Consider the following 57,439-nt stretch of genomic DNA (forward strand, 5'->3'; position numbering starts at 1 on the left):
GGGCTTCAGCCCACCATCCCGGCACGACGATGGTGGGCTGAAGCCCACCCTACACAAGAGCAGCTCAGCGCCGCGAGCGGAAGAACTCCCGCAGCATCTCGCCCGATTCGGCCGCCAGCAGTCCGCCCTGCACCAGCACGCGGTGGTTGTGACGCTCGGAGATCAGCGTGTCGAACACGCTGCCGGCGGCGCCGGTCTTGGGGTCGGTCGCCGCATACACCACCCGCCCGATGCGGGCATGCACCAGCGCCATCGCGCACATCGCGCAGGGTTCCAGCGTCACGTACAGCGTGGCACCGACGATGCGGTGGTTGGCGAGCTTCTCGCCCGCCGCGCGCAAGGCCATGACCTCGGCGTGCGCGGTCGGGTCATGCAGGGTGATGTTGCGGTTCCAGCCCAGGCCGACGATCTGCCCTTCGTGCACCAGGACGGCGCCGACCGGCACCTCGTTCTCCGCGTCGCGCGCGTGCGTCGCCAGTTGCAGGGCGCGGCGCATGCAGGCCGTGTCCTGCGGCGAGAACACCGGCTCGTGCGGCGTAGCGGGATCGATCATGGACAAGCCTGTCAAACCGTGACTGGGAGTGGCCATTCTACCCGCGGGTCGCATGGCCCAGCCCATGCTCGAGGCCGGCTTGACGGCCGGTTCAACGCTGGCGACCGAGCATGGAACCTTCCCCTCACAGGCAGGAGTCGCCATGAATCCCGACATCGCCGTGGGACGCACCTTCCCGGACTTCGTCCTGCCCGACCACACCCGGACGCCGCGCCGCCTGTCCGACCTGCAGGGCACGGCCGACCTCATGCTGCTGGTGCTCATCCGCGGCTTCTTCTGCCCCAAGGACCGCGAACAGCTCAAGGCGCTGACCGCCTTCCACCCGCAACTGGTCGTCGGCAGTTGCCATCCAGTGGTGATCACCATCGACGACTGGCACACCACCAACAACCTGCGCCAGCAACTGGGCGCGCACTACCCGTTCCTGTACGACGAGAAGCGCCAGGTACGCGACGCGCTGGACATCCTCGAATACACCGATCCGACCCACGAACCGATGATCCCGCACACCTTCCTGCTCGCACCCGGGATGGACATCCGCAACATCTGGAATGGCTACTACTACTGGGGGCGGCCATCCACGGCGGAGCTACACCAGGCGTTGCGCGAAGCGACGAAGGCGATCCGTCGGGACTGGGATCTTTCCGACCCGCAACTCAAACGCCAGTGGGATGCGGGCGACAAGAAGGACTTCTACCCTTACGGCGTGAAGTCGATGGAACAGACGCTCCTCGAGATGGCCGAAGCGACCGACCAGTACGCCTGTGCGGCCAGGTCGGCATGAAGCGGCGATAGGTCGGGAGCATGCGCATCTTCGTCACCGGAAGCACCGATGGCCTCGGCCGCGCGGCCGCCCGGACGCTCCTCGGGCAAGGCCACGAGGTCGTGCTTCACGCCCGGTCACCCGGGCGTGCGTCGGCCCTCGCGGACCTCGCACCCTCGGCGGCCGGTGTCGCGATCGGCGACCTGCGCAGCCGCGTGGAAACCGTCCAGGTGGCGGAGCAGGTCAACGCGATCGGGCGCATGGACGCCGTCATCCACAACGCCGGCGTCTATGCCCGGCCGGATCGCGAAACCACGCCGGAGGGCCATGCCGGCACCCTGGCGGTGAACACGCTCGCGCCGTTCGTGCTCACGGCGTTGATGATGCGTCCCAGGCGGCTGATCTACCTCAGCAGCGGCCTTCATCGCCAGGGCGAAGGGCCCCTGGACGACATCGACTGGAAAGCGCGCCGCTGGAATCCGTCCCGGGCCTATGCCGAAAGCAAGCTGTACGTCGTGGCACTGGCCTTCTTCCTGGCGCGCCAGTGGCCCGAGGTGGTCAGCAGCGCTGTGGATCCCGGCTGGGTGCGCACACGGATGGGTGGTGCGGGCGCCCCGGTCGACATCGATACGGGGCAGCGCACGCAGAGCTGGCTCGCCGTCAGCGCGGACCCCGAGGCGCGCGCCAGCGGCCGTTACTGGCATCACATGAAGCCCGAGCAGCCTGCCGCCCAGGCGCTGGACCCTGCTTTCCAGGACGCGCTCGTCGCGCGGCTTCAGGACCTCACCGGCGTGGCGCTGCCGTGAGTACGCGGGCCCGGCGGGAGCCGGCGCCTGCCGGGGGGCGGCTCAGGCGTCCGGATCGTCGAGCGTTTCGATGCTGATGGTGCCGGTCAGCGTCTTGTGCACCGGGCATTTGGCGGCGACCTCGAACAGCTTCTGCTTCTGCTCGCCGGTCAGGTCGGGACCGGTGATGACGACGCGCTTGCGGAAGGCGTCGATCAGGTCCGGATGCCCGGCCTGCATCCGCTTCTCGTGCTCGACGTCCACGCTGACGTGTTCGAGCGGCCAGCCCTGTTTAAGCGCGTACCAGCGCACGGTCATGGCGGTGCATGCGCCGAGCGAGGCCGTCAGCAAATCGTAGGGCGATGGCCCGAGGTCCGCGCCGCCCTGCGAGGCCGGCTCGTCACCGATCAGGCGATGGCCCGAGACTTCGATGGCCACGGCGAGCGGGCTGGCCTGGGTGTCGGCCACCTTGGCCTGTGTCTTGCGAACCATCGGATGGCATCTCCTCATCGTGCAAACGGAAGCGGCCTCGCGCGCGAGGCGAAGCCCGCCGCGGCCGCAGGAAAAACATCGCCGCCGTCAGCCGGCGTGCGGCTCCTCGCCGGGCGCCAGGGTCATCACGTCCTGCCATTCGGGATGCTTCTGGTAGCGGGCGCGGACGTACGGGCACAGCGGCAGGATCCTGAAGCCGCTGCTTCGCGCATCGGCGACCAGGTAATCGACCAGCGCCGCGGCGGCGCCCGTGCCCCTCAGGTTCTCCGGGGCGCCGGTGTGGTCGGCGCTGACGAGCCCGGGGCCGCGATGCGTGTAGGTCAGCTCGGCCTCGGCCTCGATGCCTTCGACCCGCGCGACGTAGCGGCCATGCCGCGGGCCGTCCTGCTTGGTGATGGTGATGTCGCTCATCCGGGTGTTCCTCGTGTCGATGGACGTGGAGTGGCGCGGGCCTAGGCCGGCATGGGAATGAATTCGGCATCGTCGCCGGCGGGCAGCTTCATGCGCTGCTGCCGCCAGTCCTCGGCCGCCTGCGCCAGCCGCTCCTTCGAGGACGACACGAAGTTCCACAGCAGGAAGCGCTCGCCGATCGGCTCGCCGCCCAGCGCCATCACGGTCGACGGCCGGCGGGCGAGCACGTCGACGGCATCGCGCCCGGCCAGCACGGCCATCTGCCCGGCCTGCAGCGTGGTGCCATCGACGTCGACCTCGCCGCTCGCGCAATAGACCGCGCGCTCCGCATAGGCGCCGGCGACGCTGCGGCGTGCGCCCGCGTCCATTTCCCAGTGCTGGTAGAACAGCGGGGAGTGGGTGCGCACGCCGGCCTTCATGCCGTCGGCCTCGCCTGCGATCAGCCGGCCGTGCACGCCGTCCTCGCGCCACTCTGGCAGGTCCGCGCCTTCGTGATGGTAGAAGGCCGGCGTGCTCTCCTCGTCCGCCTCGGGCAAGGCAACCCAGGCCTGGATGCCGTGCATCAGCGCGCCGTGGCTGCGGGCGTACTCGAGCCGCTCGCTGTGCGTGATGCCGCTGCCGGCGACCATCCAGTTGACCTCGCCGGGGCGGATCTCCTGGTGCGAACCGAGGCTGTCGCGGTGGGTGATCTGCCCGGCATAGAGGTAGGTCACGGTCGAGAGCCCGATGTGCGGATGCGGCCGCACGTCCAGCTCGCGCGGGATGCCGGGCGCCAGCGAGAGCGGCCCCATGTGGTCGAAGAAGATGAACGGGCCGACCATGCGGCGCGCGCGGAAGGGCAGCACCCGCCCGACCACGAAGCCGCCGCCGAGGTCGTGCGTGCGCTTGTCGATGATGCGTTCGATGGCCATGTGCAGCCTCTCCTGTTCCGTGACGGCCGGATGTCGGCCTGCCCTTGTCGCGTGTCGTGGATCAGCCCGGCAGCTTGGCAGCGACCCGGACCGTCGCGCAAGGCGCGCCGCCGGGCCGCTGCCCTCTTCCGATGCTGTGGGGTTGCGGATCCGGAGCGTGATCCGAGTCTGCCGCTCAGCCCTTGAAGTCCTTCTCGGGATTGGAGCCATCCCAGTTCTGGAACACGTGCATGAAGCCCGGCACGGTGGCCTCGCGCGCCCAGTCGCGCTGCAGTTCGCAGTAGAACTGGGTCTTGCTGATGGACTTGCCGCCGGCCTGCTCGATCCGCCGCAGCGCGGCCTCGTGCGCCGCCACCGAGGTGCCGCCGACCGCGTCGGCCACGACGTACACGTCGAAGCCTTCCCTGAGCGCGTCGAGCGCGGGAAAGGCGAGGCAGGCCTCGGTCCACAGCGCGGTCATGACCAGCTTGCGGCGCCCCGTCGCGTAGACCGCGTTGCGAAACTCGACGTCTTCCCAACTGTTGATCGAGGTGCGGTCGTAGGTCGGCAGGTGGCCGAGCACGGCCTGGATCTCCGGGATCGGCGGCTTGTTGCGGCCGCTCGCCACGTTCACTGTGGAGTGCACGATCGGCAGGCCGTAGTTCAACGCCGCCTTGGCCGTGCTGACGATGTTGAAGACTAGTTCCTTCGGGTCGATCGAGCGGATCGAGGACACCTGGATCGGCTGGTAGTCGATGATGATGAAGGCCGCGTTCTCCGGCGTCAGCAGATGGTCGGAATGCGGGTCGCGTCGTACTTCGCTGCTCATGGCAATGCTCCTCCGATGGTGGGTTCGTGGATCGGCACCGGTGGCGGCACGCCACCGCCGGCTGGCAAGCTCAGGCCTGCGCCATCCGGCCGAAGCGCCCGCTGTTGAAGTCGTGGATGGCCTGGTTGATCTGCGCCTCGCTGTTCATCACGAACGGTCCGTAGCCGACCACCGGCTCGTCGATCGGCTCGCCGGTCAGCACCAGCACGGTGGCGTGGCCGTCGGCCTCGATCGTGGTGCCCGCGCCTTCGCGCGAGAGCAGCACCATCTCCGCTTCGCCGGCAGCCTGGCGGCCGCCGACCGTGACGTGGCCGGACAACACCACCAGCGCGCTGGTGTGGCCTTCGGGCAGGTCCAGGGCAAGCGACGCGCCGGCGGCCAGCCGCAGGTCCCACACGTTGATCGGCGTGAAGGTGCGCGCCGGCCCCTTCGTCCCGCCGAACTCGCCGGCGATGACGCGCGCGGTACCGGCCTCCTGCGGCAGGCGGACCACCGGGATGTCGGACGCGGTGATCGCCTGGTAACCGGGCGCGGCCATCTTGTCCTTCGCCGGCAGGTTGACCCACAGCTGCACCATGCGGAACGGTCCGCCCGTCCGGGTGAAGCCCTGCGAATGGAACTCCTCGTGCAGGATACCGCTGGCGGCGGTCATCCACTGCACGTCGCCCGGGCCGATCGTGCCGCCCTTGCCGGTCGAATCCCGGTGCGACACCTCGCCTTCGTAGACGATCGTCACCGTCTCGAAGCCGCGGTGCGGGTGCGAGCCCACGCCACGCGGCCGCGTGCCAGGTTCGAAGTGGTGCGGGCCAGCGAAGTCGAGCAGCAGGAACGGGCTGATGGCCTGGTCCAGCGTGTTGTACGAGAACAGCGAACGCACCGGGAAACCATCGCCCACCCAGTGGCGATTCGGATTGCCGTAGCGGCCCAGGATCGTCTTCATGCTTGCCTCCTCCGCCCGCAGCCGTCGCGGGAACGACATTCACCATAGTGGCGGGGGCATGGCGCCTAAAGACCGCGGTTTTGAAACAATGCGTGCGGAGTGTGGAACAGTGCGGACCCCCAAGGGTCCGCCGAGCCCGGCCGCTGGCGAGCGCTGCGCTCACGACGGTCGGCCGCACCTTCCCGCAAGCCCTTGTCCCCTCACCGAGCTTCCCCCCGGCAGGGAGAGGGAGCAAGGCGCGGGTGTCGGGACTTGTTGAACCGTGCCAGGAATCAGCTTCCTCTCCCCTACGGGGAGAGAGTTGGGGTGAGAGGCCGGGGCTCGCGTGACGTTTCTGCCCGGGCCTGCCTGGCAAAAGCAGACGACGACGAGCCATCCGGCACGCCCAGCCTCACTCCCACTCGATCGTCGCGGGCGGCTTGCCGCTGATGTCGTAGACCACGCGGGAGACGCCGCGCAGCTCGTTGATGATGCGGTTGGAGACTTTGCCGAGGAATTCGTACGGCAAGTGCGCCCAGTGCGCGGTCATGAAATCGATGGTCTCGACCGCGCGCAGCGCGATCACCCATTCGTAGGCGCGCGCATCGCCCACCACGCCCACCGACTTCACCGGCAGGAACACGGCGAAGGCCTGGCTGGTCTTGTCGTAGAGGTCGGCCTTGCGCAGCTCGTCGATGAAGATGGCGTCGGCGCGGGCCAGCAGTTCGGCGTACTCGCGCTTGACCTCGCCCAGGATGCGCACGCCCAGGCCCGGACCGGGGAACGGATGGCGGTAGACCATCTCGCGCGGCAGGCCCAACGCCACGCCGATGCGCCGCACCTCGTCCTTGAACAGCTCGCGCAGCGGCTCGACCAGGCCGAGCTTCATGTCCTCGGGCAGGCCGCCGACGTTGTGGTGGCTCTTGATGACGTGCGCCTTGCCGGTCTTGCTGCCGGCGGACTCGATGACGTCGGGATAGATGGTGCCCTGCGCCAGCCACTTGACCTGGCCATGGCCGGCTTCGGTGACCTTGGCCGATTCCTCGTCGAAGATTTCCACGAACAGTCGGCCGATGATCTTGCGCTTGGCTTCCGGATCGGCCACGCCTTCGAGCGCCTTGAAGTAGCGGTCGGCCGCGTCGACGCGGATGACTTTCACGCCCATGTGCTCGGCCATGGTGGCCATCACCTGGTCGCCTTCCTTGAAGCGCAGCAGGCCGGTGTCGACGAACACGCAGGTGAGCTGGTCGCCGATCGCCTTGTGCAGCAGCGCGGCGACCACCGAGGAGTCGACGCCGCCGGAGAGGCCCAGCAGCACGTGGTCGTTGCCGACCTTCTCGCGCACGCGCTCGATCTGGTCCTCGATGATGTTGTCGGCGGTCCACAGCGTGGCGCAGCCGCAGATGTCGACCACGAAGCGCTTGAGCAGCGCCGTGCCCTGTTTGGTGTGGGTGACTTCCGGATGGAACTGCACGCCGTACCAGCGCTTGTCCTGGTTCTCCATCACGGCGACCGGAATGCGGTCGGTGGTGCCGGTGATGGCGAAGCCCGGCGGCGCCTGGCTGACGTGGTCACCGTGGCTCATCCAGACGTCGAGCCGGTGTGCGTCGGCGTGATCGCTCAGGCCATCGAACAGGCGGCTGTTGTCGGCGATGTCGACCTGCGCATGGCCGAACTCCCGCTGGTCGGCCGCCTCGGTGGCGCCGCCCAGTTGCGCGGCCATCGTCTGCAGGCCGTAGCAGATGCCCAGGATCGGCAAGCCGGAGTCGAACACTTCCTGCGGCGCCTTGGGCGCGCCCGGCAGCGTGGTCGATTCGGGGCCGCCCGAGAGGATGATGCCTTTGGCGCCGAAGGCGGCGATCTGCGTCGGATCGTGGTCCCATGCCCAGATCTCGCAGTAGACGCCGAGCTCGCGCACGCGGCGGGCGATCAGTTGGGTGTATTGCGCGCCGAAGTCGAGGATGAGGATCTTGTCGGAGTGGATGCTCTGCATGGACCGGGTTCTTTGGCAGTCGTCCAGAAACGGGCCGGCGTCAATTCCGCGAAGGCGTGAATCCATCGCCTGAATTAAGCCGAGCCGCGAAGCGGCTTGAGGTTGAATGAATTGTCAGGCCTTGGCCCAGACCCGGCGAACAACTATTGCGAGGTAAAGCCCGTAAGCAATGAACAAGCCGCCGAGCCACACGCCGAAGCCTGTACCTCGATCGCCCTCGTACAAGTCGTAACCAACGAAGAACGAGCCAAAAATCAGGAAAAAAAGCGATGACAGATATTTGTTGGAGCGGCCGACCGTTTGAGCTCGCGTTGCTCGCTCAACCATGGCGTTGACGGCCGTAACCTGCTGCTCGTGCATGTCCCGGCAGGCCAAGCCGAAGCCGAGGTCGCTCGCACACCCATGACACAGCGCCTTGCTGCAATGCCTGCAGAACCCGACTGCTCGAACTTCCGAATGGTTGAAGCAGCGCATGACTGTCCTCTGAGGCCTAACGCGATGCGGATGATCGAAGCGGGTCCCGCCGGAAGTGGCGTCACGAAAATCCGGCGCCGGATGCCGAGCTCCTGCTACGTCACGAGTTCAGCCGGTAGTTCGGCGCTTCCTTGGTGATCTGGATGTCGTGCGGGTGCGCCTCGGTCACACCGGCGGAGGTCACCTTCACGAACTGCGCCTTGTGGCGCACGTCCTCGACCGTCGCGGCGCCGAGGTAGCCCATCGAGGCGCGCAGGCCGCCGATCAGCTGATGGATGATGTTGCGCAGCGGACCGCGGTACGGCACGCGACCTTCGATGCCTTCCGGCACCAGCTTGTCGGCGTCGGCCTCGTCCTGGAAGTAGCGGTCCTTGGAGCCCAGCGCCATCGCGCCCAGCGAGCCCATGCCGCGGTAGCTCTTGTAGGAGCGGCCCTGGAATAGCTCCACTTCACCCGGCGACTCTTCGGTGCCGGCGAACATCGAGCCCAGCATCACGGTGGAGGCGCCGGCGGCCAGCGCCTTGGGGATGTCGCCCGAGTAGCGGATGCCGCCGTCGGCGATCAGCGGAATCTCGTCCTTGAGCGCGGTCGCGACCAGATCGATCGCGGTGATCTGCGGCACGCCGACACCGGCGACCACGCGGGTGGTGCAGATCGAACCCGGGCCCACGCCGACCTTGACCGCATCCACGCCGGCGTCGAGCAGCGCGCGCGCCGCCTCGCCGGTGACGATGTTGCCGGCGATCACCTGCACCTGCGGGTAGCGCTTCTTGACCCAGCCGGCGCGCTCGATCACGCCCTGCGAATGGCCGTGCGCGGTGTCGACCACCAGCACGTCCACGCCGGCGTCGACCAGCGCCTCGATGCGCTGCTCGGTGTCGCCGCCGACGCCGACCGCGGCGCCGACCAGCAGGCGCTCGTGCGCGTCCTTGGCGGCGTGCGGGTTGTCGCGCGCCTTCTGGATGTCCTTGACGGTGATCAGCCCGCGCAACTGGAAGTCGTCGTTGACCACCAGCACCTTCTCGATGCGGAACTTGTGCAGCAGTTGCAGCACTTCGTCCTGGCTGGCGCCTTCGCGCACGGTGACCAGCTTGTCCTGGCGCGTCATGATGTTGCGCACCGGGTCTTCCAGCTTGCGCTCGAAGCGCAGGTCGCGGCTGGTGACAATGCCGACCAGCTTCTCGCCGTCGACCACCGGCACGCCGGAGATGTTGTGCGCGCGGGTGAGCTGCAGCACCTCGCGGATGGAGGTGTTGGGACCGACGCTGATCGGGCTGCGGATCACGCCCGCCTCGAACTTCTTCACCAGGCGCACTTCGGCGGCCTGCTGCGCGGCGGTCATGTTCTTGTGGATGATGCCGATGCCGCCCTGCTGTGCCATGGTGATGGCCAGCCGCGCCTCGGTCACGGTGTCCATGGCGGCGGACACGATGGGGATGTTCAGGCGCAGGCTGCGGGTGAGCCGCGTGGAGGTGTCGACGTCGCGTGGGAGGACGGCCGAATGGGCCGGAACGAGGTACACGTCGTCGTAGGTCAGGGCCTCGGCGAGGATGCGCATGCGAAAAGTCCCGCTGCAAAGAGGGGATTATACGCGCGTGGGTGTGGTGGTCGCCAGATGGCGGGCATGTGCGGGTTTACCGCAAGGCTTCCCATCCGCCCTTCGGGCACCTTCCCCCGTGGACGGGGGAAGGAACGAGGCCTGCACATCCGAGCCTTCCCCCGCTCACGGGGGAAGGTGCCGACAGGCGGATGGGGGCGCTCCGGCCGGATGCCTACCGCGCCTCGGCCGCCTCCAGCGTGTTCTCGATCAGCGTGGCCACGGTCATCGGGCCGACGCCGCCGGGTACCGGGGTAATCCAGCTGGCGCGCTCGGCCGCGGGAGCGAACTCGACGTCGCCCACCAGCCTCCCGTCGTCGAGGCGGTTGATGCCGACGTCGATCACCACTGCGCCTGGCTTGATCCACTCGCCCTTGACCAGTCCCGGCCGACCGACAGCGACGATCACGATGTCGGCCTGGCGCACGAACGATTCGAGGTCGCGCGTGAAGCGGTGGCAGCATGTAGTGGTGCAGCCGGCGATCAGCAGTTCCAGCGCCAGCGGCCGGCCGACGTGGTTGGACACCCCGACCACAACCGCGTGCTGGCCGCGCACCGGGCGGTCGGTGTGCCCGAGCAGGGTCATCACGCCCTTGGGCGTGCAGGGCCGCAGACCGAAGCGGCGCAGCGCCAGGCGGCCCACGTTCACCGCCTGGAAGCCATCCACGTCCTTGCCGGCGTCGATGCGGTCGACCAGCGCGTCCTCGTCGATGTGCGGCGGCAGCGGCGACTGCACCAGGATGCCGTGCACGGCCGGATCGGCGTTGAGCTGGTCGATCAGCGCGAACAGTTCGGCCTGCGTGGTGCCGGCCGGCAGGTCGTAGTCGAACGAACGGAAGCCGACCTGGTGGCAGGCCTTGCGCTTGTTGCGCACGTACACCGACGAGGCCGCGTCGTCACCCACCAGCACCACCGCCAAACCCGGCTCCGTCAGGCCCTGCGCTTTGCGCTCGGCCACGCGCCGCCCCACCCGATCCAGCACTTCCTGCGCGATGCGTTTGCCGTCGAGGATGCGTGCGCTCATGGGGCTGCCTGCTGTGCAAAGGCGCTTATTATCCCGTCGCCGGCGAGCCTGCACAAACTGGCCAGTGCCCGTAGGGTGGGCTTCAGCCCACCATCTCGTCGCCGGGAACAAAAGCCAGGTGGGCTGAGACCCACCCTACGACAGGGAACCGACATGCCCTTGCCTGCCGATACGGAACTCGCCGAAGGCCCGCTGCTGCTGCGCCCGTGGCGCGTGGAGGATGCGCCTGCACTGCACACGGCGGTGCAGGAATCGCTGGAAACGGTCGGCCGCTGGCTGCCCTGGTGCCATGCCGGCTACGACCTGGACGAGGCGCGCGCGTGGATCGCTCACTGCCGCGAGGGCTGGGCCGCGGACGAACATTTCGCCTTCGGCATCTTCGACGGGGAGAACGGCAACCTCCTCGGCAGCGTCGGGCTGAACCAACGCAACCGCATGCACCGCAGCGCTTCGCTGGGCTACTGGATACGCCAGTCGCGACAGGGCGAGGGACTGGCATGGCGGGCGGCGCGGCTGGCCGCGCGCTTCGGGTTCGAAGTGCTGGGGCTGGTGCGTGTGGAGATCGTGGCGTTGCCGGACAACCGCGCGAGCCGGCGGACCGCCGAACGGACGGGCGCGCGGTTCGAGGCCGTCGCGCGGCGCCGGTTGTGGGTGCGTGACGAGGCCAGGGACGCGGCGGTGTATGCGCTGGTGCCGGCGGATCTGGAGCAGGCCTAGGTGCGGCTGCTTTCCGGCGACGGGCATGGTGGGCTGAAGCCCATCCTACGTCCTACTTCTTGCGTCGCTTCATCTCGCGGATCATGCGCTGGCGCTTGCGCTGCTGGCCTTCGGTGAGGACGTTCTTGCGGCCGGCGAACGGATTCTCGCCGTCGCGGAAATCGATCCGGATCGGCGTGCCTTCCATCTTGTAGCGCTTGCGGAAGAAGTTCTCGAGGTAGCGGCGGTAGGCCGGCGCGATGTGCTTGGTGCGACTGCCGTGGATCACGATGGTCGGTGGATTGGAGCCGCCGGGATGCGCGAAGCGCAACTTGGGCGCATGGCCGCGCACCAGCGGCGGCTGGTAGCCCTGGTAGGCCTTCTCCAGCGTGCGGGTGAGGTCGGCCGAGCTCAGTTCCTGCGTCGCCGAGGCGTGCGCACGCACGACGGCGCGCATCAGCTCGCGCAGGCCCGAACCGTGCAGCGCCGAGATGAACACGGTCTTGGCCCAGTCGACGAACACCAGCTTGCGCTCGAGCGTGCGCTGGCACTGCTCGCGCTGGTACGCATCCATGCCGTCCCACTTGTTGACGGCGATGACCAGCGCGCGGCCTTCTTCCACCGCATGGCCGATCAGGGTCAGATCCTGGTCGGCGAGGTTCTCGCGGGCGTCGACCATCAGCACGACCACCTGGCTCGCCGCCATCGACTGCAGCGTCTTGATGACGCTGAACTTCTCCACGCCCTCTTCCACGCGCGCCCTGCGGCGCACGCCGGCGGTGTCGATCAGCGTGTAGCGCTTGCCGTCACGTTCCAGCGGCACGCGGATGGGATCGCGCGTGGTGCCGGCGACGTCCGAGACGATCAGCCGATCCTCGCCGAGCAGGCGGTTGATCAGGGTGGACTTGCCCGCATTCGGGCGGCCGACGATGGCGACGCGGATGCTGTCGTCCTCGACGTGCGCCTGCGATTCGTCCTCGTCCGGCGGCAGCAGCGGCAATGCGGCGGCGATGAGATCGTCGGTGCCGCGGTTGTGCGCGGCCGAAAGAGGCAAGGTGGTGGCGATGCCGAAGCGGGCGAACTCGGCCAGCGCGTGCTCGACGTCGAGCCCGTCGGTCTTGTTGACCGCGGTGATGATCGGCTTGCCGCTGCGGCGCAGCTCGCCAAGGATGCTCTGGTCCTGCGGCAGCAGCCCGTCGCGGGCGTCGACCACGAACACCAGCACCTGCGCCTCGTCGATGGCCAGGCGCACCTGTTGCGCGGTGAGCGCGTCGAGGCCTTCCTCGACGCCGGACAGGCCGCCGGTGTCGACCACCACGAACGGTCGCGGGCCGAGGTGGCACACGCCGTAGTGGCGGTCGCGGGTGACCCCCGGCATGTCGGCCACCAGGGCGTCGCGGCTGCGCGTCAGCGCGTTGAAGAGGGTCGATTTACCGACGTTGGGACGACCGACCAGGGCGACGACGGGCAGCATGACGGGACATCGTTCCTTGCGCGGTAAGCGATCAGCGCGCGCCGCCGAGGCGGTAGGCGCCGATGCGGCCTTCCACGTCCTCGACGTACACGGTATCGCCCACCACCAGCGGCTGCGCGCGGATGGCGTGCTTGGACAGGCGCTCGCGCGCGGCCAGTGCGCCGTCGCCGGTCTGCAGCCAGTGCACGTAGCCCTCGATGTCGCCGACCACCACGTAGTCGCCCTGCACGGCGGGGCCGGTCAGCCAGCGATACTTGAGCTTGTCGTTCTTCCAGGTCTCGGCGCCGCTGGTCTTGTCGAACGCCCACGCCTGCGAGTTCTCGTCCACGGCGTAGAGCGCGTTGTCCTTCGTCGCCAGCGAGGTGTAGGTGGAGAACGGATGCGCCCACAGCGGCCGGCCGGTGGGGCCGTCGATGCCGACCAGGTTGCCGTGGTAGGCGGCGGCGTAGAGCGTGCGGCCATCGAGCAGGACCGCACCATCGGCATCGTCCAGGCGCTCGATCTCGGTGCGGCCTTCGCCGCTGGCCAGGTTCTGCTCCCACAGCTTTTCGCCATTGTCCAGGCGCAGCGCAACCATCTTGCCGCCGTCGCTACCGAAGAACACCACGCCGTTGGCGACCAGCAGCGGGCCGTTGCCGCGCAGGCTGAGCACGGGCACCTCGGTCTGGTCGTAGACCCAGCGGCGCTCGCCGCTGGCGGCGTCCAGGCCGTACACGCGGCCGTCGCCGGTACGCACCACCACCAGGTCACCCACGATCACCGGCGAAGCGAGCACCTCGGACTTGAGCGTGGCTTCCCAGCGGGGGCTGCCGTCTTTCGCGTTGACACCGTAGACGTGCCCGTCCAGCGTGCCGACGGCGAGCAGGTCGCCGCTGACCGCCGGGCCGCCGGCATACAGGGCGTCCTTGCGCTTCTTGTCGCCCCAGCCGAACCAGCCGTGGGTGCGCGAGCTCTTGGACCAGACCGTCTTGCCGGTGGCCGCATCCAGCGCGACCAGCTTGCCGTCGTTGCTGTCGGCGTAGAGCACGCCGTCGACCACGGCCGGACGCAGGCGCACGCCGGTGTCCTTGGCACCGTCGCCGATGCTCTCACGCCACAGCCGGGTGACCTGCACGGTCGGCTTGAAGTCCTTGGCCAGCGGCGTCGGCGGCTGGACGTTTTCCTTCTTGGCGTTGTGGCAACCGGCCAATGCGACCAGGCCGACCAGCGCCACCACCACCGCCCGCTTCATGCCAATTACCTTCATGCGCCCTGCTTCCCGGCCACGGCCAGATCGTCGAGTTTGAGTTGCAAGGCGGCGCGCTGCGGCGCGTCTTCACCCATCGCGGCAAGCGCCGCCTGGTAGGCCTTGCGCGCGTCGTCCGCGCGACCAAGCTTGACCAGCGCATCGCCGCGTAGTTCCTGACGCAGCGCCTCGTAGCCCTTGGCCGTGACGCCATCGAGCGTGGTCAGCGCATCGTTGGCCTTGCCGGCGGCCATCTGTACCTTCGCCGTGCGCAGCTCGATCAGCGGCTTGAGGGCGTTGTCGCCGACGTGGTTGCGCGCCCATTGCAGCGAGGCCAACGCCTTGTCCAACTGCTTGTCCTCGACCTGACGCTGGGCGCGGTCGCTGGCGGCGAGCACGGCGTAGGTCGACTTGGCGTAGTCCTTTTCCAGGCTTGCGACCAACTGGTCGGCCTCGCTGGTCTTGCCGGCGGCCAGCGCCGTCTGCAGTTGCTGGTAGAGGTTGGACGCCTCCATTTCGCGCGTGGCCTGGTGGTTGCGCCACTGCTGCCAGCCGAAGATCGCGACCAGGCCGATGACGACGCCGATGACAATGGACAGGCCGTTCTGGCGCAGCCACTGTTGTACGCGTTCGCCCTGTTCGTAATCGTCGTATGCGTCGAATGCCATGCGGTTGTCCGTCAAAAGCGCGCGCCGCGACGGCATGGGCCGACCCGGCGCTGGGCAAAAGTTGAGTTGGGAAAGCCATGACCGCGCGTATGGCGGTCAATGGACAAGCATAACCGAAGCACCACGGCCGCGGGCAGCTCCCGGCGGGAAAGTCGCGACCGCGGAGCAGACCCGCACACGCGAGCGCGGCCTTGCGAAAGATCCGTACGGTGCGGTCGCTTGCGATCAGGCGCCGCTGGGCGCGGGCTTGCCGTCCTGCACGCGGAAGTGCGCCACGTTGGCGCGGCGATAGGCGTCCAGCACCAGCGGCTGGCCATCGATGCTGACCTGCGCGCCGCCGACATTGCCGATGCGCACGTCCAGCGGCTGCGCGCTGTTCCAGGTCTTGCTGGTGCCGGCCGGAAGCAGGCCGTACTCGAGGCGCGAGCCATCGGCCGCGACGACCTCGACCCAGCTCGCCTGCTGCAGCGTGAGGCTGACGCTGTGCTCACCGGGCGCTGCGACGACCGGTGCCGGCGTCGCAGTCGCCGCCTCAGGCTTGGCGGCGGTGAGGCTGCCGCTTTCCAGCCCAGGGAACGGTGCCATCGACGCCATCAGCGGCTGTTCTTCGGCAGGCGCCGCCGTGGCCGCCTTGCCGGAAGGCGCCTTCACGGCAGCGATCGCGGTACGGCTCGCTACATGCGCCGGTGCGTCCTGCTGGGCGACCGGGGTGGCGTCCAGCGGGGCCAGGTGGCTGAGATCGCGATCCAGCGTGCCGCGCACGCCCAGCCAGACCATCGGCACCACGATCACCGCGGTCAGCACGACATAGGTGGCTGCGGTGGCGTAACGCTCGAGCAGGTAGCGCGAATGCGACATGCCGCCGGTGGCCACGAGCGTGGGTTCCGCGCGCTTGAGGTTCGCCAGCTCGGTCTGGATCGTGTCCTCGTCGACACCCAGGTGGCGCGCGTACTTGGTGATGTAGCTGGCCAGGTAGACGGCGTAATCGATGCCCTCGCGCTGGTCGCTCTCCAACTGGCGCAGCACGCGCGCCGGGAGCTTGAGCACGTGGGCGCAGGCATCGAGGTCCAGGCCGCGTGCCTCGCGGGCGGCGCGCAGGCGGTTGCCGAAGCTGGCGGATTCGTTCGACGGGCCATCCGTGATCGCCGCGATGGCGAACAGATCAATCGCGCGATGGCCGGGATTGGGCTGCTGGAAGGTCATGGGCTAGCGGGTGCGTCGAGGGCGCGGGCCTGCTCCGAGTCCGGGAACTGGCTTTGCAGTCGCCTTAGGTAGGTTTGGGCAGCATCCGTGTTACCCAGGCGAGTTTCGATGTCGTGGCCGAGCTTGAGTGCGGCCGCGCTAGGCTGGCCGAGCGCGTCGAAGCGCTGGATGAACGCCCGCGCGCGGAAGGCGTCGTTGTTCAGGTAAAGCGTCTTGGCCAGGTGAAGCAGCGCGTCGCCGTTGTTCGGATTGGTTTCCAGCGCCTTGCGCAGGCTGGCCTCGGCGCCGGCGCGGTCGTTCATGCGCAACTGGCAGATGCCTTCGTTGGTCAGGGCGACGTCGGGCGTCGAATAGAAAGGATCCTTCAAGGCCTTCTGGAAGTAACCGATCGCTTCCGCGCCCTTGCCGACCTGGCACAGGAACGTCCCCAGGTTGTTGTTGGGCCCGCCCTTGTCCGGCTCGAGCTGGACCGCGCGGCGGTAATGCAGCTCGGCCTGCTCGGGACGGTTGATGCGCTCGTCCAGCACGGCCATTACCGTGTGGGCCGGTGCGTAGTCGTCGTCGAACTGCAGCGCCTTCTGGAGCTTCTCCATGGCGGTCTGCAGGTCGCCGTTGGCCATGTATTGCTGGCCGAGTTCGGTGTGGATGCGCGCGGCGTCCTCCGCCTCCTGGCTCTTGCTGGTATGCGGCAGTTTGCCGCCGCCCAGCCCGCTGGTGTCGGTGCTCGTGGTGACGCATCCGGCCAGCGCAAGCGCCATGGCTGCCCCCAACCAGCGTTCAAGACGCATGCACGGCTCCTTGTCCCTGATCAAGGCGTTTGCGGAACTCGGCCTGCCGGCGCGTGCGGTCGAGCACCTGGCCTTTCAGCTGGCCGCAGGCGGCATCGATGTCGTCGCCGCGCGTGCGGCGCAGCATGGTCAGGACGTTCGCGTTGAGCAGCAGGGTCTGGAACGCACGGATGGTCTCGGCGTCCGAGCGCTCGAAACGCGTGCCCGGGAAGGGATTGAACGGGATCAGATTGACCTTGGCACTGCCGGTGGGCAGCTTGCGCATCAGCTTGATCAGCTGCCTGGCGTGCTCGGGCTGGTCGTTCACGCCCTTCATCAGCGTGTATTCGAAGGTGATCGAGGTGCGCGGCCGGCGCTCGATCCAGCGATGGCAGGCGCCCATCAGCTCGGCGATCGGGTAGCGCTTGTTGAGCGGCACCAGCTCCGTGCGCAACTCGTCGTTGGCCGCATGCAGCGACACCGCCAGCGAGACGTCGATGGCCTCGGACAGCTTGTCGATCATCGGCACCAGGCCGGCGGTGGAGAGCGTCACGCGCTTGGACGCCAGGCCGAAGCCGAGGTCGTCGCGCATCAGGCTCATCGCCGTGACCACATTGTCGAAATTCAGCAGCGGCTCGCCCATGCCCATCATCACCACGTTGGTGATGCGGCGGTTCTGGTGCGTGACGTTGCCCAGGTGCTTCGCAGCGACCCACATCTGCCCGATCACCTCGGACGCAGCCAGGTTGCGGTTGAAGCCCTGCGTCGCGGTCGAACAGAACTGGCAGTTCAGGCCGCAGCCAACCTGCGAGGACACGCACAGCGTGCCGCGGGTCGGCTCGGGGATGTAGACCGCTTCGATGGCGTTGCCGCCGTCCATGCCGAGCAGCCACTTGTGCGTGCCGTCGGCGGCGGCCTTGTCGAACAGCGTTTTCGGCGGACCGACGTAGCACGTCGCCTCGAGCTTGGCGCGCAGCGCCTTGCCCACGTCGGTCATCCTGCCGAAGTCGTCTTCCAGGCGGTGGTAGATCCATTTCATCACCTGCTCGGCGCGATACGGCTTCTCGCCGAGCTGCGCGAAGAAATCACGCAGGCCCTGGCGATCGAAGTCGAGCAGGTTGACCTTGTCGCTTGCTACTGCTGTCGGGTCAGATGGAGTGGAAGCTACCTGGTTCATTTGAAGAGTGCGGCCACGGATGGCCGCTTTTTGACCTTCGCGCTCACGGATGAGCGCACAAGTTACCTGGGGGAGACCTCGGTCTCCGCAAAAAAGTAGGCGATCTCGACCTTGGCGGTTTCAGCGGCATCGGAGCCGTGCACCGCGTTGGCATCGATCGATTCGGCGAAGTCGGCGCGGATCGTGCCCGGCGCGGCTTCCTTCGGATTGGTGGCGCCCATCAGCTCGCGATGCTTCAACACGGCGTTCTCGCCCTGCAGCACCTGGATCATCACCGGGCCGGAGATCATGAACTCGACCAGCGCGTTGAAGAACGGGCGCTCCTTGTGCACCGCATAGAAGCCTTCGGCCTCCTTGCGGGACAGCTGCTTCATCTTCGCGGCGATGACCTTCAGGCCGGCCTGTTCGAAACGGGCATAGATCTGGCCGATCACGTTCTTGGCAACGGCATCGGGCTTGATGATGGAAAGGGTGCGCTCCAGCGCCATGTTCGGTCTGCTCCGGAAAACTGGTATCTGAGTGGGCTATCGGCAGCGTTGCCGATCAATGTAGGACCAAATCCGACACGAAATGCGGATTTAGCTCACGAAAGTTTGACAGATTCTAGCCTGATCGCAAGCGGGCCCGACATCCGCGCAAACGGTCGTTTGACGGCCCGGAAGGCGCGCGCGTATGCTCAAACGATCGTTTGATTCCCTGCCGACGAGCGAGACCTAAGCGTGAACAGTTCCGCCTCGACCAAGGAACGCATCCTCACCGCCGCCGAGCTGCTGTTCGCCCAGCGCGGCTTCGACGGCGCGTCGTTGCGCCAGCTGACCGCCGCCGCCGGTGTCAACCTGGCCGCCGTGAACTACCACTTCGGTTCCAAGGACAAGCTGGTCGAGGAGGTGTTCCGCCGCCGCCTGGATACGCTGAACGCGCACCGACTGGCCGCGCTGTCGAAGGTCGCCGGCCAGGGCGACACCACGCTGGAGGACGTGCTCGACGCGTTCATCCGCCCTGCCCTGGCACTGTCCAGCGACGGCAGCGGCTCGCTCTTCATGCGCGTGCTGGCGCGCGCCTTCGCCGAGCACGACGACCACCTGCGCCAGTTCCTTTCGGAGAACTACGGCCACGTCATGCGCCAGTTCACCGCCGAGTTCGCCCGGCTGCTGCCCGGCCTGAGCCGCGAAGAGCTGTACTGGCGCATCGACCTGGTCACCGGCGCGCTGACTCATGCCATGTCCGGCTTCGGCATGATCCAGCGCAAGAACGATGTCAGCGAGGCTGCCCATCGCGAGCAGACCGTCGCGCACCTGATCCGCTTCGCCGCCGCCGGCCTCAGCCACCCCTGATAACCGGCTCACCGACCGGCCACGGCCGGCTGCCTAGCCTCTTTCGTTTCGCTGTCCGCATCCCCTGGAGAAGCCAATGCCCGCAACACTCCGCATCCGCAAGGCCGCCGTGCTGGGCGCCGGCGTCATGGGCGCGCAGATCGCCGCGCACCTGACCAACGCCGGTGTCGAAACCGTGCTGTTCGACCTGCCCGCATCGGGCGGGCCCAAGAGCGGCATCGCGATGAAGGCGATCGAGAACTTGAAGAAGCTCTCGCCCGCGCCGCTGGCCGACAAGAACCTCGCCGCCGCGATCATCCCGGCCAATTACGACGAGGATCTCGATCACCTGAAGGAAGTCGACCTGGTCATCGAAGCGATCGCCGAGCGGATGGACTGGAAGCTCGACCTCTACAAGAAGATCGCCTCGCATCTTTCCAAGACCGCGGTCATCGCCTCCAACACCTCGGGCCTGTCGATCAACACGCTGGCCGAGGCGCTGCCGGAAGAAATGCGCCACCGCTTCTGCGGCGTGCACTTCTTCAATCCGCCGCGCTACATGCACCTGGTCGAGCTGATCCCGACCAGGCTCACCGACGCCTCCGTGGTCGAGGGCCTGGAAGCGTTCCTCGCCACGACGGTGGGCAAGGGCGTCGTCATCGCCAAGGACACGCCGAACTTCATCGGCAACCGCATCGGCGTGTTCTCGATGCTGGCCACCATGCACCACACCGAGCAGTTCAAGCTCGGCTTCGACACCGTCGATGCGCTGACCGGCCCGGCGATTGGCCGCCCCAAGAGCGCCACCTACCGCACCGCCGACGTGGTCGGCCTGGACACCATGGCGCACGTGATCAAGACCATGGGCGACACGCTGGCCGACGATCCCTGGCACACCTACTTCAAGACGCCCGCGGTGCTGCAGGGCCTGATCGACGCCGGCGCGCTCGGCCAGAAGACCGGCGCCGGCTTCTACAAGAAGGTCGGCAAGGACATCCTGGTTCTCGATGCGGCCAAGCGCGACTACGTGCCGTCCGAGCAGAAGGCCTCGGATGAAGTCGCCGCCATCCTCGCCATCAAGGACCCAGCCGAGAAGTTCGCCAAGCTCCGCGCCTCCAGCGATCCACAGGCACAGTTCCTGTGGGCGATCTTCCGCGACCTCTTCCACTACACCGCCTACCACCTGGCCGACATCGCTGACACCGCGCGCGACGTCGACTTCGCCATCCGCTGGGGCTACGGCTGGAAGCTAGGTCCCTTCGAGACCTGGCAGGCCGCGGGCTGGCAGCAGGTCGCGAGCTGGATCGCCGAGGACATCAAGGCAGGCAAGGCGATGAGCGACGCTCCGCTACCCGCCTGGGTCACCGACGGCCGCAGCGGCGTGCACGGCAAGGCCGGTTCGTACTCGGCCGCGTCGAACACCGACAAGCCGCGCTCGCAGCACCCGGTCTACGCGCGCCAGCTCTTCCCCGACGCGATCCTGGGCGAGAAGTTCGACCAGGGCACCACCGTGTGGGAGAACGACGGCGTACGCCTGTGGACGCTCGGCGACGACGGCGTCGGCATCCTCTCGTTCAAGACCAAGATGAACACGGTCAACGACCACGTGCTCGACGGCATCCAGCACGCGATCGGGGTGGCCGAGGAAAAGCTCAAGGCGGTGGTGATCTGGCAGACCGGCGAGCCGTTCTCCGCCGGTGCCGATCTCAAGGGCGCGCTGGGTCTGCTGAAGGACGGCAAGTTCGACGCGTTCGAATCGATGGTCGCCAACTTCCAACGCACCAGCATGCGCATCAAGCACGCGCTGGTGCCGGTCGTGGCTGCCGTGCGCGGCCTGTGCCTGGGTGGCGGCTGCGAGTTCCAGATGCATTCGGCCCGCACCGTCGCCGCGCTGGAGAGCTACATCGGCCTGGTCGAGGCAGGCGTGGGCCTGCTGCCGGCCGGCGGCGGCCTGAAGGAGCTGGCCGTTCGCGCCGCCCATGCCAACTCGGCCGATCCGTTCGAATCCCTCAAGAAGGTGTTCGAGACCGTGGCGATGGCCAAGGTTTCCGGCAGCGCGCTGGAGGCCAAGCAGTTGGGCCTTCTGCGTGACTCGGACGTGGTGGTGTTCAACGCCTACGAGTTGCTCTATGTGGCCAAGCAGGTCGCCTTGGCGCTGGCCGAAAGCGGCTGGCGCCCGCCCCTGCCCGCCCGCGCCATCCCGGTCGCCGGCGACACCGGCACGGCCACGTTCAAGGCCTCGCTGGTCAACCTGCAGGCGGGCTACTTCGCCTCCGAGCACGACGTGGCGATCGCCAGCCGCATCGCCGACACGCTGTGCGGCGGCGGCATCGAGCGCGGCTCGCTGGTCGACGAAGCCTGGCTGCTGGCGCTGGAGCGCAGGCATTTCGTGGAGCTGGCGAAGACCGAGAAGACCCAGGCTCGCATCGCCCACACCATGACCACCGGCAAGCCGCTGCGGAACTGAGAATCGGGAATCGCAAATAGGGAATAGTCAAAAGCCATTCCCGACACGCCTACACCTTTGCCACAAAAGGCCGGACTCGCAGGGCTTCGGAACCATTCCCGATTTGCCATTCCCGATTTCCGGCTTTCGGAGAAAGCCCAAATGACCAAGCAAATCCAGGACGCCTACATCGTCGCCGCCACCCGCACGCCGGTAGGCAAGGCGCCGCGCGGTGTTTTCAGGAACACCCGCCCGGACGACATGCTCGCCCACGTGATCCGCGCCGTGATGGCGCAGGCGCCGGGCATCGACCCGCATCGCATCGGCGACGCCGTGATCGGCTGCGCCATGCCCGAGGCCGAGCAAGGCATGAACGTGGCGCGCATCGGCGTGCTGCTGGCCGGCCTGCCGCACACCGTGCCGGGCGTGACCATCAACCGCTTCTGCTCCTCGGGCCTGCAGGCCGTGGCCTACGCAGCCGACGCGATCCGCCTGGGCGAGGCCGACCTGATGCTCGCCGGCGGCACCGAGAGCATGAGCATGGTGCCGATGATGGGCCACAAGGTCGCCATGAATCCGGCCATCTTCGACAACGAGCACATCGGCATCGCCTACGGCATGGGCATCACCGCCGAGAACGTCGCCAAGCAGTGGAAGGTCAGCCGCGAGGAGCAGGATGCCTTCGCCGCGCGCAGCCACGAGCGTGCGCTGGCCGCCCAGGCCGCCGGCGAATTCAAGGACGAGATCACCCCGTTCCAGCTCGACGACCACTATCCCGACCTGGCCACCGGCGGTATCACCACCGACAGCCGCGTCATCAGCCAGGACGAAGGTCCGCGCCCCGGCAGCACGCCGGAAGTACTCGGCAAGCTGAAGCCGGTCTTCCGCAACGGCCAGTTCGGCGGCACCGTCACCGCCGGCAACTCCAGCCAGATGTCCGATGGCGCCGGCGCCGTGCTGATCGCTAGCGAGAAAGCCATCAAGGAATACAACCTGCAGCCGCTGGCCCGCTTCGTCGGCTTCGCCGTCGCCGGCGTGCCGCCGGAGGTGATGGGCATCGGTCCGAAGGAAGCCATCCCGCTGGCGCTCAAGCGCACCGGCATCAGCCGCGACCAATTGGACTGGATCGAGCTCAACGAGGCCTTCGCCGCGCAGGCGCTGGCCGTGATGAAGGATCTCGAGCTCGACCCGGCCAAGGTCAACCCGCTGGGCGGTGCCATCGCGCTCGGCCACCCGCTGGGCGCCACCGGCGCGGTCCGCGTGGCTACGCTGGTGCATGGCCTGCGTCGGCACAAGCAGAAGTACGGCATGGTGACGATGTGTATCGGCACCGGCATGGGCGCAGCGGGTATCTTCGAAGCGCTCTGACCTCCGGCGTCTCCGCCCGCGAAGCGGGGCTTCGTCCAACAAAAAAGCCAGCGCCGAAGCGCTGGCTTTTCTTATTGGAACGCATCGGCGTCCGGCAGCGGCGCTCAGTGCTGGCCCGTTGCCGCAGCCTCGCCGTCGAAGTTCACCAGGATGCCGCGACCCACGACCACCGGCACGTTCAGGTGCTTGGCAACCGGCTGGCCGTTTTCCGACAGCGTGACCGTGTAGACGCCGATCGGCAGCGCGCGGATCGAGTAGCGCCCCTTGGCGTCCACCTGGACCTCGCGCTGGGTGCCGTTGGTGGTGCTCTTGGCGGTGACGGTATCGCCCGCCGGTGCCTTGCCGAACACTTCGCCCGCGGTCGCCTGCGCGTACACCGCGGAGGAACCGGCCAGACCGCAGACCGTCAGGGCGACGGCGAGCGCGAACGACCGCGCGGACAGCGCACGGCGGACCGAACCCGTATGGATCGAGTGAATGGTCTTCATGGGATTTCCTTTCTTTATTTCTTCGATGGGGGGAGAACCATGGGCAGCCAGGGGTTTGGCGTTGCGCCCAGGGGTCGAGCGGATGGCGGTACGTCAGGCGCAATCGATACGCCGGACGGAGACACCGACCGCCGCCGCGCACAGGGCATGAAGAGCCCTCCGGACGGCACGCGCAGCGTATCGGGCGTGCGAGGTTCGCCGAAGGGCCAAAAGTCATTGCCCAAGCTTCCATCCTTACCGACCACTGCACGCGCATCCGGGTCGGGGCTGACCCGTGAGCGGCGGCAGAGCGCGACGAAAGCGCCCGGCGCATACCGGCCGGGCGCGTGTCCGCGTAGCACCGGCCTTCGGCCGGCCTGCGGCTTCCCTCGCTAGTTGGCGGCCACCTCCGAGCACTGCCCGTACGTGCAGCTGAAGTCCACCCGGGAGCCGCGGTCCACGAAGAGCTGCACGCTCGGGTGCTTGACGAGCGGTTGGCCATTGTCGACCACGGTGACGGTGTAGACGCCGACGGGCAACCAGGTCACCTCGTATCGACCCTCGGCGTTCGCCGTGATCTTGCGCTGGATTCCAAACTCGGGGTTGCTGACCAGGACGGTGGCGCCTGCCGGAGCCTGGCCGAAAACCCTGCCTGTGGTCACTGCCGCCTGGACCGCGGCAGAGCCGGCCGCACTGCAGATGCCAACGATCGCCACCAGTGCCATGTTCCGTACCACCGAGCGCCTGCACGCGCCCGAACGGGTTGAAGCGGATGCGTTCATGGGGATACCTGCTTTTCATCGATGTGGGAGGCCCATGAGCGGCCAGGGGTTTGGCACGAAGCTCATGAGGGTCTGGGCGGTCCGCCCGCCAGGCGCACGGTTGATCGCCTGGAACAGGCACCGCCCACGGCCATCCGAGATGAAAAGCCATCCCTCAGATGGCGTCGCCAGCGTACTGCTGCCGCGGCCTCCCGCTAGGGTCGGAGGTCATGCGTGCGATGGAGCATCCATGGCCCCGCTGATGCATGCGCGAGGCTCCTGCCGGAGCCGGCCGCCACGGGCACGGGCCGGCCGCTGAAGTGGCTGCAGACCCGCCCCAACGAAAAGGCCCCGCAGTGCGGGGCCTCGTTCGTCGCTACACGGCTGGCGCGAATCAGCCGGCGTGCTTGTCCAGCCAAGCATCGATTTCCGACAGGCGATCCTGGCGGATCATCATGCGGTACTTGATGTTGGCGATGACCTGGTCGGCCACGCGGCGGGAGGTCGGCGCGATGTACTTCTGCGCGTAGTCCTGGATCTTCTGGATCATCTCCGGCTTGGTCGAGCTGGCGCCGATCGCCGGATAGAAGCGGCTGCTGGAGGTCGAATCCACCAGCTTGTCCACCTGGTCCTTGTGCGCCACGGCGAAGTCGAACGCCATCTCCGGATGGTGGTAGCCCACCGCGCGGATCATGCCGGCGCTGTTGGTGGCGCCCGGCTCGTCGGTAAGCGCCAGCTGCAGCGCGCGCTGGGCCAGCGCATCGTTCTCGGGGATCGAGAGCATGCCGTAGAGCTGATCCTTGATCAGCGGCGTGGTTTCAGCCTTGGCTTCCGCGTGCAGCTGGTTCCAGGTCGTCTCGTCGGCGTGCTCGGCGACGATCGCGGTGACGGTCTTGCGCAGCGCCACCGGCAACGCGCTCGGGTCGGTCTTCTGCGCGGCGAAGCGGCGCCGCGCCTCGTTGATCACCGGCTCGTCGCCCAGGTCGGCCATCACGCCGATCAACTGCAGGCGCAGGTTGGCGGTCGGCACGCTCTCGCCCGCCTTGGCCTCCCAGCCGATCTTGGCGAACACCGGCTCGAGCTGGCCCAGCGCGAACGTGCGCAGGCGCTGCTGGCGGGCCTGGTCGCCGCGATAGTAGTTGTCCAGCGCCGACAGGTAGCCCGCCACTTCGGCCCACACCTGCGGGTCGGCATCGGCCGGGGTCGCGGTGATCAGCGCCAGCACGTTGGACACCGGCTCGTTCCCGGCCATGCCCAGCGCCCAGGTGTCGCCGAGCAGGCCGAGCTGGTCGATCGGCGCGAGCTTGCCGAACTGCCCCTTCAGCGAGTCGAAGTTGTTCTGCGCGTACAGCGTGCGGTAGTAGCCGGTCTGGCCGGCATTCACCAGCACCGGACCGCAGCCCGGCACGCTCAGCGTGGCCTTGCCGTCGACCACCGTGCGCACTTCCTTGCCGCCCACCGTCTTGGCGATCACCGGCACGTGCCAGCGCAGCGGCGTCTTGTTCGGCCGGTCGCGGGTGAACTCTCCCTGGCGCAGCGCGATTTCGGTCTTGCCGTTGGAACAGGTCGCTGCACGCACCTCGATCAGCGGAATGCCCGGCTGCAGCGTGAAGTCGTGCGCGATCTGCGTGATCGGCTTGCCGGCCGCGGCCTGCACCGACTTCCACAGGTCGTCCGACACCGTGTTGCCGTGCTCGTGCGCCTTGATGTAGTTGCGCACGCCGGTACGCCAGGCCTCTTCACCGACGTAGCCCTCGAGCATGTGGATCACCGCCTCGCCCTTGGAGTAGGTGATCGCATCGAACGCCTGGCTGGCCTGCTCCACCGTTTCCACGTGCTGCACCACCGGGTGCGTGGTGGCGACCGAGTCCTGACCCATCGCGCCTTCGCGCACGCCGACCGCGTCGAGGTCGGTGTGCCATTCCGGATGCAGCTTGTGGGTCGTGCGCGAGGCCATCCACGAGGCGAAGCCTTCGTTGAGCCACAGGTCGTCCCACCAGCTCATGGTCACCAGGTCGCCGAACCACTGGTGCGCCATCTCGTGCGCGGCGACGTTGAACGCGCGCTGCTTGTCCAGCTGCGTGGAGATCTCCGGGTTCAGCAGCAGCGAATACTCGAAGGTGAAGATCGCGCCCCAGTTTTCCATCGCCGAGAAGAACTGGCTGCGGCCCGGCGCGGCGATGTTGTCCAGCTTGGGCAGCGGGTACGGCACGCCGAAGTACTCGTTGTATTCCTTCAGCACCTGCTTGGAGGAATCCAGCGCGAACTTGGCCTGGTCGATCATCCCCTTCTGCGTGATCACGCCGATCTCGGTGCCCTCGGCGTTCAGCGTGGCGCGCTCGAAATCACCCAGGCCGAAAAACAAGAGGTAGGTGGACATCTTCGGCGACTGCCCGAAGTGCACCTCGGTCAGGCCGTTGCCCAGGTCCTTCTTCGAGGCGATCGGCATGTTGCTCACCGCCATCTCGTTGGTCGGGACGGTCGCGGTGAGCGTGAAAGTGGCCTTGTAGTTCGGCTCGTCCCACGACGGGATGAAGCGGCGCGCGTCGGAGTTCTCGAACTGCGTGTACAGCGCGCGCTTCTTGCCGGCCTTGGTGTCGTAGTCCAGCGCGAAGATGCCGTTAGCCTGCGTGCCGATCTTGCCGGTGTAGGTCATCGCCAGGCGATAGGTGCCGGCGGGAATTGGGTGGTCGAAGGCGAAGGTGGCGGTCTGCGCCTTCTCATCCACGGAAATCTTCGGCGCGGGGATGGCGATCTTCAGCTTCTCCGGCGTCAGCGACGCCTTTGAGAAGGTCAGGTCCGCCGCATTGAGCGTGATCGAGCTGGTCGGCTTGGTCACCGTCAGCGTGATCGTTACCTGCCCGTCGAAGGAAAGCTTGTCCGCATGCGGCGTCACCGCCACGTCGTAGTGCGTGGGTACCACCCCACGCGGCAACTGCGTCGTGACCAGCCGCGCCTCGGCCGCCGAAGCAGCGCCCAGCGGGGCCATGGTGAACCCGGCCAGGGCCAGGCAGATTGCGGTGGAGAGGTGGCGACGCATAGGGATCCTTGTGGGATTAACGGGACGATGGGCCGTGCAGGCGGCACCGCAGGGGTGACGAACGGCACAGAGCCGTGCGAGTGTTGCCCGAGCCGCCAGTGGGCGAACACGGCCGGAAGTCATGGGGGCTCGGGTTCAACTCGACTTGCGACGCCGTAAGAAGCGCTATGGCTATCAGGCCCAGGCAGAGGCCAAGGCCTCCGCCTGCTGCAACACCGTTTGCACGGCCTCATCCTGCAGATCGGGCGGATATCCATACTTGCGGAGGATTCGCTTCACCAGTACGCGCATCCGTGCACGCGCCGATTCGCGATGCGCCCAATCCACCGAGGCGTTCTCGCGCAGGCTGGTCAGTAGCTCATGGGCGATCAGGCGCAGTGCAGCGTCGCCCATGGCCTCCACAGCGCTTTCGTTCTCTGCCAGAGCATCGTAGAAAGCGATCTCCTCCGGACTCAGCCCGCTTTCCTCGCCGCGTTGGCGTGCAGCGCGGATGTCCTTGGCCAAGTTGATCAGCTCCTGCAACACCTCGGCCGTGGTAATCGCGTTGGCGTGATAGCGGGCAATCGCTTCTTCCAGGCGCTCGGTGAAGGCACGCGTCTCCACGACATTGGTACGGCTACGGGAACGGATGCTGTCGTTGAGCAGCTTGCGCAGGGCCTCCAGTGCGAGATTCTTCTTCTGCAGCTGCTGGACTTCGGCCAGGAACTCATCCGAGAGAATGGAGATGTCCGGCGACTGGATACCGGCCGATGCCAGAATGTCCACGATCTCCGTAGACACCACTGCGCGGCTGACGATCTGCTGGATGGCCAACTCGCGATCCGGCCGGGTCGTTCCAGCGCTAGTGGCCGTCTTGACCAGCGCCGCGCGGATCGCTTGGAAAAAACCGACTTCATCGCGGATCCCTACCGCCTCATCCGAGCTGCCGGCCAACGCGAAGGCCTTGGACAAGGCCAGCACACCATCCGTGAAACGCCGTTGCGCCAGCTTCTTCGCTTCAGGCGTCTTCTCTGCGGCCGCCCATTGCTGCTGCTTGTCGAGAATCCACTCGATTGCACCCGCCATCATTGCCAGCCGCTCCGCTGAGGTGCCATCCATCGCGCTGCGGTAATCGAAACCATGGAACATATCGCGCACGATCTCGCACTTCTCCAGCATCACCGCCACGGCCTCGGCTTCGTCGATACCGGTCTTGTCCTGGTCGGGTTTGGAGTACTGCGCCAGCGCCGACTTGAGACTTTGCGCGATGCCGATGTAATCGACTATCAATCCCGCCGGCTTATCGCGGAATACGCGATTCACACGTGCAATGGCCTGCATAAGCCCATGCCCCTGCATCGGCTTGTCGACGTACATCGTGTGCATGCAGGGAGCATCGAAGCCGGTCAGCCACATGTCGCGCACGATCACCAACCTGAGCGGGTCCTTGGGATCGCGGGCACGCTTAGCCAACAGGTCGCGGCGTGCCTTGTTGCCGATGTGCGGCTGCCATGCGGCCAGATCGGAAGCCGCTCCGGTCATGACGATCTTGAGGGCGCCGGCCGTGTCGTCATCGTCGTGCCAGTCCGGGCGCAACTTGATGATCTCGTCGTACAGGGCGACGCAGATGCGCCGGCTCATGCACACCACCATGGCCTTCCCGTCCAGCGCGGCCAGGCGATCCTCCAGGTGCCGCACGAGGTCGGCGGCGATCAGCGCCAGACGCTTGTCGCTGCCTACCAGCGCTTCGACCGTGCTCCACTTCTGCTTGATCCGCTCGGCGCCTGGCTCTTCCTCATCCTCCAAGAGAGCGTCGACCTCGGCGTCTACGCGGGGCTTCTCGTCTGCGTCCAGCTCGATGCGCGCCAACCGCGATTCGTAGTAAATCGGCACCGTAGCGCCATCCTCGACGGCGCGGCTGATGTCATAGACGTCGATGTAATGCCCGAACACCGCCGGCGTGTTGACGTCGGCCGCCTCGATCGGCGTGCCGGTGAAGCCGATGAAGGACGCCTTCGGCAGCGCATCCCGCAGGTACTTGGCGAAGCCATAGGCGATTTCGCCGGTCTTGCCACCGACCTTCGCCTTGAACCCGTACTGGCTGCGGTGTGCCTCGTCGGCAATCACTACTACATTCGATCGATCGGTCAGGATCGGAAACTCGGTCTCCCCCGCCTGGGGCGAGAACTTCTGCAACGTGGTGAAGATCACCCCACCCGAGGCGCGATTGAGCAGGCTGCGGAGATGTTCGCGGTCCTCCGCCTGCACTGGCATCTGCCGGATCAGGTCCTTGCACATCGCGAAGGTCGCGAAAAGCTGATCGTCCAGGTCGTTGCGGTCCGTCAGCACCACAAGCGTAGGGTTTTCCATGCGTGGCTCAGCCACCAGCAACCCGGCATAGAACGCCATCAGCAGGCTTTTGCCCGAACCCTGCGTGTGCCAGATCACACCGACCTTGCGGTCTCCGGCTGGCTGGCTGTCCACACTCGGCAACCCATAGACAGCCGGATCTTCCGCCTGCGCACTTTGTTTGGTGGCACGAAGCGTCGATACTACCGCCTTCTTCACCGCATGAAACTGGTGATACCCGGCGACGATCTTGACCAGGCCGCTTCCCATTTCACCGAAAACGGTGAAATGGCGCAGGAGATCGAGCAAGCGTCGATGCTCGAACACACCGTCGATGAGGGTGGCCATTTCGGGAGAGCCCTTGGACTCGATCTCCCGACCATCGGTGGTGCGCCAGGGCATGAATCGTTCGAGATCGGCTGAAAGCGATCCCACCCGCGCCGATAGACCATCCGAAGTAACCAGCAACGCGTTGCTGCGAAACAGTGTGGGAATCTGCTGCTTGTACGTCTGCAACTGATTGAAGGCACCGATCAGTGTCGCGTTCTCGGCGCCGGGCGCCTTGAGCTCGATCACCGCGAAAGGCAGCCCGTTGACGAACAGCACCACATCGGGGCGACGCATTACCTGCCCCGCCACCACGACAAACTGCTGCACCGCCAGCCAATCGTTGTTAGATGGAGTGTCGAAGTCGATCAGGCGCACCAGCCCGGCAGCGATGGTGCCGTCCTCGGCGTAGTACTCCACTCCCATACCGTCCGTCAGCAGGCCATGGATACGGCGATTTTCATCCAGCAGGTTGGGCAGTTCCGACTGCGTCACACGGCGCACTGCGTCCGCCCGCGCCTCAGGTGGCAACCCGGGATTCAGACGGTCCACGGCGTCCGTCAGTCGCTTCCTCAGCAGGACCTCGTCGTAAGCCTCGCGCTCGGGCCGCTTGCCGTCCGGGCCGATCACTTCGTCCGAAACGCAGGTGTAGCCCAGCGCGCCAAGCTGTTCCAGCAAAGCAGCCTCAAGCTGGGCCTCGGAGAGGAACGCCATCAGCCCGCCTTCCTTCGGTTGACGTGCACCAGACATCGGGCTTGTTTGTCCAGTCGCATCACGTTCCCCCTAAGTCCATGTCTATCACGCCGAGCCGGGCCAATCACCCGCCACCTCAGCCTAATTCAGGGTTTCGAAGCCGCGCCGTACGATGTCGGCCATCAGTCGGCGCCGCGCTACCAGGAACGAAGCGTAGTCCATCGCTTCCCAGCCTTCCGGCAGCGCGTGCAACTCCTGCATGCGCTGCCATTCGTCCGGAGCAAACCGGACACGCACCTTCGGCACATACCCGCTTGGTGGAGCGTCGCTGATGTCGATGTTGTCGGGCCATTCCAGCAGCGCGTAGTTCGCCATCTGGTTGATGATCTTCCGATCTTCCTCGCCCTGTCGCTCCAGCCACGCTTTGGGAAACAGGTGGTGGCGTTCCAGTGACTTTTTCTTCGTCTTCAGCGCCGGATCGAGCAGGTCGCTCACCTTTTTGTGCGAGAACAGCACCGGGGCGTTCAGGCGATTTTGCGCCGCCACATAGGCAAACAGTTCCGGGTTTCGCGCTGAAGAACTATCCAGGGCTGCCGGCAAGGTGATTGTCCAGAAGTCGCCGGTGAGCTGGCTGGTCATCAGTTCGTCGAGTACGCCGACGAACCGCTCAGCATCGCTCACGTTGCGCAAGCGGTTGAGGTCGCCGTCCATGATCGTTTCGGGCGAATTGCTATAACGGCCCGTCAGGCTGGCGAAGAAGAACCAGCGCCCGATCACCTTCTGCAACTGGTGCTCCGGCACTTTGCACTGGGTGCGACCGATCAGATAGAAGGCATAGGCGTACACCAGCGCCATCTGCGACGAGATCATCTCGCGGCTGCGGAAGCCGGCACCGATCAGCGCACTGAGGAACTGGTGCCAGCAGGTCAGATCCAGCACTTTGGCCTGCGCCTGCTGCAGGATCGCGAACTGGGCGTCGCGATGCACGGCGGAAAACTGCCCGGTCTCCAGGTCCTTGCCGCGAAGCACCTGATACACGCTTTTCAGGCGTCCACGCGAGAAGCCCAGCGCCACCGACACCCTCAGCAACTGATCCGGATCGGGCTCGATGAAATGGTTGAACGGTGAGGCTGCGCTACCCACCCCGGTTGGCAAACGCGCTGCGCGACAGAACTGTTCCAGCGCGGCCCGCCCCTCGTCCCAGAACACCGACAGCAACGTCAGCAGGAAGTCTGCCTGGTTGAGCTTCACACCTTCGCTGTTGATGCGCACGAAGATGTCTGCCACCTGCTCCTCGTCCACAGTGGACGCGATCTCCAACGCAGTGAACGGATACTTCTGCAGGTCGAACAGCCGGTCGAGATTGTGGCTGATCTGTTCCTCTTCCTCGTCGCTCAATGCGGTCTTGGCACTCAGCCCTTTGAGGAAGCCCTTGACCATCTTGAAGCTGGAATTGCCCGAAGCCCACAGCTCGGAGATATTCGCGATCCACTCGGGGTCGCGCTTGATGGCCGCATCCGCCACGTCGAAGCGCCCGTCGCGCGGGCGGAACGCGATCTCGATCCGGCGTTCGCGGTAGTCGTCGTCCAACACGTGCTTGCCGCGGAACACGGCATACAGTGAGGTCAACCGCTGCTGCCCGTCCACGATCAGCCGCGACGGCGCACTGTGCACCTTGTCACCCACGCCAATCTGTTTGCTGCCGTTGACCTGCCCGTTCTCCCAGAAGAGGAAATAGCCCACTGGAAAGCCGCGATACATCGAGTCGAAGAGGTCGCGCACCTTGGCGTTGGACCAGACGAACGGTCGCTGGATATCCGGCAGGCCGATATCGCCGATATCCAGGTAATGCAGCAAGTTGGACAGGTCGTAGTCCACCCGCTTGAAGCAGGTCTTCATGTCACTCATGCAGCGCGTTCCTCCATGAAGCGTTCGGCGTCTTTAATGCGGAGTTCGCCGGAGATCAATTTGGTCAGAAGCATGTCTCGGAGCTGAGCTAGATAGATGCTCTCGTTACTTGCCGCCTTTGCGCGAATGGGCTCGATGAAATCAACGAATGCACCCAAGACATCTGAGTCAGGCACTAGGACCCTCTCGGCTTCAAGGAAGTGCGTTGTCTGAAAATTGGCAATGCCGGTGCTCTGATTCTGATACTTCCAAGTTCCACCCGAGCGATACAAGTTGGTCATATGGCAAGCAGCCAAGATGCCAAGACTGATGTCTTTGGGCCGGAGCCTTCGGCAGAAGCTCGCGCATACGACGGGGTGACGGAACCGATCTAACATTGATGTGGTCACCTGTAGAGAACGCCCTGTTGGTTGCGTCGGGCTACCCCCAGACACTTCGACAACGATATCTCCGTCCTCAAGGAGCCGCGACTCAAGCTTCTTCCTGGTCGTAAAGCGCGTAGGCACCTTACCCACGGACCCTGAGATCAAGTCAGGCATATCGGTTCCCCTTATAATGCAGACGGCTTGGTCATGATCGCCATCGGCTTGCTCTTTTCCCCAATCACCGCCGATGGATCCTTCAAGTAATTCCCCAAAAGGAAGAGACGACCAGCCATCAGGCTTGTCTTCCTCATCGAGGCGGTCGGGAAAGAGCTGCCAGAGATCGGCGGGCAAATACGGTTCGCGGCCTTCCATCTTGGCGCGAACGGGGCCAAAATCGACGAACCAATCTTGGAAAAGGGCGCGGACCATGACTTCCAATGTTTCGTTGCGACTGCGATTGAGTTCGATCTTGTCGTCCAGCGTGCCGAGGATATGAGCGATGGCCCGTTGCTCCGTTTCATCGGGATAGGCCGCTCTTATGTTTTCTATATCCCGCTTAGTTACGTGTCCCAGCCCCGTAGTTTGCTTATTGCGCGCTATCGCGATGAAATTTGGCCTGAGATATCGCAAGAGATAGAAAAAGAACTCCGGTACAATTCCTGTTCTCGGAGCCACACGGAATATATGTTGATTTAGCCACCCTTCCGGCCCCCGCCACCAAAATACATCGATCGAGGTTTCTGGCTGTCCAGACCAAGAGAAAAGCAAATCGCCAGACCGTATTCGAACGGACTCATCGAAACTTTGCTCGGTAAACTTCGTCTGCGCGGAGACTCCGGCTTTTATTTCCGCGATCTTGATGATCGGCTTGCCTACCGGGCTGAAATGGATATCACGGAAGGCCAGGCCGTTAACCCATTTCGCAAGAGAGTAAAGCGACCTCCGCTCCCAGTGAGCAGGAAATGGCGGATGGTAGAGCCATTCTTCGTCAAAGACCCTAGCCGCTTCACTGGACATAGCCAAGTTCCTTCAGGTTGGCCTTGATCGCCGCATCCAGACGTGTGGCTGCTTGGTGCTGCTCATGCCACAGCTTACTCAGACGTTTCATCTTCTCTTCGAAAGCCTCCCCGTCATCTTCGGCGACATCCGATCCCACGTAACGGCCAGGCGTTAGCACATGACCGTGCTTGCGAATGTCCTCCAACGTGGCGGACTTACAGAAGCCCGGTACATCCGAGTACTCGCCGGCGTCCTTCTCGCCGCGCCAGGCGTGGTAGGTGTCTGCGATCCGCTGGATGTCAGCATCGATGAGTTCGCGCCGGGTGCGGTCGACCATCTGGCCCAGGTTGCGAGCGTCGATAAACAGCACTTCGCCGCGACGGTCGCGCAGGGTCTGCTTGCCGCGCTTGCCGTTGGACTTCTCGCGGGCCAGGAACCACAGGCAGGCGGGAATCTGGGTGGAATAGAACAACTGCCCCGGCAAGGCGACCATGCAGTCAACGGCGTCGGCCTCGACCATGGCCTTGCGGATCTCGCCCTCGCCACTCTGGTTGGAGCTCATCGAGCCGTTGGCCAGCACCACGCCGGCGGTGCCGTAGGGCGCCAGGTGGTAGTGGATGTGCTGCAGCCAGGCGTAGTTGGCGTTGCCTGCGGGCGGTACGCCGAATTTCCAGCGGGCGTCCTCCTTCAGGCGCTCACCACCCCAGTCGGAAACGTTGAACGGCGGGTTGGCGAGGATGAAGTTGGCCCGGATCGGCTCGCCCTTGCTGTCGCGCCGCGTGGCGAACTCGTCCTTGTAGAAGCTGCCTTCGTTGTTCCAGGCGATGTCGGCGTCGATGCCGCGCACCGCCAGGTTCATCTTGGCCAGCCGCCAGGTGGTGTAGTTGCTCTCCTGGCCGTAGATGGCGATGTCGCCGAGGCGACCGCCGTGTTCGAGCACGAACTTCTCGCTCTGCACGAACATGCCGCCCGAGCCGCAGCACGGGTCGTAGACGCGGCCGTTGTACGGCTCCAGCATTTCCACCAGCACGCGTACCACCGAGCGTGGCGTGTAGAACTCGCCACCGCGCTTACCCTCACTGCCGGCGAACTGGCCGAGGAAGTATTCGTAGACGCGGCCGAGCACGTCGCGTGACTTGCTGCCGCCCTCGCCTAGCGCAATGCCGGAGATCAGGTCGATCAGCTCGCCGAGCATCTGCTTGTTGAGCGCGGGGCGGGCATAGTCCTTGGGCAGCACGCCCTTCAGCGATTCGTTGCTCTTTTCGATGGCGCGCATGGCGTCATCGATCAGCGTGCCGATCTCGGGACGCCTGGCGCTGGCTTTCAGGTGCGACCAGCGGGCCTCTTTCGGTACCCAGAAGATGTTGTCGGCCTGGTATTCGTCCCGGTCCTCGGCCGCCTGCGGGTCCTCGGCCAGCAACTCGGCATGGCGGGTCTCGAAGGCGTCAGAGATGTACTTCAGGAAGATCAGGCCCAGCGCGACGTGCTTGTAGTCGCTAGGCTCCATGTTGCCGCGCAGCTTGTCGGCCGCCTTGAACAGCTCGGCCTCGAAGCCGAGGTCACCGCCGTTTAGCTTGGTTTTGACCGCCCTTCCCCGCTGGGTCTTTCGCCCGTCGTAGGATGATGGTTTGGCACCTTTCGAGGCAGCGACAGGCTTGTCGATAGCGGTGCGTTCCACGGTCAGCTGGTCGGCAAGACTCTCGCCAAGTGCAACCGAGCCGCCTCGTCCACGACCTGCGACAACCAGACCAGCCTCGATCAACTCGGCCCTGGTCTGCTCATACGCCGTCTTGTCCCACCCAAGTTCAGCGCACAAACGCGCGTTTCCCGCCGATCCACCTAGCTCCGCCAGAGTGCGTACGAATGCTTCCGTCTTCTTGTTGCCTGACATCACCTGATCCAATCGATAGCACGACACGCCAACGAAGCAGTTTAGCGAAGGTCCAAAGGCACCCGAGGATGCAGTGCCAATCTGGAGGTCAATGCGCAGTTATGAGATCCGTGGCCCACTCGGTCGCTTGTGGCAGACCTCCGATGTCAAGAACGAATTCCTGTCCTTTTGCCACGCTCTTGAGGCGACAGAGCCCATCACCCTTGCTCCAGCGAGAGAGATTGCCGTGATAGCTCAACGGCTCTCGTCCGTTGTCTGGATGGAACCACTCAGGAAGAGACCAGATGCTCCGGTTCTTTTCGCCTCGGTCGGTCAGCTGCAGCGAGGGGGAAAAGCGACGGAACAGACCACCCCCTGGGCATCCCTCAGCGAGGGCTGAGTCCTTACGTGCGACGTAGAGGGCGTTGTTGGGGCTGGTATAAGCCTCGTGGTTCGCTATATGCGGGTGAGTCGCGATCCACGGGTGCTGTGCAATGGCGTCCGCGCGTCCAGCTCCGATCGAAAGCACTTGCTCGATTTCCAACCATCCGAAGAGCACATGGAGCTGGGGCGAACGCCATGCGTAGCGCCAACGCCCCCTCACCTGCTCGACCTGCCGAAACCACCCAAAAAACAGCAGCAGATCACCGGGTCCGACACCCTGTCCCTCCAGATGCGACTGGGCGGCGCCGCTCTGTCCAAAGGCCGGTCGCCACCCCGGCGACTGCAGGTCCGCCCTGCGATCGAGATCGGGATCCATGTGCACACAGGTGTCCATCGAATGCACGCCATCGCTCAGGTCGGCGAGCAAAGGCGCCAAGTCGACGGTCGTATTGAGCTGCCCCAGCTTGAACGCATCTCGCTGCGAGGGGATCGGGAGCGGGAGCAGCGTCCCATCCGGAAGGATCGGGCTCGGCATGCCACCATAACCGGCGTCGAAGCCTTTCCGTGACAGCACAAGCTTACGCGGGCCAACGGCCTCAGGCGGGAGACCTCCACCAGGCGCTTTTTGGCGAAGAGCTGACGACAACGGAATCTGGTTCATCTTGGTTTCTCCTGTTGAGCCTGAAACACCCGCCGCAGTTCCGGATCAAGCACATCCACCTGCCGCTTCGTCTGCAATAGCGCACGCTGGCCTTCGGCCAACTGGCAGTTGCGCGAGAGGGTGTCAGCGCCTTCGAAGGTGGTGGCGGTGACATCCTGCAAATTGACCACCACGGCGAGCGTATCGCCAAGGGGCTCCAGCGCGAGACAGACACGGTTGATGGTTTCCATGCTGCGGTAACGGCTTCCGGCGACCATTACGAGCAGGTTGGCGCGGTCAATCCATATGCTGGAGCGCACGCCTGGTAGTGGTCGGATGGAAGCGCGAGCGGCTTCATGGTCAATGGGGTGCGAGGCGTCTGGTATACGCAATGCCCGTAGCGTGTCCTTTTGCATCGCTTGCGTGTGGGCTTGGATCGCGCGCTGATCGCCCGTAAGCGCGGCAGTGTCGATGGCGACCAAGTGGCCCGGCAGTCGCTAGTGGATCGACAGGTTGGCCCGCTTGTTGTGGCAGATGTACGGTGTTTGTGGTGCCGTCCTCTGGCGCCTCGTTGCAACCAACAAGAGCTGTGCAGGCGACAGCGACGACGATAAGCCAGCGCTGCATGGTCATCCTTTCCCCCGAAAGTTTGGAGCAGGATAACGCCTACGGCCTGCTGAACAACTCGGATCGTCTCTTAGAGAACAGCCCCGCAGGGCGGGGCCTGGCAGTTGCCAGCATTAGCCGGCGCCAAAAAGTTCACGCGAAGGGCGAGCGCTCAAGCTGGGCACTCTGGCAAGCTCAACAGGTTGTTTGGCTGCTCTCCGTCATTCTGTGTCTTGAGATATTTGTTGCCGGCAGCGCTAAGCGCGACCACAACCCACACTGCCTGGCCGTTGGCAGTCACCCAGAACCGCCACTTTCCCGACTCGATACCAGCGATCGCGTCCTGTTGCGAAAGCTTCCATCGCGTCCCATCGGCATTGAGGCCTCCGATGTAGCGGATGCGCTCGTGGGCGCTGTAACGATCTGATTTGTTGATGCACTTGATCTGTAGGTCCGACATAGTCCTGTTCCGAGACGCTGGCCACTCCAGCTCGGCCAGAAAACTACGCCCATGTCTCACCACACGAGATGGGAGCAAAAATGAAGAAAGCCCCGCATGGCGGGGCTTTCTCTGAGAGGTTGCGAGCTTAGGCTGTCGCTGGTTCTGGCGCAGGCGCCTCTACCGCCCCCGCCCTGCCCCGCGCAAACCGCGCCGACAGCATCTTGCGCATCTCATCCAGCCCCTGCCCCTTACCGGCGACCTTGAGGAACGCGTAGCCCTGCAGGGCGTTGGTCATCAAGTCGCTGCCGAGGGCCATGTCAGTGTCCTGGGCGCGCTGGTAGAGCTTGCCCAAGCGCAGCAGGCGCGGGCGCAGGGCGTCGAGGGTGGCGAAGTCGCGCTGGTAGCCGGGGAGGTCGAAGCTGCCGGGCAGGATGCCGGGGTTCTCGGCGAACACGTGGCCGGCCTGGCGGCAGAACGCTTCGGACTTGTCGCCCATCTTGACCAGCTGCTGGCGCTGCTCGGGGGTCAGCGCGACCAGCGGGGCCAGGCCGGTTTCCAGCGCGGTCAGCGCGGCGTCGATGGCGCCCAGGGCGTCGGTGGTGAGGTCGATGTCGACCAGGTTCTGGCTCATCGTCTTTCCTTGAGTGTGAGTTGATGACCGGCCCGCTTGGCCGGCTCCGCAGCCTAACCGTGCGCCCTCCCCTCACCCTGTAGGGTTTCGTCCCGGTAACGGATCGGCCGATCCTGTCATCCGTGTCCGCCTTTGCCGCAGCCGCATGAGCGGTACGGTGCAGGGCTGCGCCGTGCGCAAATCCTGTGCGCGCAAGGTTCGTAGAGCCGATGACGGAGCAATGAGTCTTGCGCGCGAGGCGAAAAGTGCTGGGCGCGAGGCTTGGGAGGCCCAAGCGCGATGTTCGCTGCCCTCGTGCGCAAGGCTTTTTGCCTTGCGCGCAGACTCCAAAGCCCCGCGCACGAACCCAACGGCCCTGCGCGCAAGGGTGGCGAACACCGCGTGTGGCCCGACGGACCTCGCGCCCGGACTTCGGGACTGCGCGCACAAGGCCTGTCCCCTTGCGCGAGGGAGTTTGGATCTTGCGGACGGCCCTCGGAACGTTGTGCGCGAGGATGTCATCGGGAATGGCGCTGCCCGTCGAAGCGGCTGCGCCTATGTCAGGTATCGGACGCGACCGTCGCGACCGCCGCGACCGCGGCAACGGGCTTGATCGGCAGCACCACTCTCACGCCATGCCCGCGCTCGCGGGGCATGCTCTGGACGGTGCCGCCCAGGTGCGAGGCGAGCAGTTGGACCAGGCGGGCGCCCAGGCCGTCCTTTTTCGATGGCGGGATGCCTACGCCATCGTCTTCCACGCTCAGCACGATGCCCTCGCCCGCCGGCTCCAGGGTGATCTGCACGGTGCCGCCCTGCCCGTCCGGGAAGGCGTACTTGAAGGCGTTGGTCACCAGTTCGTTGGCGATCAATCCGATCGATACGGCGACCGGGGCATCCACGGCCATGGGCGTGGCCTTGACGCGCACGACGATCGGGCGCACGTCGCGCAGCAGTTCGGCCAGGCCGTGGCCGAGCGCGCGCAGGTAGGCGGCCACTTCCACCTGGCCCTGCTTGCCGGTCTTGCGCAGACGTTCCTGCGCCTCGGCGATCACCCGTACGCGGGTCACCGCCGACTCGAGCGCGGCGCGTGCGTGCGGGTCGCTCTGGCGCATCGCCTGCAGGCCCAGTACCGAGGCCACCATCATCAGGTCGTTGCGCGTGCGGTGGGCCAGTTCATCCAGCAACAACGAGGTTTCCGCCTCCGCGGTCAGCAACTTGTTGACGGCGCCGTGCAGCGCCTCGATCAACCACGCGGTGGCGCAGCCGATCGCCGCGTACAGCAGGATGAATAGCATCTCTTTGGGTTCGGGCGCGTTGCCATGCCGCAGGAGGTCGACCATGTCGTCGCCCAGCGCAGCGCTGAGCAGGGTGGCGAAGAGTCCCGCCGGCCGGCCGAAGAACAACGCCGCGAGGAACACCGCGGGCAGGAACGGCAGGTAACGGTGGAGCGCGGGGCGATAGGTGTACTCGAACAGCAGCACCGCGAGGACCAGCCCTGCCGCCACGACGTATCCCACGGCGGCAGGAGGCCGCTTCCGGGAAAGCACCGTGACGATCAGGTTTTCCATACGCCCCGCGCACCCGCGTTTGGGCGCAAGGTATGTGACTTCGCCGTTAAGCGTTCGCGCAGGGACCGTGAATGAACCGTGTAACGCGGCCCCGATTCATTTCGGCGCTGACACCGTCCGTCAAGGCGAAATCAGACCTGCGCCCTGCTAGCGCCGGCCTCGGCCGTGGTGATGGCCGGCATCAGCTCGGCCAGCGCTGCGGCTATATCGGCCTGGCGGAATGGTTTGGCCAGGCGGGACAATCCATGGGTGTCCTCGGCCTGCCCGCTGTAGCCGGTGATCAGCAGCACCGGTAGCAGCGGTTGCGAGCGGTGCAGGCGCCGCGCCAGTTCGGCACCGTCCATGCGTGGCATCTTGTAGTCGGTCACCACCACGTCGACGCGCAGGCCGTCCTGGAGCTTTTCCAGCGCCTCCGCGGCGCCGCCGGCTTCGACCACGCAATGGCCGAGTTCGCGCAGCATCGCGGCCGTGCCGTCGCGCACCAGTTGTTCGTCGTCGACCAGCAGCACATCCAGCGGCCGTCTGGCGGCGTCGAGCCGGGCCGAATGTGCCTCGCGCCGGGGTGCCGCCGCGGTGGCGGTGACCACCGGAAGCCACAACTCCACGCGGGTGCCCTCGCCCAGCGTGCTGGCGATCGCAAAGTGGCCGCCGAGCTGGCCGGCCAGGCCATGCACCATCGACAGGCCCAACCCGGTGCCGCGGCCGGTTTCCTTGGTCGAGAAGAACGGCTCGATGGCGCGCGCCAGGGTTTCCTGGTCCATGCCGGTGCCGGTGTCGCTCACGCAGACGCGCACGTAGTCGCGCACGGGCAGCTCCGGCTGGCCGGGCCCGGGCGCCACGACGTCCGCGCCGATGGTGAGCGTTCCGCCCCGGGGCATCGCATCGCGCGCATTGACGCACAGGTTGAGCAACGCCAACTCCAGTTGGTTGGGATCGGCCAGCGCCTGCGGCAGCTCCGACGGGAAGACCGTATGAAATTCGATGGTCGAACCGACCGAACTGCGGATCAGGTCGCGCATGCCTTCCAGCAACGCGACCATGTCCACCGGCTGGGTCTGCAGGCTCTGGCGCCTGGCGAAGCCGAGCAGCCGCTGCACCAGGATCTTGGCGCGCTCGGCCGACTGCAGGGCGCCGTCGATCAGCCGGCCGGCGCGTGCGTCGGCATCGGCGAAGCGGCGTTGCAGCAGGTCGAGCGCGCCGGTGATCGGCATCAGCAGGTTGTTGAAGTCGTGCGCCACGCCGCCGGTGAGCTGTCCGATGGTTTCCAGCTTCTGCGCCTCGTGCAGTTTGGCCAATGCCTCTTGCCGGGCCGAGGTTTCCTCGCGCACGCGCTGTTCCAATGTCGAGGTGAGCACGCGCAGCGACTGCTCGGTGGCCCGCTGCTCGGTTACGTCGGTGTGCACGCCGACCCATTCGCGAATGGCGCCTTCGCGGTCGAAGGTGGGAATCGCCCTGACGCTGAAGCTGCGCCAACGTCCCTCGCGCGTACGCAGGCGGTGCTCGACGTGGTATGGCCGTTGCTCCGCAACGGCGGCCCTCCACGCGTCCAGCGTCGGCTGCACGTCGTAGGGATGCAGCACCGCAGTCCAGCCGTAGTTGACGTATTGATCCTGGGATTGCCCGGTCAATTCGGTCCAACCCGGCTGCTCGCCCTCCATTTCGCCTTTGGCGTTGGTGCTCCACAGCACGCCCTGCACTGCCTGGACCGCGGCGCGGAAGCGTTGCTCGCTGTCGTACAACGCGGCCAGCCGTTCGCGCGCTTCGTATTGCCGGCGCCGCCCGCGCAGGGCCGCCTGCGCCAGGCTGACCAGCGTGGTCGGATGGAATGGCCGTTCCAGGAAGGTCACGTTGCCCAGCACGGCGAGCAGGCGCCCCGCGGCCGGGTTGCGCTCGATGCCGCCGCGGCTGGTGACGAGGATGAAGGGGAAGTCCGACCAGCGTGCCTGCGCCTCCAGCCACGCGGCGAGCGGATGCAGGTCGGCCGGGAGCAGGCTTTCCTCGGTCACCAGCGCCGTACCCGCGCCGGCGGCCATCTCGCTGACCAGCATCCCCAGCGATGGGCATGCGAGCGACCGCAGCCCGGCCTCCGCCAGGATGGCCGCGGCCACCTGCGAGTCCCGCCCATGCGGCGCGAGGATCAGGATGCGTTCGGAAAGATGTGGGATCACGACTGGTCCGGCATCAGGCGCTTCTCGTCGGTTGTCCCGGCAAGCGTGGGTACGCCCCGCAACACGCCCTGGAACTGGGTCAGCGGTTCGCCAAGCTGGAAGCCCTGCGATCCCAGGCGGTATTCGCGGATCGTATCCTCGTGGGCGCTGGCGCGCTTCTTCACCACCGAGATGGCACGCCGCACCCGCCCGGCAGCCTCGAAGTAACGAAGCAGCAGGACGGTATCGGCCAGATAGGTGACGTCCACCGGCGATTTCATGTCGCCCACCAGGCCATGCTGTGCCACGGTGAGGAACGCCGTGGCGCCGCGCCGGTTGAGGAATTGCAGCAACTCATGGATGTGCAGCACCAGCGCCTGTTCCTCGGGCATCGCGGCCTGATAGCCGTTGAGGCTGTCGATCACCACGGTGCGCACGCCAGCTTCCACGTGCTCGCGCACGCGTGCTGTGAATTCGCCCGGCGTCATCTGCGCCGCGTCGATCTGCTCGACCACCAGGTGGCCGCTGTCGACCATGCCCTGCATGTCGATGCCCACGCCGAGCGCCCGCTGGAACAGCAGACCCCGCTCCTCGTCGAAGATGAACATCGCGGCGCGCTCGCCGCGGGCGACCGCGCCGGCCACGAAGGTCAGCGCCAGCAGCGACTTGCCGGTGCCTGCCGGGCCCAGCACCAGCACGCTCGATCCGCGCTCGATGCCGCCGCCCAGCAGCGCGTCGAATTCCGGCGACGGACATCGCAGCATGTCACGCTCGAAGCGCTCGCCGTGCTCGCCCGACACCAGGCGGGGATACACCTGCACACCGCCGGCGCGGATCACGAAGTCATGGTAGCCGCCGCGGAATTGCCGGCCACGGTACTTCAGCGCGCGCAGGCGGCGGCGCTCGGCACCGTAGTCCGGCGAGAGTTCATCCAGTTGCAACACGCCATGGGCGACGCTGTGGACGGTCTTGTCGGTGCTCTCGCTGGTCATGTCGTCCAGCATCAGCACGGTCGCGTCCGAGCGCGCGAAGTAGTGCTTGAGCGTGAGGATCTGGCGGCGATAGCGAAGCGAGTTCTGGGCCAGCAGGCGGATCTCCGACAGGCTGTCCAGGACCACTCGGTCCGGGTCGATGCGCTCGAACGCCTCGAAGATGCGGCTGGTGGTCTCGCCCAGTTCCAGGTCCGAGGAATACAGCAGGCTTTGCTGCTGCGCTTCGTCCAGCAGGTTTTCCGGCGGGACCAGTTCAAAGATCTCCAGGCCGTCCAGCGACCATCCGTGCGAGGCAGCCGTGGCCCGCAGCTCGTTCTCGGTTTCGGACATCGTCACGTAGAGCCCGCGCTCGCCGGCATCCCGGCCAGCCAGCAGGAACTGCAGTCCGATGGTGGTCTTGCCCGTGCCGGGGTGGCCCTCGAGCAGGAACAGCCGGCCTTTGGTGAGGCCCCCGTTGAGCACGTCGTCGAGACCGGCTACGCCGGTGGAGGCCTGCCCAGTCAGGTGATCGTCCAAGCGTCTACCCCCAATCAAATCATCGTGAATGCATTTTCTTACCACAGCCTGTTCGGCGGTGGCGCGAAGGCCGCGCGGCGCTCGCCTGACCTCATCATCCCGGACCGATCGTCTGCATGACGGCCGCTGATATTCGTGTCGCAGGGCTTACCCTTGGCGCCTGCCGAAGCACAGCCACGCCATGACGAACATCCACTATCTGATCGTCTACCAGCCCGGGGCCGAGCGCGTCCCGGCGTCGGTCTTTTTTGTCGATGACTCGGCCGGGACCGTGCACGGCCTTTACTTCGGCGCCGCCGGCAGCGGCACGTCGGACGAGGCGTATTTCCGCATGGAAGTTGCGGCGGGGAGCGTCGGTCGGTTTCTCGAGTGCGACAACCCGGAAGACCCGGCCTACCGGGTCGATCGGGCCGGCGACCGTCGTCGGCGCCTGCCGCCGCTGTCGCCCGCCGATGCGGCGGTGTTCGTCCAGCTTCGCAGCTACCGGCAGACCTGGTGGACATTCGAGGAGGACGACCACGTGCGCATGCACGCCAGGCGGGTCGGAACCATGTCGTCCGTGGGCAGCGAGCTGTGCGCCCGCTCGTCAGGTTTCGACGACCGGGTACTCGACCTGATCCGGCGACACTGGTCGCTCGGCGGGTTCTGAGGACTGTCGCCCGGCACGGTTCGTCCAGGCTTCAGGCAAGCGCTGTCTTCGGGCGAGCCCGCATCCCGTGCAGCACCAGCCACACCAGCGGGAACATCAGCGCCGTGACCGCCATGCCGGCGTATTCGTAGCGCGCGCCCTCGAGCACGTGCTGCAGGCGCGGCACACCTTGCCCGTCGAAGCCGGCCATGAAGCGATAGCACACGTTGCCGCCCCAGTGGATGCCGATGCTCATCCAGAGCATGCCCGTCCTGTACACGGTCCAGGCCAGCGACAGGCCCAGCAGGGCCGAGAACGCCAGATTGCCGAGGTCGAAACCCTCGTTCCAGGCGTCATCCAGCGCATACACCACGACGGTGAGCGGCACGTACCAGCGCATCAGCCCGAAGCGGCGGCAGAAGGCCAGGCCGTAGCCGCGGATCATCAGGTCGTTGATCGCCGAGGCCAGGAACATGCCGAACAGGGCCTTGCCCAACAACGGCAGCGCGAATGCCGCGTCGCGCCATCCGGCCAGCTCGAACTTGCCCATCGCGTAGAAAACGGAGTTCTTCAGCGCCCAGATGCCGAAGCCGATCGCGAAACCGGCCCACAGCCACCGCGCCCATCCGGCCGGCCTGGCCAGGCCCAGCGGTTCGCTCCGATCGATTCCCAGCCCGTACCGGCAAACGAGGAACAGCAGCAGGAAGAACACGCCGACATAGGCCAGCCAGACGGGTATGGCCATGCCGACCAGCCGTGGCACGAGATTGGCGTAGAGATCCAGGACGGCAAAGCCGAGGAGCCATCCGGCGATGGCGGCAAATCGCATCATGGGATCGGAGCCAGGCACGCCGCTGGACGGCGGCGGCGCATGGTAATACGTACCGTGGCTCCGCCGGCCATCGCATGCCACAGTCAGGAACAGGCCGCCGTGGAGATCGCGGAAACGATCGCGGTGGACCGTGCCCGGCGGGTTGTAGACCAGCAGCGGAACATGGGTTTCGGCCGGCGCTCCGTGCGCCGAGGACAGGTAGCTGCCGTGCAGCAGCAGCACGTAGTGCTCCTCGGCATGGGTGTGTTCCTCGATCGCGTGCTCCGGCACGGTGGGTACGAGCCGCGCGAGTGAGAACCCCGGTGCATGCCAGCGCGCTTCGTGCTGGCCGAGGAACTGGTCGTGGCCGAAGATGCGGGGCGCCTGCAGGGTCGGGCAACCATCGGAGAAAGGCGCAGCTATCAATCGGCAGGCCGCCACTGCAGTGCCATGCCGGATGGCGGACCGTGGATGGCGAAAGCGACGGGTGGCGACGGGTTGCCTACAAAAAGGGGCGCCGCATCCCTGCGGCGCCCCCTCGCGTCCCTGCGCTGCCTGCGGTCATTTGGCCGGATCGGCTTCCAATCGGAACGCATCGATATGGATGACGCGTCCCTTGGTGGGACGCTTCCTGCCATCGACGCGGACGAACGAAACGGTGATCTGGTCCAGGTTGTCCGGCCAGGCCCGCTTCAGGGCTTCGGTGGCCGGGAACACCAGCCTCGCCTTTGCGCCGCCGCTGGCGCTCATGTGGTCCATGGCCTGCATGTCCATGCCCTGCATGCCCTTCATGCTCGCCTTCATCTGCGCGACGCTGATCTCGAACGCGCCCACCATGCCGACCAAGAAGTTCCGTTCCTCGCGTGCGGCGACGCCCTGCTGGGGCAGGTTGACGAACACCTTGTAGAAGTAGCCGCCCTTCTTGCCCAGGCCGGAGACGTCGACGCCATCCAGCACCACGCGCACGGGACCGGTGCTGTCGGCCGCCGCCGGTTGCACCGCTGCCGGCTGGATCATCGCCGAGCGCACGCGGTTGGCGTCCTGCGGGGTGAGCGTGACCTGCACGCTGATCGAGTTTTCGTCCAGGTCCAGCGGCTTCGACGCGCCCAGTGCCACGTTCCCCACGGCCGCCGGCCGTGCGGTGGTGCCGCCAAGGCTGAACGCCTCGGTCGAAGCGACGGACGCATTGGTGGCCGACGGCGAGGGATCTGCGGGCAATCCGGCCGGCATCGTTTCGTCGTCGTACTGGTAACCCAGCTTGACCGTGGTGTTGCGGGTCCACACGCGTGGCATGGAATCGACGGCCTTGCCATAGAAGTTGTCGCCGTCCCAGTAGCTCGCGGTCGTAGCGGGCTCATGGCGCCCGCCGCCGGCGTTCAGCCAGGCGACCCACAGGCGATCGATATTGGCGTGGTGCACCCAGAACAGCGGATCCCTGGGCGAGTAGGCGATCCAGGCCATCACGCCGCCGATGAGGTTGTGGACCGGATTGTGCGGGTGCATCTCGACCTGCGGCTCGAATGCGTCGGTGGCCCCGGTGTAGCGCACGAAGTTCGTGATCTCGGGGGCGAACGGATCCATGCTCAGTGCGCCGTAGACGTCGGTGCCCTGGCGGTCGCCGCGGTAGAGCGAAGAGGTCGAGTCCAGGAACTCCGCGGGCACCGTCGGCTGGTCGTAGTAGTTCCAGTAGGGCAACACCAGGTTCGGGTCGCCGGAGACCTGCCGCAGCATCTCCTCGAAGCGGTACAGGAAGCCGCGGTGCCAGGACAGGAAATAGGGCTTCCCGTGCGGGCAGTTGTAGCGGTGCACGATGGCCCAGTATTCCCAGGAAGCCGGGTCGGTCGACGTCTTGTTGGCCCGCATCGTCTGGACGGCGTAGAGAAGTGACGGATAGGTCGGGCCGGTGCAGAAGGCTGGCCAGCTTTGCCGCACCCGCAGGTCTGCGGAAACGGCCAGTTTCGGCAACATCGGAAGTAGCGCCACGGTAAGTGACGATTGCAGGAAACGTCTCCTGGAAATCATGGGTAATCCTCCGGACGGCAGCCTCGCCAGTCACCCATGCCATGGCGTGGGTGAACCTGTGCCACACGAATCGCCGCCATGTGTAGTGATGCGCGACCTGCACGCGGAAACAAAACCGTCGGCCGGAATTGCGGCGCCGTCTATCGGCCGCCTGCCCCGCCGAGCGTCCCGCGCTCCTCTTCCCGGCCCCGCCTGTTCATGACCCTCTCAGTGAAGCGCGCGGGTCGTCAAAGGCCAGTAAAAATTCGCGGAGTACCTGTCATCGCAGATAAGCGTTGAGGTCGCATTCATATCGACGGGTCCGCTTCCACGCTGAATGCACCGATGCGGATGGTCTGGCCGCGTGTCGGTTGCCTGCTGCCGTCCACGCGCACGAAGGAAATGACCAGCCGGTCGAGCCGGGTCGGCCAGATCCGGCGCAGGGCGTCGGTGACCGGAAACACCAGGCGCGCGCCGCTGCCGTGGGCGGCATGCATGTCCATGCCCGGCATGCTCCCGCCCGCCATGCTGGCCTTCATCCTGGCCACGCCGATCTCGAAGGCACCGACCGAGCCGAGCAGGTAGGCCTGCGCGGGGTTGCCCGCACCACCCGGTCCGGGCAGGTTGACGTAGACGTTGTAGAAGTAGCCGCCCTTCTCGCCCAGGCCCGTAAGCCGCACGTCGTCGAGGACGACGCGCACCGGACCACCTTCCTGCGCTGCCGTTGCGCTGTCCGTCTTGAGCATGGCCGAACGCACGCGATCGGTGTCCTGCGCGGTGAGCGGCACGTCCACGCTGACCGAGCGCTCGTCCAGCACCAGCGGCCGCGCCACGCCCAACGGCGCACTCTGCACGCTGGCCGGCCGGACCGGTATGGCGCCGGCGAGGCTGGAAGACGTCGTTCGCGTGAGATAGCCCGACGGCGGCAGCGAGGTGGGCAAAGTCTGGTTGTCGTACTGGTAACCCAGATAGGTGGAGGTCGATGCGGTCCACGTCCGCCGCATGGAGGCGATGGCGCTGCCGTACTGGAAGCTGCCGGACCAATAGCTGTTGTTGATCGGCGGCTGGCTGCGCCCGTCGCCTGCCGCCAGCCATGCCACCCACAGGCGGTCGATGTTGGCGTGGTGCACCCAGAAAATCGGATCCCTCGGCGAGATCGCGATGGAGGACATCGCGCCGCCGATCAGGTTGTGCACGTTGTTGTGCGGGCGCGGCTCGACGACCGGCTCGAAGGCGTTCGGCTTGCCGCGCTGGAACGCGGTGAGGGTGTCGGAGAAGGCATCCAGGGTCAGCCCGCTGCCCACGTTGGTGCCCTTGCGGTCGCCGCGGTACAGCGGCGAGGTGGGATCCAGGAACTCATAGGGGAGCGCCGGGTTGTCGTAGTAGTTCCAGTACGGAAGCACCAGCGTGGGATCGCCCGAAACCAGCCGCAACTGGTTCTCGAAGTTGTAGAGGAAGCCGCGATGCCAGGCCAGGAAGTACGCCTTGCCGTGCGGGCAGAGCTGGCCATGCACGTTCACCCAATACGCCCACGAATTGGGATCGGCGGTGTTGATGTACGCCTTCATGGTCTTCACCGCCGTGGTGAACGACACGAACGATGGACTGAGGCGGAACACCTCCCAGCTTGGCCGGATGCTGAGAGTGGCCGACAGCGCCACCCGCGGCAGGAGCGGAACCAACGCCAGCGAAACCGAAGACTGCAGGAAGCGCCTTCTGGAAATCATGATGCTCTCCGGGGGATCTTCGGGCCCTTCGAGCGCGATCGCCGTGGCTCTCCTGGCCGCGGAACCGGTCGTGGGGACGGGCCCATGACACACGTGCAAACCTTCTGTGCCTCGGTCGAGACAAACGAAACGGCAGTGTGCACCTCACTACGCACTGCCGTTCCGTCTCGCCCGGACTCCTGCCTTTTCGGGGGCGTCGGCAGTGAATAGCTGCCCGCGTCAATGGGCGGTCAAGGCAGCCGCCGAAGCTGCTTGGGCGGGTTGGGAGGGTTGGCCGACCCGCGCGAACGAGCGCCCCACCGGGCCCGACGGCCCGCTTTCCCGTCCCGCGCCACGACCGGCTAACATGCGCGTTCGCCCGGCACCGCAACGGCTCGACAGCACCGTAGCGCCGGACCTGAGTGGAGTGGACCGTGATCGAAAAATTCTCGACTGGCATCGATGGGCTGGACCAGCTGACCGATGGCGGTTTCCTCCGCGGCTCGGCCTACATCGTCCAGGGCCCGCCCGGCGCCGGCAAGACGATCATGGCCAACCAGTTCTGCTACGCCCACGTCCGCGACGGCGGCCGTGCGCTCTACATGACGCTGCTGGCCGAGTCGAGTTCGCGCATGCTGGCCTACGTCAGTCAGATGGGCTTCTTCGAAGGCAGCGCGCTGCCCGACGCGATGCAGTACGTCAGCGGTTATGGCGTGCTCGAGCGCGAGGGCCTGCCGGGCCTGCTCAAGCTGGTGCAGCACGAGCTCAAGCGCCATTGCGCCACCGCGATGGTGCTCGACGGCACCTTCGTGGCGCAGTCGGTGGCCTCGGAACAGGAGTTCCGCGCCTTCATCCATACGCTGCAGGGCGTGGCCGGCATGGCCGGCGCGGTGCTGATGATGCTCACCCACCAGAACCGCGACGCCAGTTGCCCCGAGCACACCATGGTCGACGGCTGGATCGAGCTCAGCGACGAGACCGCCGGCTTCCGCGCCTATCGCACCATCCAGGTGCGCAAGCACCGCGGCGCCTCGATCCTGCCGGGCAAGCACCGCTTCCGCATCACCCAGGAAGGCATCGCGGTGTTTCCGCGCGTGGAAAGCACGCTGGACGCGACCGCGCCGTCGAACGCCCCATCCCACCGCATCGCCATCGGGCAACGCGATATCGACGGCCTGCTGCAGGGCGGCCTGCCGGCCGGATCGGCCACCTTGCTGGTCGGTCCCACCGGCTCGGGCAAGACCACCATCGGCATGCACTTCCTCTCACTGTCGAGTGCGCAGGAGCCGGGGCTCATGCTCGGCTTCTACGAAACGCCCGCGCGCATCCGCATGAAGGCGCAAAGCGTCGGCATGGACCTGGGCGCGCCGATCGAAGCCGGCGCACTGGAAATCCAGTGGCTGCCGCCGGCGGAGAACATCGTCGATGAGATCGTGCGCGACATCGTCGCCCGTGCCCGGGCGCGCAGCGTCAAGCGTGTCTTCATCGACGGCCTGGTGGCGATCCGCGACAGCCTGGTGATTTCCAGCCGCATGCCCTACGTGATCAATGCGCTGAGCATGCAACTGGGCGCGATCGGCGCGACGGTGGTGTACACCTCCGAGATTCCCGAACTGCAGATCGAGCAGACCCAGTTGCCCAGCGACGAGCTGTCGGCGATGGTCGACAACGTGCTGCTGCTCAACACCGGCCGGCGTGCGCATGCGTTCCGCCGCTACCTGTCGGTGATCAAGCTGCGCGACAGCGACTTCGATCCGCGCACGCAGGAGTTCCACATCGGCGGCAGTGGCATCGCCTTCGGGCCCGACCCGCGGGTAGCCCCCGCCGCGGCTGCGGACTGATCATGCTTCGCGTTCTTCTCGTCGAAGACGAATCCGATGTCGCGCTGGTGGCAGCTACCGTGCTGGAGGATGCCGGCTATCACGTGACCGTGGCCACCGATGGCCACGAGGGCCTGGAGATCGCGCTGCAGGAACAGCCCGAACTGGTGATCAGCGACTTCATGATGCCGCGCCTCAGCGGACTGGAGATGATCGAGCGCCTGCGCGACGCCGGCTTCGAGCGGCCGATCATCCTGACCACCGCGATCGCCGAGGATTTCCTGCCGTCTCACCCGGGCTACGACGCCTACCTGGCCAAGCCCTACGGCACGCGCGAGCTGCTCGCGCTGGTGGAGGCCTACCGCATGAGCCTGGGTCGCTGATACGCCATCCGTAGGATGGGCTTCAGCCCACCATCCGGCGATTGCAGGCACGGCGGGCTGAAGCCCGCCCTACGCATGTTGGATGTCCGTCGCGGCGAGCGCCCGGGCATGCACGCCCTGCACGGCGCGTCCCGAGGGATCTGCGCTGGCGGCGAACGCGGGATCCCAGGCCAGCGCCGCCGGCGAGGAGCAGGCGATCGACTTGCCGCCTGGAACGGTCGCCGCGCAGGCCTCGCCCGGGAAGAACTTTTCGAACAGCGCACGGTAGAGATAGGCCTCCTTGGTCGCCGGCGTGTTGTACGGCCAGCGCGCCGCGGCGGCGGCGAACTCGCGGTCGCTCACCGCCTGCTCCGCGTGCGCCTTGAGCCCGTCGATCCAGCCGTAGCCGACGCCGTCGCTGAACTGCTCCTTCTGGCGCCACAGGATCGCCTCGGGCAGCGCGCCGTCGAACGCCTCGCGCAGCACCGCCTTCTCGATGCGGCCGCTGCCGGCCATCTTGTGGCGGGCGTCGAAGTCCATCGCCGCCTCGATGAAGGCCAGGTCCAGGAACGGCACGCGCGCCTCCACGCCCCAGGCCATCATCGCCTTGTTCGCGCGCAGGCAGTCGTAGCCGTGCAGCGCGTCGAGCTTGCGCACGGTCTCCTCGTGGAAGGCCTCGGCCGAAGGCGCCTTGTGGAAGTACAGGTAACCGCCGAACAGCTCGTCGGAACCCTCGCCGGAGAGCACCATCTTCACACCCATCGCCTTGATCCGCCGCGCCAGCAGGAACATCGGCGTGGAGGCGCGCACGGTGGTGACGTCGTAGCTCTCGATGTGGCGGATCACCTCGGGCAATGCGTCGAGCCCCTCCCAGAAGGTGTAGACGAAGCCGTGATGCACGGTGCCCAGCGCCTCGGCGGCCAGTTGCGCGGCGGCCAGGTCGGGCGAGCCTTCCAGCCCGATCGCGAAGGAATGCAGGCGCGGCCACCACGCTTCGCTCTGCCCGCCGTCCTCGATGCGCTCGCGCGCGAAACGCGCGGCGCAGGCGGCGACCAGCGATGAATCCAGCCCGCCGGAGAGCAGCACGCCGTAGGGCACGTCGGTCATCAGCTGGCGCTGCACCGCCTGTTCCAGTGCTGCGCGGAGGTCGCCGGGCGCCCTGCCCTGCGTGGCGGCGTAGTCGCGCCACGGCCGCCGGTAGTAGCGGCGCAGTTCGCCGCCGGCGCTGTCGTAGACGTGGCCCGGCGGGAACACCGCCACGTCCGCGCATACGCCGGCGAGCGCCTTCATTTCCGAGGCCACACATAGGCGGCCGGCCGTGTCGTGGCCCCAGTACAGCGGGCACACGCCCAGCGGGTCGCGCGCGACCAGGTAGCGCTGCTCCGCGCCGTCCCACAGCGCGAACGCGAAGATGCCGTTGAGTCGCGCCACCCATTCGACCGGATCGGCGCCTTCGCGGTGAAGCGCGTTGATCACCTCGCAATCCGAACCGGTGGTGAAGTCGTAGCGGCTGCCCAGGCGCAGTTCGCGATGGTTGTAGATCTCGCCGTTGACCGCCAGCGCGAGCGCGCCGTCGCGCGAACGCAGCGGCTGCGCGCCGCTGGCCGGGTCGACGATGGCCAGCCGCTCGTGCACCAGGATGGCGCCGGCGTCGATGAACACGCCGGACCAGTCCGGCCCGCGATGGCGCTGGCGTTGCGAAAGCTCCAGCGCCTGCCGGCGCAACGCCGCCAGGTCGTCGCCCGGCGCAAGGTCGAACATTCCGAAAATGCCGCACATGATGTGATTCCCCTCGTCGTTTTTCATGGCCAGAAAACGACGAAGGCCCGCACTGGGCGGGCCTTCGTCGCGTAGTTGTTGCTCGAACGTACGGCTACGCGCCGGCCCCCTTGTGCAGGCGACGATTATTGTTCGAGCGGTTGTCCAGGGCCGACCGCACACATGCCGCGCAGGGCGCGGTGGCGAAAGCGGAGCGGGCGGTGAACGTGGACATGGCGCGAGTGGAGCAGGTTTCTTTCAGGCGCGCAAGCGGGCGCACGCCGGTCAGGCGTGGTGCTCGCGGAAGGATTCGCTGATCCAGGCCTTGGCCTCGGCCAACTGGTCGTTGCGGTAGAGGCGGAATTCGCCGGGCACGGTGAAGCCCATCGTGCGGGCGACCAGGCGCAGCCAGTTGACGTCGGTCACCAGCGCGATGCGCTCCCAGCCGCTCCAGTGGCGAAAGCCCAGCTTGGTGTCGTCCCACATGGCGCCCGGCTCGAAGCCGGTGAACTCGTGGCCCACGTGGTAGAGCAGGCGCAGCTTGCGGTTGAGCGCGAAGGCGGCCTCCACGTCCGGCACGAACACGTTCTCGTAGTCGGCCGCGGTCACCTTGCCGCGCGCGGTGAAACCCAGCGCGCCGGCTGGCAGGTCGGTCATCTGCTCGATCATGGGGTGGTCTCCGCGTGGTCGGAACCCCATCGAAGCGCGGCGGGCGCGGCTATGCAAGCGTGGGTGCGTGAAAGCTTGCGTGGTGGATGGGCCTTGCGGCCCCCAGGCGCTGGGCAAAACAAATCCGCCAGCGCGGCGTGCGCCGGTCAGGCCGGCTCGACGTGGCGCAGCAGCAACCGCGCGGTCTCGCGCCCCTGCCACTCGTTGATGGTCAGCTCGTACACCGCGCGCAGGCGCGGGGGCGGCGCGCTGGCGCGCACGTTGAACATCACCGCCTCGTGCACGCCGCCGTCGCGCGGATCGCGCAGGCTCAGCCGCCAGTGCCGCTCGCCCATCACCCGCCACTGCGCGCATTCGAACAGGTTATCGAACAGCGGTTCGGGGAAGCCCTGCCCCCATGGCCCGCCGTCGCGCAACTGGCGGGCGAGGTCGAGGCCGAAGGTGCCGGGCGGCAGTTCGCCGTCGGTGTAGAGGACCGCCTGCAGCCGTTCCTCGTCCAGCCACTCGCGCGCAATGGTGTCGAAGGCGTCGGCGAAGCGCGGGTAGTCGCTGGCCTTCAGGCTCAGGCCGGCGGCCATCGCGTGGCCGCCGAAGCGTTCGATCAGGCCAGGCATGCGCGCGTCGATGGCGGCCAGCGCGTCGCGGACGTGGAAGCCGGCGATCGAGCGTGCCGAGCCACGCAGTTCGTCGGGCCGGTCTTCTTCGGCGGGCGCGAAGGCGATCACCGGGCGGTGCAGGCGCTCTTTCAGCTTGGAGGCGACCAGGCCGATCACGCCGGCGTGCCAGGACGGTTCGTACAGGGTCACGCCGGTGCGCTCGCCCATGCCTTCCAGCCCGAGCGCGCCGATCATGGCCTCGGCCTCGGCCACCATGGCCTCCTGCAGTTCCCGCCGTTCCTGGTTGATCGCACTGAGCCGTCCGGCCAGGTGGCGCGCCTGCCCCGGATCGTCGGCCAGCAGGCATTCGACGCCCAGGCGCATGTCCTCCAGCCGGCCCGCGGCGTTGAGGCGCGGACCCACCGAGTAACCCAGGTCGCTGGCGCAGACGCTGGCCAGGCTGCGTTTGCCCGCCTCCACCAGCGCGGTGATGCCCGGGCACGCGCGACCGCTGCGGATGCGCTTGAGACCGGCCTCGACCAGCACGCGGTTGTTGAAATCCAGCGGCACCAGGTCGGCCACGGTGCCGAGCGCCACCAGGTCGAGCAGGGAAGAAAGATCAGGTCGGCCGCTCTTGCGAAGAGTGCGGCCATGGATGGCCGCTTTTTGATCTTCGCGATCAGGAAGATCGCACGGATAAAGCGCTCCGCGGACCGCGAGCAATAGGTAGAACACCACGCCCACGCCGGCCAGCGCACGGCTCGGGAAGCTCCGGTTCATGCGGGCGTCGCCAAGACACAGCTCACACGCCGGTGCGCCATGTCCGCAGGCCCGCACGTCCAGCACGTTGGGATTGACCAGCGCATCGGCGGCGGGAAGTTGTTCACCGGGCAGGTGATGGTCGGTGACGATCACGCGGATGCCGCGCGCCTTCGCGGCCGCGACGCCGGCGACGCTGGCCACGCCGTTGTCGACGGTGACGATCAGTTGCGGCGCCGGTTCCAGCGAAGCGACCAGCGCCGGGCTCAGGCCGTAGCCGTGCGTGAAGCGGTTGGGGATCGCGTAGTCCACGCGGCGCGCACCCAGCAGACGCAGGCCGCGCACGGCTACCGCGGTGCCGGTGGCGCCGTCGCAGTCGTAGTCGCCGGCGACGACGATCGACCAGTCGCCGTTGATCGCCTCGATCAGCAGGTCAACGGCGCGTTCGAGCCCGCCCAGCGACTGGGGCGCCAACAGGTGGCGCAGGCGATGCTCGGCCTGCGCCGGGTGCAGCACACCGCGCGCGGCGTAGACCTGACGCAGCACCGGATGCACTGCGTCGCTCCAGCCCTCGGGCGTGCCCAGCGGGGCGCGGCGACGCAAGGTCGGTGTCGTCACGCGCGGGTCCCGCGCCAGAAGCGCCACCGATGCCAGGGACGGTGCTCCCAGCGCTCGCCGCTGGCGAAATTCAGTCGCAACGGGTGCCGGCGGGCAAGGCTTTCGATCGTCGCCGCCCAGGTGCCGGTGAGCGCATAGGCGGGAAGATCCTGCAGGTCGAGCAGCCAGGCTGGCGGCAGGTCTTCCAGTTGTCCCTCCGAGGGACGCGCGCGGTGTCCGATGCCCGCGCGCGCGGCGAGCGCGCGCAGCAGCGGATCGTCGCTCAGCACACCTTGCAGTCCGGTGCCGACCTGGCCGGGCAGCGCGCCCGCGCCCCACAGCCACAGGCTGTTGACTGGCGGCTTGCCGGCGGCGCGGCGCTGCGCGTTCAACGGATGCTGGTGCAGCGCCACCTGCAGGTCGTTCTGCAGGATGCGCCAGCGGCGGCCTTCCGGCCCCTGCGGCAGGTGCTGCAGCAGGTTCTCGCCGAGCGCCTGTTCGGGCGCTGGGAAATCGGGCACCGCCGTGCCGGGCGGCAGGCGCAGGTGCCAGCGGTCGGGCGTGGTCAGCACCAGTTGCATGCCCTGCTCCTCGAGCAGCGGCACCAGCGGCTCGGCGAACGCCCCGGCCTCGGCCTGCGACAGTTGCATCTGCCCGCAGGCGAGCAGGCGCGCACCATTCATGTCCGGCTCGACCCAGGCCGGATCGGCGCACAACCACGAGGCCTCCCCCGCGTCACCGGCAGCCAGCTCGCGGGTGAGTGCGCCGGCGGCCAGCAGTGGCGGCGCATCGAACCAGGCGGCGAGTCCGGCCAGGTAGCCCTGGGGACCATCGTCCAGCCGGTCGGCCCGGGCGAGCAGGCGGCGCAGCGGATGCGCGGTCTCGAAGCGCGCGAGCGCGGGCAGCCACAGTTGCGCGCTCATGCGCTGGCCGCCTCCAGTTGCTCGTAGAGTTCCAGCCATTCGGCCTCGAGCGTTTCCTTCTCGCGGCGCAGGTCGGCCTGGCGCTGGCCGAGTTTCATCAGTTCGGCGGTCGGGCCGTTGTAGGTCGCCGGATCGGCCAGCCTGGCCTCCAATGCGGCGAGGTCGGCATCGATGGCGGCCACACGCGCCTCGACCTTCTTCACGCGCGCCTTGGCCACCTTGTCCTGTTCGCGCTGGGCGGCCGCGGCCCGACGGCGATCGGCGGCGGACTCGGTCGGTGCCGCCGGTTCGCTGGCCTTCTTTACGGCCGAACCGCGCGAGCGCAACCAGCGTGCATAGTCGTCCAGGTCGCCGTCGAAAGGCTCGACCGACCCGTCGGCCACGCGCCAGAAGCTGTCGCAGACCAGCCCCAGCAGGTGGCGATCATGGGAGACCAGCACCAGCGCGCCGTCGAAGTCGGCCAGCGCGTCGGCCAGCGCTTCGCGCATGTCGAGGTCGAGGTGGTTGGTCGGCTCGTCGAGCAGCAGCAGGTTGGGCTTGTCCCACGCGATCAACGCCAGCGCCAGACGCGCACGCTCGCCGCCGGAAAAGCCGTCGACCGGCTCGAAGGCGCGGTCGCCGGCGAAGTTCCAGCCGCCGAGGAAGTCGCGCAGCACCTGCGCGGCCACGCCCGGCGCCTTGTCCTGCAGGTGGTCGAACGGGCTGGCTCCCTCGCGCAGGCTTTCGACCGTGTGCTGGGCGAAGTAGCCGATCTTGAGGTCCTTGTGCGCCTTGCGCTCGCCAGCCAGCGGCGGAAGTTCGCCGACCAGCGTCTTGACCAGGGTGGACTTGCCCGCGCCGTTGGGGCCGAGCAGGCCGATGCGTTCGCCGGCTTCCAGGCGGAAGCGGACGTCCGAAAGGACGACCGCTTCCTGACGATAAATCTCGCCCGAAAGGGCGGCGTTCGCCCCCTCTCCCCCTCGGGGAGAGGGTTGGGGTGAGGGGTCAAGGCTTGCCTCGGGCAACATCGAAGCACGCCCTGATGTCCCTTCCCCGCGAGTCCCGGGAGTCGACCCACCCCCCCCCCCCCACGGGGGGGG

Annotated in this window: 48 protein-coding genes; 9 read left to right on the plus strand and 39 right to left on the minus strand. The window is 66.7% G+C overall.

Annotated elements, in window-relative coordinates; genetic code table 11:
- Positions 1-64: 64 nt before the first annotated feature.
- A complete protein-coding gene (gene tadA / locus AAIL17_RS14200) occupies positions 65-553 on the minus strand; it encodes a tRNA adenosine(34) deaminase TadA (RefSeq protein ID WP_424683507.1) in 489 nt (162 codons plus the stop codon).
- Positions 554-695: 142 nt separating this feature from the next.
- Between tadA and AAIL17_RS14205 the strand changes: the two genes are divergently transcribed.
- Both AAIL17_RS14205 and AAIL17_RS14210 read left to right on the plus strand, forming a co-directional pair.
- On the plus strand, positions 696-1,337 hold the full coding sequence (locus AAIL17_RS14205) for a peroxiredoxin-like family protein (RefSeq protein WP_424683508.1): 642 nt from the start codon (positions 696-698) through the stop codon (positions 1,335-1,337).
- A 20-nt stretch (positions 1,338-1,357) separates the two neighbouring features.
- The gene (locus AAIL17_RS14210; RefSeq protein WP_424683509.1) at positions 1,358-2,122 is read left to right on the plus strand and encodes an SDR family NAD(P)-dependent oxidoreductase; all 765 of its coding nucleotides are present in this window, start codon (positions 1,358-1,360) and stop codon (positions 2,120-2,122) included.
- A gap of 42 nt (positions 2,123-2,164) precedes the next feature.
- Here the strand turns inward: AAIL17_RS14210 and AAIL17_RS14215 are convergent, their stop codons facing one another.
- The 9 genes from AAIL17_RS14215 to folD all read right to left on the minus strand — a co-directional run bounded on the left by AAIL17_RS14215 (position 2,165) and on the right by folD (position 10,730).
- Positions 2,165-2,593 carry an OsmC family protein gene (locus tag AAIL17_RS14215; RefSeq protein WP_424683510.1) on the minus strand — a complete coding sequence of 143 codons (429 nt, stop codon included), beginning with the start codon at positions 2,591-2,593 and terminating at the stop codon, positions 2,165-2,167.
- Between the two features lie 87 nt (positions 2,594-2,680).
- Positions 2,681-3,004, minus strand: coding sequence for a GNAT family N-acetyltransferase (locus tag AAIL17_RS14220; RefSeq protein ID WP_424683511.1), 324 nt, complete (start codon positions 3,002-3,004; stop codon positions 2,681-2,683).
- Positions 3,005-3,045: 41 nt separating this feature from the next.
- Positions 3,046-3,915 carry a pirin family protein gene (locus AAIL17_RS14225; protein ID WP_424683512.1) on the minus strand — a complete coding sequence of 290 codons (870 nt, stop codon included), beginning with the start codon at positions 3,913-3,915 and terminating at the stop codon, positions 3,046-3,048.
- 175 nt (positions 3,916-4,090) lie between these two features.
- A complete protein-coding gene (locus AAIL17_RS14230) occupies positions 4,091-4,723 on the minus strand; it encodes a hydrolase (protein WP_424683513.1) in 633 nt (210 codons plus the stop codon).
- 70 nt (positions 4,724-4,793) lie between these two features.
- Positions 4,794-5,663, minus strand: a complete 870-nt coding sequence (locus AAIL17_RS14235; RefSeq protein ID WP_424683514.1) for a pirin family protein — start codon at positions 5,661-5,663, stop codon at positions 4,794-4,796.
- Positions 5,664-6,054: 391 nt separating this feature from the next.
- Complete coding sequence (gene guaA, locus AAIL17_RS14240; RefSeq protein ID WP_424683515.1) at positions 6,055-7,635, minus strand: glutamine-hydrolyzing GMP synthase; 1,581 nt, start codon at positions 7,633-7,635, stop codon at positions 6,055-6,057.
- 114 nt (positions 7,636-7,749) lie between these two features.
- Positions 7,750-8,109, minus strand: a complete 360-nt coding sequence (locus tag AAIL17_RS14245; protein WP_424683516.1) for a hypothetical protein — start codon at positions 8,107-8,109, stop codon at positions 7,750-7,752.
- Between the two features lie 100 nt (positions 8,110-8,209).
- Positions 8,210-9,667 (minus strand): IMP dehydrogenase, encoded by a 1,458-nt coding sequence (gene guaB, locus AAIL17_RS14250; protein ID WP_424683517.1) that lies wholly within the window; start codon positions 9,665-9,667, stop codon positions 8,210-8,212.
- Between the two features lie 214 nt (positions 9,668-9,881).
- A complete protein-coding gene (folD, locus tag AAIL17_RS14255) occupies positions 9,882-10,730 on the minus strand; it encodes a bifunctional methylenetetrahydrofolate dehydrogenase/methenyltetrahydrofolate cyclohydrolase FolD (RefSeq protein WP_424683518.1) in 849 nt (282 codons plus the stop codon).
- 153 nt (positions 10,731-10,883) lie between these two features.
- Between folD and AAIL17_RS14260 the strand changes: the two genes are divergently transcribed.
- Complete coding sequence (locus AAIL17_RS14260; RefSeq protein ID WP_424683519.1) at positions 10,884-11,447, plus strand: GNAT family N-acetyltransferase; 564 nt, start codon at positions 10,884-10,886, stop codon at positions 11,445-11,447.
- Between the two features lie 52 nt (positions 11,448-11,499).
- On the opposite strand, the gene der is transcribed toward AAIL17_RS14260, so the two are convergent.
- From der to ndk, 7 genes are all read right to left on the minus strand, one after another.
- A complete protein-coding gene (der, locus tag AAIL17_RS14265; protein ID WP_424683520.1) occupies positions 11,500-12,900 on the minus strand; it encodes a ribosome biogenesis GTPase Der in 1,401 nt (466 codons plus the stop codon).
- Positions 12,901-12,931: 31 nt separating this feature from the next.
- The gene (gene bamB / locus AAIL17_RS14270; protein WP_424683521.1) at positions 12,932-14,146 is read right to left on the minus strand and encodes an outer membrane protein assembly factor BamB; all 1,215 of its coding nucleotides are present in this window, start codon (positions 14,144-14,146) and stop codon (positions 12,932-12,934) included.
- Positions 14,143-14,793, minus strand: a complete 651-nt coding sequence (locus AAIL17_RS14275; protein ID WP_424683522.1) for a YfgM family protein — start codon at positions 14,791-14,793, stop codon at positions 14,143-14,145. Before AAIL17_RS14275 ends, bamB begins: the two co-directional genes overlap by 4 nt.
- Positions 14,794-15,018: 225 nt before the next feature.
- Complete coding sequence (locus AAIL17_RS14280) at positions 15,019-15,996, minus strand: RodZ domain-containing protein (protein ID WP_424683523.1); 978 nt, start codon at positions 15,994-15,996, stop codon at positions 15,019-15,021.
- Positions 15,993-16,784 (minus strand): type IV pilus biogenesis/stability protein PilW, encoded by a 792-nt coding sequence (pilW, locus tag AAIL17_RS14285; RefSeq protein WP_424683524.1) that lies wholly within the window; start codon positions 16,782-16,784, stop codon positions 15,993-15,995. Before pilW ends, AAIL17_RS14280 begins: the two co-directional genes overlap by 4 nt.
- Positions 16,774-17,940: a 23S rRNA (adenine(2503)-C(2))-methyltransferase RlmN gene (gene rlmN, locus AAIL17_RS14290; protein ID WP_424683525.1), complete on the minus strand. Its 1,167-nt coding sequence runs from the start codon at positions 17,938-17,940 to the stop codon at positions 16,774-16,776. Before rlmN ends, pilW begins: the two co-directional genes overlap by 11 nt.
- Before the next feature lie 62 nt (positions 17,941-18,002).
- Positions 18,003-18,428, minus strand: coding sequence for a nucleoside-diphosphate kinase (gene ndk, locus AAIL17_RS14295; protein WP_424683526.1), 426 nt, complete (start codon positions 18,426-18,428; stop codon positions 18,003-18,005).
- 231 nt (positions 18,429-18,659) lie between these two features.
- On the opposite strand from ndk, the gene AAIL17_RS14300 reads away from it, so the two are divergent.
- The 3 genes from AAIL17_RS14300 (at position 18,660) to AAIL17_RS14310 (ending at position 23,067) form a co-directional block, all read left to right on the plus strand.
- A complete protein-coding gene (locus tag AAIL17_RS14300; RefSeq protein ID WP_424683527.1) occupies positions 18,660-19,274 on the plus strand; it encodes a TetR/AcrR family transcriptional regulator in 615 nt (204 codons plus the stop codon).
- A 76-nt stretch (positions 19,275-19,350) separates the two neighbouring features.
- Positions 19,351-21,720, plus strand: a complete 2,370-nt coding sequence (locus AAIL17_RS14305) for a 3-hydroxyacyl-CoA dehydrogenase/enoyl-CoA hydratase family protein (protein ID WP_424683528.1) — start codon at positions 19,351-19,353, stop codon at positions 21,718-21,720.
- A 141-nt stretch (positions 21,721-21,861) separates the two neighbouring features.
- Positions 21,862-23,067, plus strand: a complete 1,206-nt coding sequence (locus AAIL17_RS14310; RefSeq protein WP_424683529.1) for an acetyl-CoA C-acyltransferase — start codon at positions 21,862-21,864, stop codon at positions 23,065-23,067.
- A 104-nt stretch (positions 23,068-23,171) separates the two neighbouring features.
- On the opposite strand, the gene AAIL17_RS14315 is transcribed toward AAIL17_RS14310, so the two are convergent.
- From AAIL17_RS14315 to AAIL17_RS14380, 14 genes are all read right to left on the minus strand, one after another.
- Positions 23,172-23,555: a carboxypeptidase-like regulatory domain-containing protein gene (locus tag AAIL17_RS14315; protein ID WP_424683530.1), complete on the minus strand. Its 384-nt coding sequence runs from the start codon at positions 23,553-23,555 to the stop codon at positions 23,172-23,174.
- A gap of 371 nt (positions 23,556-23,926) precedes the next feature.
- Positions 23,927-24,316, minus strand: a complete 390-nt coding sequence (locus AAIL17_RS14320) for a carboxypeptidase-like regulatory domain-containing protein (protein ID WP_424683531.1) — start codon at positions 24,314-24,316, stop codon at positions 23,927-23,929.
- A gap of 373 nt (positions 24,317-24,689) precedes the next feature.
- A complete protein-coding gene (locus AAIL17_RS14325) occupies positions 24,690-27,335 on the minus strand; it encodes a M1 family metallopeptidase (RefSeq protein ID WP_424683532.1) in 2,646 nt (881 codons plus the stop codon).
- A 174-nt stretch (positions 27,336-27,509) separates the two neighbouring features.
- Positions 27,510-30,704 (minus strand): type I restriction endonuclease subunit R, encoded by a 3,195-nt coding sequence (locus AAIL17_RS14330; protein ID WP_424683533.1) that lies wholly within the window; start codon positions 30,702-30,704, stop codon positions 27,510-27,512.
- Between the two features lie 120 nt (positions 30,705-30,824).
- The gene (locus AAIL17_RS14335) at positions 30,825-32,591 is read right to left on the minus strand and encodes a GmrSD restriction endonuclease domain-containing protein (RefSeq protein WP_424683534.1); all 1,767 of its coding nucleotides are present in this window, start codon (positions 32,589-32,591) and stop codon (positions 30,825-30,827) included.
- Entirely contained in the window at positions 32,588-33,973 is a 1,386-nt protein-coding gene (locus AAIL17_RS14340) for a restriction endonuclease subunit S (protein ID WP_424683535.1), read from the minus strand. The genes AAIL17_RS14335 and AAIL17_RS14340 overlap by 4 nt, the downstream gene beginning before the upstream one ends.
- The gene (locus AAIL17_RS14345) at positions 33,963-35,462 is read right to left on the minus strand and encodes a type I restriction-modification system subunit M (protein ID WP_424683554.1); all 1,500 of its coding nucleotides are present in this window, start codon (positions 35,460-35,462) and stop codon (positions 33,963-33,965) included. The genes AAIL17_RS14340 and AAIL17_RS14345 overlap by 11 nt, the downstream gene beginning before the upstream one ends.
- Before the next feature lie 472 nt (positions 35,463-35,934).
- Positions 35,935-36,870 (minus strand): hypothetical protein, encoded by a 936-nt coding sequence (locus AAIL17_RS14350; RefSeq protein ID WP_424683536.1) that lies wholly within the window; start codon positions 36,868-36,870, stop codon positions 35,935-35,937.
- A complete protein-coding gene (locus AAIL17_RS14355; RefSeq protein ID WP_424683537.1) occupies positions 36,867-37,331 on the minus strand; it encodes a hypothetical protein in 465 nt (154 codons plus the stop codon). Before AAIL17_RS14355 ends, AAIL17_RS14350 begins: the two co-directional genes overlap by 4 nt.
- A 296-nt stretch (positions 37,332-37,627) precedes the next feature.
- Entirely contained in the window at positions 37,628-37,915 is a 288-nt protein-coding gene (locus AAIL17_RS14360) for a DUF3892 domain-containing protein (RefSeq protein ID WP_424683538.1), read from the minus strand.
- Positions 37,916-38,042: 127 nt separating this feature from the next.
- Positions 38,043-38,528, minus strand: coding sequence for a hypothetical protein (locus AAIL17_RS14365; RefSeq protein WP_424683539.1), 486 nt, complete (start codon positions 38,526-38,528; stop codon positions 38,043-38,045).
- Between the two features lie 539 nt (positions 38,529-39,067).
- Complete coding sequence (locus AAIL17_RS14370) at positions 39,068-40,012, minus strand: histidine kinase dimerization/phosphoacceptor domain -containing protein (RefSeq protein WP_424683540.1); 945 nt, start codon at positions 40,010-40,012, stop codon at positions 39,068-39,070.
- Positions 40,013-40,206: 194 nt separating this feature from the next.
- Positions 40,207-42,243 (minus strand): ATP-binding protein, encoded by a 2,037-nt coding sequence (locus AAIL17_RS14375; protein WP_424683541.1) that lies wholly within the window; start codon positions 42,241-42,243, stop codon positions 40,207-40,209.
- Positions 42,240-43,730, minus strand: a complete 1,491-nt coding sequence (locus tag AAIL17_RS14380; protein ID WP_424683542.1) for an ATPase domain-containing protein — start codon at positions 43,728-43,730, stop codon at positions 42,240-42,242. The genes AAIL17_RS14375 and AAIL17_RS14380 overlap by 4 nt, the downstream gene beginning before the upstream one ends.
- Before the next feature lie 181 nt (positions 43,731-43,911).
- On the opposite strand from AAIL17_RS14380, the gene AAIL17_RS14385 reads away from it, so the two are divergent.
- Positions 43,912-44,379 carry a hypothetical protein gene (locus AAIL17_RS14385; protein WP_424683543.1) on the plus strand — a complete coding sequence of 156 codons (468 nt, stop codon included), beginning with the start codon at positions 43,912-43,914 and terminating at the stop codon, positions 44,377-44,379.
- 31 nt (positions 44,380-44,410) lie between these two features.
- Here the strand turns inward: AAIL17_RS14385 and AAIL17_RS14390 are convergent, their stop codons facing one another.
- From AAIL17_RS14390 to AAIL17_RS14400, 3 genes are all read right to left on the minus strand, one after another.
- Positions 44,411-45,595, minus strand: coding sequence for a CPBP family intramembrane glutamic endopeptidase (locus AAIL17_RS14390; protein WP_424683544.1), 1,185 nt, complete (start codon positions 45,593-45,595; stop codon positions 44,411-44,413).
- 135 nt (positions 45,596-45,730) lie between these two features.
- Entirely contained in the window at positions 45,731-47,191 is a 1,461-nt protein-coding gene (locus AAIL17_RS14395) for a tyrosinase family protein (RefSeq protein ID WP_424683545.1), read from the minus strand.
- A 287-nt stretch (positions 47,192-47,478) separates the two neighbouring features.
- Positions 47,479-48,897: a tyrosinase family protein gene (locus AAIL17_RS14400; RefSeq protein ID WP_424683546.1), complete on the minus strand. Its 1,419-nt coding sequence runs from the start codon at positions 48,895-48,897 to the stop codon at positions 47,479-47,481.
- Positions 48,898-49,310: 413 nt separating this feature from the next.
- On the opposite strand from AAIL17_RS14400, the gene AAIL17_RS14405 reads away from it, so the two are divergent.
- Both AAIL17_RS14405 and AAIL17_RS14410 read left to right on the plus strand, forming a co-directional pair.
- Positions 49,311-50,717 carry an RAD55 family ATPase gene (locus AAIL17_RS14405; protein ID WP_424683547.1) on the plus strand — a complete coding sequence of 469 codons (1,407 nt, stop codon included), beginning with the start codon at positions 49,311-49,313 and terminating at the stop codon, positions 50,715-50,717.
- Positions 50,718-50,719: 2 nt separating this feature from the next.
- Positions 50,720-51,079: a response regulator transcription factor gene (locus tag AAIL17_RS14410; RefSeq protein WP_424683548.1), complete on the plus strand. Its 360-nt coding sequence runs from the start codon at positions 50,720-50,722 to the stop codon at positions 51,077-51,079.
- 69 nt (positions 51,080-51,148) lie between these two features.
- On the opposite strand, the gene asnB is transcribed toward AAIL17_RS14410, so the two are convergent.
- The 5 genes from asnB to AAIL17_RS14435 form a co-directional block, all read right to left on the minus strand.
- Positions 51,149-52,837 carry an asparagine synthase B gene (asnB, locus tag AAIL17_RS14415; RefSeq protein ID WP_424683549.1) on the minus strand — a complete coding sequence of 563 codons (1,689 nt, stop codon included), beginning with the start codon at positions 52,835-52,837 and terminating at the stop codon, positions 51,149-51,151.
- 264 nt (positions 52,838-53,101) lie between these two features.
- A complete protein-coding gene (locus AAIL17_RS14420) occupies positions 53,102-53,485 on the minus strand; it encodes an STAS/SEC14 domain-containing protein (RefSeq protein ID WP_424683550.1) in 384 nt (127 codons plus the stop codon).
- Positions 53,486-53,631: 146 nt separating this feature from the next.
- Positions 53,632-55,458: a single-stranded-DNA-specific exonuclease RecJ gene (locus tag AAIL17_RS14425; RefSeq protein WP_424683551.1), complete on the minus strand. Its 1,827-nt coding sequence runs from the start codon at positions 55,456-55,458 to the stop codon at positions 53,632-53,634.
- Positions 55,455-56,360: a phosphoglycerate mutase gene (locus tag AAIL17_RS14430; protein WP_424683552.1), complete on the minus strand. Its 906-nt coding sequence runs from the start codon at positions 56,358-56,360 to the stop codon at positions 55,455-55,457. Before AAIL17_RS14430 ends, AAIL17_RS14425 begins: the two co-directional genes overlap by 4 nt.
- Positions 56,357-57,439, minus strand: a 1,083-nt coding sequence (locus AAIL17_RS14435) for an ATP-binding cassette domain-containing protein (RefSeq protein WP_424683553.1), incomplete at its 5' end; no start/stop codon positions are given. The genes AAIL17_RS14430 and AAIL17_RS14435, both read right to left, overlap by 4 nt.

Origin of the sequence: Frateuria sp. YIM B11624, from assembly GCF_049727805.1 — a bacterium.
GTDB lineage: Bacteria > Pseudomonadota > Gammaproteobacteria > Xanthomonadales > Rhodanobacteraceae > Frateuria_A.

Bases quoted from the DNA above. Each gene is read 5' to 3' on its own strand.
- AAIL17_RS14220 (WP_424683511.1), bottom strand. From the start codon at position 3,004: ATGAGCGACATCACCATCACCAAGCAGGACGGCCCGCGGCATGGCCGC.
- AAIL17_RS14215 (WP_424683510.1), bottom strand. From the start codon at position 2,593: ATGGTTCGCAAGACACAGGCCAAGGTGGCCGACACCCAGGCCAGCCCG.
- AAIL17_RS14330 (WP_424683533.1), bottom strand. From the start codon at position 30,704: ATGGCGTTCCTCTCCGAGGCCCAGCTTGAGGCTGCTTTGCTGGAACAG.
- tadA (WP_424683507.1), bottom strand. From the start codon at position 553: ATGATCGATCCCGCTACGCCGCACGAGCCGGTGTTCTCGCCGCAGGAC.
- rlmN (WP_424683525.1), bottom strand. From the start codon at position 17,940: ATGAACCAGGTAGCTTCCACTCCATCTGACCCGACAGCAGTAGCAAGC.
- guaB (WP_424683517.1), bottom strand. From the start codon at position 9,667: ATGCGCATCCTCGCCGAGGCCCTGACCTACGACGACGTGTACCTCGTT.
- AAIL17_RS14430 (WP_424683552.1), bottom strand. From the start codon at position 56,360: ATGAGCGCGCAACTGTGGCTGCCCGCGCTCGCGCGCTTCGAGACCGCG.
- AAIL17_RS14340 (WP_424683535.1), bottom strand. From the start codon at position 33,973: ATGTCCAGTGAAGCGGCTAGGGTCTTTGACGAAGAATGGCTCTACCAT.
- AAIL17_RS14385 (WP_424683543.1), top strand. From the start codon at position 43,912: ATGACGAACATCCACTATCTGATCGTCTACCAGCCCGGGGCCGAGCGC.
- AAIL17_RS14335 (WP_424683534.1), bottom strand. From the start codon at position 32,591: ATGAGTGACATGAAGACCTGCTTCAAGCGGGTGGACTACGACCTGTCC.
- AAIL17_RS14325 (WP_424683532.1), bottom strand. From the start codon at position 27,335: ATGCGTCGCCACCTCTCCACCGCAATCTGCCTGGCCCTGGCCGGGTTC.
- guaA (WP_424683515.1), bottom strand. From the start codon at position 7,635: ATGCAGAGCATCCACTCCGACAAGATCCTCATCCTCGACTTCGGCGCG.
- AAIL17_RS14230 (WP_424683513.1), bottom strand. From the start codon at position 4,723: ATGAGCAGCGAAGTACGACGCGACCCGCATTCCGACCATCTGCTGACG.
- bamB (WP_424683521.1), bottom strand. From the start codon at position 14,146: ATGAAGGTAATTGGCATGAAGCGGGCGGTGGTGGTGGCGCTGGTCGGC.
- folD (WP_424683518.1), bottom strand. From the start codon at position 10,730: ATGAGCGCACGCATCCTCGACGGCAAACGCATCGCGCAGGAAGTGCTG.
- AAIL17_RS14400 (WP_424683546.1), bottom strand. From the start codon at position 48,897: ATGATTTCCAGAAGGCGCTTCCTGCAGTCTTCGGTTTCGCTGGCGTTG.
- AAIL17_RS14395 (WP_424683545.1), bottom strand. From the start codon at position 47,191: ATGATTTCCAGGAGACGTTTCCTGCAATCGTCACTTACCGTGGCGCTA.
- ndk (WP_424683526.1), bottom strand. From the start codon at position 18,428: ATGGCGCTGGAGCGCACCCTTTCCATCATCAAGCCCGATGCCGTTGCC.
- AAIL17_RS14420 (WP_424683550.1), bottom strand. From the start codon at position 53,485: ATGATCGAGCAGATGACCGACCTGCCAGCCGGCGCGCTGGGTTTCACC.
- AAIL17_RS14350 (WP_424683536.1), bottom strand. From the start codon at position 36,870: ATGAACCAGATTCCGTTGTCGTCAGCTCTTCGCCAAAAAGCGCCTGGT.
- AAIL17_RS14205 (WP_424683508.1), top strand. From the start codon at position 696: ATGAATCCCGACATCGCCGTGGGACGCACCTTCCCGGACTTCGTCCTG.
- AAIL17_RS14280 (WP_424683523.1), bottom strand. From the start codon at position 15,996: ATGACCTTCCAGCAGCCCAATCCCGGCCATCGCGCGATTGATCTGTTC.
- AAIL17_RS14275 (WP_424683522.1), bottom strand. From the start codon at position 14,793: ATGGCATTCGACGCATACGACGATTACGAACAGGGCGAACGCGTACAA.
- AAIL17_RS14225 (WP_424683512.1), bottom strand. From the start codon at position 3,915: ATGGCCATCGAACGCATCATCGACAAGCGCACGCACGACCTCGGCGGC.
- AAIL17_RS14260 (WP_424683519.1), top strand. From the start codon at position 10,884: ATGCCCTTGCCTGCCGATACGGAACTCGCCGAAGGCCCGCTGCTGCTG.
- AAIL17_RS14320 (WP_424683531.1), bottom strand. From the start codon at position 24,316: ATGAACGCATCCGCTTCAACCCGTTCGGGCGCGTGCAGGCGCTCGGTG.
- AAIL17_RS14305 (WP_424683528.1), top strand. From the start codon at position 19,351: ATGCCCGCAACACTCCGCATCCGCAAGGCCGCCGTGCTGGGCGCCGGC.
- AAIL17_RS14365 (WP_424683539.1), bottom strand. From the start codon at position 38,528: ATGAGCCAGAACCTGGTCGACATCGACCTCACCACCGACGCCCTGGGC.
- AAIL17_RS14245 (WP_424683516.1), bottom strand. From the start codon at position 8,109: ATGCGCTGCTTCAACCATTCGGAAGTTCGAGCAGTCGGGTTCTGCAGG.
- AAIL17_RS14210 (WP_424683509.1), top strand. From the start codon at position 1,358: ATGCGCATCTTCGTCACCGGAAGCACCGATGGCCTCGGCCGCGCGGCC.
- AAIL17_RS14310 (WP_424683529.1), top strand. From the start codon at position 21,862: ATGACCAAGCAAATCCAGGACGCCTACATCGTCGCCGCCACCCGCACG.
- AAIL17_RS14315 (WP_424683530.1), bottom strand. From the start codon at position 23,555: ATGAAGACCATTCACTCGATCCATACGGGTTCGGTCCGCCGTGCGCTG.
- pilW (WP_424683524.1), bottom strand. From the start codon at position 16,784: ATGCGTCTTGAACGCTGGTTGGGGGCAGCCATGGCGCTTGCGCTGGCC.
- der (WP_424683520.1), bottom strand. From the start codon at position 12,900: ATGCTGCCCGTCGTCGCCCTGGTCGGTCGTCCCAACGTCGGTAAATCG.
- AAIL17_RS14360 (WP_424683538.1), bottom strand. From the start codon at position 37,915: ATGTCGGACCTACAGATCAAGTGCATCAACAAATCAGATCGTTACAGC.
- AAIL17_RS14235 (WP_424683514.1), bottom strand. From the start codon at position 5,663: ATGAAGACGATCCTGGGCCGCTACGGCAATCCGAATCGCCACTGGGTG.
- AAIL17_RS14345 (WP_424683554.1), bottom strand. From the start codon at position 35,462: ATGGAGCCTAGCGACTACAAGCACGTCGCGCTGGGCCTGATCTTCCTG.
- asnB (WP_424683549.1), bottom strand. From the start codon at position 52,837: ATGTGCGGCATTTTCGGAATGTTCGACCTTGCGCCGGGCGACGACCTG.
- AAIL17_RS14410 (WP_424683548.1), top strand. From the start codon at position 50,720: ATGCTTCGCGTTCTTCTCGTCGAAGACGAATCCGATGTCGCGCTGGTG.